The organism is Gordonia sp. (in: high G+C Gram-positive bacteria) (assembly GCF_047600565.1).
GTDB lineage: Bacteria > Actinomycetota > Actinomycetes > Mycobacteriales > Mycobacteriaceae > Gordonia.
This window is the reverse complement of record NZ_JASGKN010000001.1, coordinates 2,576,248-2,631,851: the sequence shown is the minus strand read 5'-3', so window position 1 is coordinate 2,631,851 and position 55,604 is coordinate 2,576,248. Positions and strand designations below refer to the sequence as shown.

General features: G+C 67.8%; 56 protein-coding genes, 1 tRNA gene and 3 pseudogenes (2 of these 60 only partly in view). 26 read left to right on the top strand and 34 right to left on the bottom strand.

Translation table 11 applies throughout. The features are described 5' to 3' along the window. The 3 genes from QM774_RS12790 to QM774_RS12780 form a co-directional block, all read right to left on the bottom strand. A protein-coding gene (locus QM774_RS12790) for a response regulator transcription factor (protein ID WP_414976235.1) crosses the window boundary here: on the bottom strand, positions 1-492 show its 5' portion. It extends 222 nt beyond the left edge of the window; only the first 492 of its 714 coding nucleotides appear in the window; its start codon is at positions 490-492; its stop codon lies beyond the left edge, outside the window. 73 nt (positions 493-565) lie between these two features. Then, positions 566-1,732 (bottom strand): winged helix DNA-binding domain-containing protein, encoded by a 1,167-nt coding sequence (locus tag QM774_RS12785; RefSeq protein WP_414976234.1) that lies wholly within the window; start codon positions 1,730-1,732, stop codon positions 566-568. After that, a complete protein-coding gene (locus tag QM774_RS12780; RefSeq protein WP_414976233.1) occupies positions 1,729-3,294 on the bottom strand; it encodes a carboxylesterase/lipase family protein in 1,566 nt (521 codons plus the stop codon). Before QM774_RS12780 ends, QM774_RS12785 begins: the two co-directional genes overlap by 4 nt. A 270-nt stretch (positions 3,295-3,564) precedes the next feature. Here QM774_RS12780 and QM774_RS12775 point away from each other — a divergent pair, with 270 nt between their 5' ends. The 3 genes from QM774_RS12775 (at position 3,565) to QM774_RS12765 (ending at position 6,752) form a co-directional block, all read left to right on the top strand. Next, positions 3,565-4,791, top strand: a complete 1,227-nt coding sequence (locus tag QM774_RS12775; protein WP_414976661.1) for a hypothetical protein — start codon at positions 3,565-3,567, stop codon at positions 4,789-4,791. Continuing rightward, entirely contained in the window at positions 4,788-6,140 is a 1,353-nt protein-coding gene (locus QM774_RS12770; protein WP_414976232.1) for a lipase family protein, read from the top strand. Before QM774_RS12775 ends, QM774_RS12770 begins: the two co-directional genes overlap by 4 nt. A 150-nt stretch (positions 6,141-6,290) precedes the next feature. Beyond that, on the top strand, positions 6,291-6,752 hold the full coding sequence (locus tag QM774_RS12765) for a GyrI-like domain-containing protein (RefSeq protein WP_414976231.1): 462 nt from the start codon (positions 6,291-6,293) through the stop codon (positions 6,750-6,752). 62 nt (positions 6,753-6,814) lie between these two features. Here the strand turns inward: QM774_RS12765 and QM774_RS12760 are convergent. After that, positions 6,815-6,886 (bottom strand) — tRNA-Thr (locus tag QM774_RS12760). A gap of 6 nt (positions 6,887-6,892) precedes the next feature. Between QM774_RS12760 and QM774_RS12755 the strand changes: the two genes are divergently transcribed. From QM774_RS12755 to otsB, 5 genes are read left to right on the top strand one after another with little or no spacing between them, the layout of a single operon-like run. Further along, on the top strand, positions 6,893-8,302 hold the full coding sequence (locus QM774_RS12755) for a threonine/serine ThrE exporter family protein (RefSeq protein ID WP_414976230.1): 1,410 nt from the start codon (positions 6,893-6,895) through the stop codon (positions 8,300-8,302). A gap of 41 nt (positions 8,303-8,343) precedes the next feature. Further along, entirely contained in the window at positions 8,344-9,129 is a 786-nt protein-coding gene (locus tag QM774_RS12750; protein ID WP_414976229.1) for a MerR family transcriptional regulator, read from the top strand. A 26-nt stretch (positions 9,130-9,155) separates the two neighbouring features. Continuing rightward, positions 9,156-9,344: a hypothetical protein gene (locus tag QM774_RS12745; protein ID WP_414976228.1), complete on the top strand. Its 189-nt coding sequence runs from the start codon at positions 9,156-9,158 to the stop codon at positions 9,342-9,344. A gap of 21 nt (positions 9,345-9,365) precedes the next feature. Further along, entirely contained in the window at positions 9,366-10,841 is a 1,476-nt protein-coding gene (locus tag QM774_RS12740) for an alpha,alpha-trehalose-phosphate synthase (UDP-forming) (protein WP_414976227.1), read from the top strand. Then, the gene (gene otsB, locus QM774_RS12735) at positions 10,838-11,620 is read left to right on the top strand and encodes a trehalose-phosphatase (protein WP_414976226.1); all 783 of its coding nucleotides are present in this window, start codon (positions 10,838-10,840) and stop codon (positions 11,618-11,620) included. The genes QM774_RS12740 and otsB overlap by 4 nt, the downstream gene beginning before the upstream one ends. A 10-nt stretch (positions 11,621-11,630) precedes the next feature. Here the strand turns inward: otsB and QM774_RS12730 are convergent, their stop codons facing one another. Then, on the bottom strand, positions 11,631-12,764 hold the full coding sequence (locus tag QM774_RS12730; protein ID WP_414976225.1) for an ROK family protein: 1,134 nt from the start codon (positions 12,762-12,764) through the stop codon (positions 11,631-11,633). A gap of 155 nt (positions 12,765-12,919) precedes the next feature. On the opposite strand from QM774_RS12730, the gene QM774_RS12725 reads away from it, so the two are divergent. Further along, entirely contained in the window at positions 12,920-13,666 is a 747-nt protein-coding gene (locus QM774_RS12725) for an SDR family oxidoreductase (RefSeq protein ID WP_414976224.1), read from the top strand. A 183-nt stretch (positions 13,667-13,849) separates the two neighbouring features. Next, complete coding sequence (sigM, locus tag QM774_RS12720) at positions 13,850-14,401, top strand: RNA polymerase sigma factor SigM (protein ID WP_414976223.1); 552 nt, start codon at positions 13,850-13,852, stop codon at positions 14,399-14,401. Positions 14,402-14,551: 150 nt separating this feature from the next. On the opposite strand, the gene QM774_RS12715 is transcribed toward sigM, so the two are convergent. Together QM774_RS12715 and deoC are read right to left on the bottom strand one after the other, a co-directional pair. Continuing rightward, positions 14,552-15,247, bottom strand: coding sequence for a S1 family peptidase (locus tag QM774_RS12715; RefSeq protein ID WP_414976222.1), 696 nt, complete (start codon positions 15,245-15,247; stop codon positions 14,552-14,554). Between the two features lie 125 nt (positions 15,248-15,372). Continuing rightward, entirely contained in the window at positions 15,373-16,047 is a 675-nt protein-coding gene (deoC, locus tag QM774_RS12710; protein ID WP_414976221.1) for a deoxyribose-phosphate aldolase, read from the bottom strand. Positions 16,048-16,074: 27 nt separating this feature from the next. Here deoC and purU point away from each other — a divergent pair, with 27 nt between their 5' ends. Next, entirely contained in the window at positions 16,075-16,971 is an 897-nt protein-coding gene (gene purU / locus QM774_RS12705) for a formyltetrahydrofolate deformylase (protein WP_414976220.1), read from the top strand. A 5-nt stretch (positions 16,972-16,976) separates the two neighbouring features. On the opposite strand, the gene QM774_RS12700 is transcribed toward purU, so the two are convergent. The 5 genes from QM774_RS12700 to QM774_RS12680 form a co-directional block, all read right to left on the bottom strand. After that, positions 16,977-18,059: an LmeA family phospholipid-binding protein gene (locus QM774_RS12700; protein ID WP_414976219.1), complete on the bottom strand. Its 1,083-nt coding sequence runs from the start codon at positions 18,057-18,059 to the stop codon at positions 16,977-16,979. Positions 18,060-18,065: 6 nt separating this feature from the next. Beyond that, entirely contained in the window at positions 18,066-18,881 is an 816-nt protein-coding gene (locus QM774_RS12695; RefSeq protein WP_414976218.1) for a carbon-nitrogen hydrolase family protein, read from the bottom strand. A gap of 40 nt (positions 18,882-18,921) precedes the next feature. Further along, complete coding sequence (locus QM774_RS12690) at positions 18,922-19,635, bottom strand: class I SAM-dependent methyltransferase (RefSeq protein WP_414976217.1); 714 nt, start codon at positions 19,633-19,635, stop codon at positions 18,922-18,924. Between the two features lie 94 nt (positions 19,636-19,729). Next, on the bottom strand, positions 19,730-20,242 hold the full coding sequence (locus tag QM774_RS12685) for a DUF2505 domain-containing protein (RefSeq protein WP_414976216.1): 513 nt from the start codon (positions 20,240-20,242) through the stop codon (positions 19,730-19,732). A gap of 17 nt (positions 20,243-20,259) precedes the next feature. Further along, the gene (locus tag QM774_RS12680; protein ID WP_414976215.1) at positions 20,260-20,748 is read right to left on the bottom strand and encodes a DUF2505 domain-containing protein; all 489 of its coding nucleotides are present in this window, start codon (positions 20,746-20,748) and stop codon (positions 20,260-20,262) included. An 18-nt stretch (positions 20,749-20,766) separates the two neighbouring features. Between QM774_RS12680 and QM774_RS12675 the strand changes: the two are divergent. Continuing rightward, positions 20,767-21,851, top strand: a pseudogene (locus QM774_RS12675) (UDP-N-acetylmuramate dehydrogenase). 158 nt (positions 21,852-22,009) lie between these two features. On the opposite strand, the gene QM774_RS12670 reads toward QM774_RS12675, so the two are convergent. From QM774_RS12670 to QM774_RS12605, 14 genes are all read right to left on the bottom strand, one after another. After that, entirely contained in the window at positions 22,010-22,213 is a 204-nt protein-coding gene (locus QM774_RS12670) for a dodecin family protein (RefSeq protein WP_414976214.1), read from the bottom strand. Positions 22,214-22,337: 124 nt separating this feature from the next. After that, on the bottom strand, positions 22,338-23,414 hold the full coding sequence (locus QM774_RS12665) for an alpha/beta fold hydrolase (protein WP_414976213.1): 1,077 nt from the start codon (positions 23,412-23,414) through the stop codon (positions 22,338-22,340). After that, on the bottom strand, positions 23,401-24,138 hold the full coding sequence (locus QM774_RS12660) for a MerR family transcriptional regulator (RefSeq protein ID WP_414976212.1): 738 nt from the start codon (positions 24,136-24,138) through the stop codon (positions 23,401-23,403). Before QM774_RS12660 ends, QM774_RS12665 begins: the two co-directional genes overlap by 14 nt. Beyond that, positions 24,135-24,473, bottom strand: coding sequence for a DUF2516 family protein (locus tag QM774_RS12655; RefSeq protein WP_414976211.1), 339 nt, complete (start codon positions 24,471-24,473; stop codon positions 24,135-24,137). Before QM774_RS12655 ends, QM774_RS12660 begins: the two co-directional genes overlap by 4 nt. Further along, complete coding sequence (locus QM774_RS12650; RefSeq protein ID WP_414976660.1) at positions 24,470-24,826, bottom strand: helix-turn-helix domain-containing protein; 357 nt, start codon at positions 24,824-24,826, stop codon at positions 24,470-24,472. The genes QM774_RS12655 and QM774_RS12650 overlap by 4 nt, the downstream gene beginning before the upstream one ends. 170 nt (positions 24,827-24,996) lie before the next feature. After that, positions 24,997-25,542 (bottom strand): hypothetical protein, encoded by a 546-nt coding sequence (locus QM774_RS12645; RefSeq protein ID WP_414976210.1) that lies wholly within the window; start codon positions 25,540-25,542, stop codon positions 24,997-24,999. Then, positions 25,529-26,005, bottom strand: coding sequence for a hypothetical protein (locus tag QM774_RS12640; RefSeq protein WP_414976209.1), 477 nt, complete (start codon positions 26,003-26,005; stop codon positions 25,529-25,531). Before QM774_RS12640 ends, QM774_RS12645 begins: the two co-directional genes overlap by 14 nt. Before the next feature lie 67 nt (positions 26,006-26,072). Then, complete coding sequence (locus tag QM774_RS12635) at positions 26,073-26,537, bottom strand: hypothetical protein (RefSeq protein ID WP_414976208.1); 465 nt, start codon at positions 26,535-26,537, stop codon at positions 26,073-26,075. 155 nt (positions 26,538-26,692) lie between these two features. Then, entirely contained in the window at positions 26,693-28,006 is a 1,314-nt protein-coding gene (locus tag QM774_RS12630; RefSeq protein WP_414976207.1) for a DUF445 domain-containing protein, read from the bottom strand. A 114-nt stretch (positions 28,007-28,120) separates the two neighbouring features. Then, positions 28,121-28,738, bottom strand: a complete 618-nt coding sequence (locus tag QM774_RS12625; protein ID WP_414976206.1) for a hypothetical protein — start codon at positions 28,736-28,738, stop codon at positions 28,121-28,123. A 205-nt stretch (positions 28,739-28,943) separates the two neighbouring features. Further along, entirely contained in the window at positions 28,944-31,238 is a 2,295-nt protein-coding gene (metE, locus tag QM774_RS12620; RefSeq protein ID WP_414976205.1) for a 5-methyltetrahydropteroyltriglutamate--homocysteine S-methyltransferase, read from the bottom strand. A gap of 41 nt (positions 31,239-31,279) precedes the next feature. Next, positions 31,280-32,167, bottom strand: coding sequence for a 3-hydroxybutyryl-CoA dehydrogenase (locus tag QM774_RS12615; protein WP_414976204.1), 888 nt, complete (start codon positions 32,165-32,167; stop codon positions 31,280-31,282). A gap of 245 nt (positions 32,168-32,412) precedes the next feature. After that, a complete protein-coding gene (aceA, locus tag QM774_RS12610) occupies positions 32,413-33,705 on the bottom strand; it encodes an isocitrate lyase (RefSeq protein ID WP_414976203.1) in 1,293 nt (430 codons plus the stop codon). Between the two features lie 370 nt (positions 33,706-34,075). After that, positions 34,076-34,834 carry a hypothetical protein gene (locus QM774_RS12605; protein WP_414976202.1) on the bottom strand — a complete coding sequence of 253 codons (759 nt, stop codon included), beginning with the start codon at positions 34,832-34,834 and terminating at the stop codon, positions 34,076-34,078. 39 nt (positions 34,835-34,873) lie between these two features. Between QM774_RS12605 and ramB the strand changes: the two genes are divergently transcribed. The 4 genes from ramB to QM774_RS12585 are packed head-to-tail and all read left to right on the top strand — an operon-like array spanning position 34,874 to position 37,921. Next, on the top strand, positions 34,874-36,298 hold the full coding sequence (gene ramB, locus QM774_RS12600) for an acetate metabolism transcriptional regulator RamB (RefSeq protein ID WP_414976201.1): 1,425 nt from the start codon (positions 34,874-34,876) through the stop codon (positions 36,296-36,298). A 54-nt stretch (positions 36,299-36,352) separates the two neighbouring features. After that, positions 36,353-36,904 carry a carboxymuconolactone decarboxylase family protein gene (locus tag QM774_RS12595; RefSeq protein ID WP_414976200.1) on the top strand — a complete coding sequence of 184 codons (552 nt, stop codon included), beginning with the start codon at positions 36,353-36,355 and terminating at the stop codon, positions 36,902-36,904. A 1-nt stretch (position 36,905) separates the two neighbouring features. Beyond that, positions 36,906-37,592 carry a class I SAM-dependent methyltransferase gene (locus tag QM774_RS12590; RefSeq protein ID WP_414976199.1) on the top strand — a complete coding sequence of 229 codons (687 nt, stop codon included), beginning with the start codon at positions 36,906-36,908 and terminating at the stop codon, positions 37,590-37,592. Then, positions 37,589-37,921, top strand: coding sequence for a cupin domain-containing protein (locus tag QM774_RS12585; RefSeq protein ID WP_414976198.1), 333 nt, complete (start codon positions 37,589-37,591; stop codon positions 37,919-37,921). The genes QM774_RS12590 and QM774_RS12585 overlap by 4 nt, the downstream gene beginning before the upstream one ends. A gap of 154 nt (positions 37,922-38,075) precedes the next feature. On the opposite strand, the gene lpdA is transcribed toward QM774_RS12585, so the two are convergent. After that, positions 38,076-39,461 carry a dihydrolipoyl dehydrogenase gene (gene lpdA / locus QM774_RS12580; protein ID WP_414976197.1) on the bottom strand — a complete coding sequence of 462 codons (1,386 nt, stop codon included), beginning with the start codon at positions 39,459-39,461 and terminating at the stop codon, positions 38,076-38,078. Positions 39,462-39,555: 94 nt separating this feature from the next. Between lpdA and QM774_RS12575 the strand changes: the two are divergent. Beyond that, a pseudogene (locus QM774_RS12575) lies at positions 39,556-41,614 on the top strand (prolyl oligopeptidase family serine peptidase). Between the two features lie 79 nt (positions 41,615-41,693). Here the strand turns inward: QM774_RS12575 and QM774_RS12570 are convergent. The 4 genes from QM774_RS12570 to QM774_RS12555 are packed head-to-tail and all read right to left on the bottom strand — an operon-like array spanning position 41,694 to position 44,765. After that, a complete protein-coding gene (locus QM774_RS12570; RefSeq protein WP_414976196.1) occupies positions 41,694-42,500 on the bottom strand; it encodes a hypothetical protein in 807 nt (268 codons plus the stop codon). Positions 42,501-42,507: 7 nt separating this feature from the next. After that, positions 42,508-43,461, bottom strand: a complete 954-nt coding sequence (gene ppk2 / locus QM774_RS12565) for a polyphosphate kinase 2 (RefSeq protein WP_414976195.1) — start codon at positions 43,459-43,461, stop codon at positions 42,508-42,510. A 21-nt stretch (positions 43,462-43,482) separates the two neighbouring features. Continuing rightward, positions 43,483-43,926, bottom strand: a complete 444-nt coding sequence (locus QM774_RS12560; protein ID WP_414976194.1) for an SRPBCC family protein — start codon at positions 43,924-43,926, stop codon at positions 43,483-43,485. A 5-nt stretch (positions 43,927-43,931) separates the two neighbouring features. Then, positions 43,932-44,765, bottom strand: a complete 834-nt coding sequence (locus QM774_RS12555; protein ID WP_414976193.1) for a tyrosine-protein phosphatase — start codon at positions 44,763-44,765, stop codon at positions 43,932-43,934. Positions 44,766-44,914: 149 nt separating this feature from the next. Here QM774_RS12555 and QM774_RS12550 point away from each other — a divergent pair, with 149 nt between their 5' ends. Beyond that, positions 44,915-45,424 (top strand): hypothetical protein, encoded by a 510-nt coding sequence (locus tag QM774_RS12550; RefSeq protein WP_414976192.1) that lies wholly within the window; start codon positions 44,915-44,917, stop codon positions 45,422-45,424. Positions 45,425-45,511: 87 nt separating this feature from the next. Here QM774_RS12550 and groL read toward each other — a convergent pair. Further along, positions 45,512-47,135: pseudogene (gene groL, locus QM774_RS12545) on the bottom strand (chaperonin GroEL). Between the two features lie 387 nt (positions 47,136-47,522). Here groL and QM774_RS12540 point away from each other — a divergent pair. Together QM774_RS12540 and QM774_RS12535 are read left to right on the top strand one after the other, a co-directional pair. After that, the gene (locus tag QM774_RS12540) at positions 47,523-47,993 is read left to right on the top strand and encodes a hypothetical protein (protein ID WP_414976191.1); all 471 of its coding nucleotides are present in this window, start codon (positions 47,523-47,525) and stop codon (positions 47,991-47,993) included. A 131-nt stretch (positions 47,994-48,124) separates the two neighbouring features. Beyond that, a complete protein-coding gene (locus QM774_RS12535) occupies positions 48,125-48,763 on the top strand; it encodes an LpqN/LpqT family lipoprotein (protein ID WP_414976190.1) in 639 nt (212 codons plus the stop codon). 8 nt (positions 48,764-48,771) lie between these two features. Here QM774_RS12535 and QM774_RS12530 read toward each other — a convergent pair whose 3' ends face one another. Continuing rightward, entirely contained in the window at positions 48,772-50,190 is a 1,419-nt protein-coding gene (locus QM774_RS12530) for an amidase (RefSeq protein ID WP_414976189.1), read from the bottom strand. Between the two features lie 89 nt (positions 50,191-50,279). On the opposite strand from QM774_RS12530, the gene QM774_RS12525 reads away from it, so the two are divergent. The 6 genes from QM774_RS12525 to QM774_RS12500 are packed head-to-tail and all read left to right on the top strand — an operon-like array spanning position 50,280 to position 55,229. Further along, entirely contained in the window at positions 50,280-51,452 is a 1,173-nt protein-coding gene (locus QM774_RS12525; protein WP_414976188.1) for an acyl-CoA dehydrogenase family protein, read from the top strand. Between the two features lie 12 nt (positions 51,453-51,464). After that, positions 51,465-52,580, top strand: a complete 1,116-nt coding sequence (locus QM774_RS12520) for an acyl-CoA dehydrogenase family protein (RefSeq protein WP_414976187.1) — start codon at positions 51,465-51,467, stop codon at positions 52,578-52,580. 22 nt (positions 52,581-52,602) lie between these two features. Beyond that, a complete protein-coding gene (locus tag QM774_RS12515; protein ID WP_414976186.1) occupies positions 52,603-53,055 on the top strand; it encodes a DUF350 domain-containing protein in 453 nt (150 codons plus the stop codon). A gap of 40 nt (positions 53,056-53,095) precedes the next feature. Continuing rightward, entirely contained in the window at positions 53,096-53,554 is a 459-nt protein-coding gene (locus QM774_RS12510; RefSeq protein WP_414976185.1) for an SRPBCC family protein, read from the top strand. A gap of 2 nt (positions 53,555-53,556) precedes the next feature. After that, positions 53,557-54,267 (top strand): phosphatidylserine decarboxylase, encoded by a 711-nt coding sequence (locus QM774_RS12505; RefSeq protein WP_414976184.1) that lies wholly within the window; start codon positions 53,557-53,559, stop codon positions 54,265-54,267. After that, the gene (locus QM774_RS12500) at positions 54,264-55,229 is read left to right on the top strand and encodes a CDP-alcohol phosphatidyltransferase family protein (RefSeq protein ID WP_414976183.1); all 966 of its coding nucleotides are present in this window, start codon (positions 54,264-54,266) and stop codon (positions 55,227-55,229) included. The genes QM774_RS12505 and QM774_RS12500 overlap by 4 nt, the downstream gene beginning before the upstream one ends. A gap of 26 nt (positions 55,230-55,255) precedes the next feature. Here QM774_RS12500 and QM774_RS12495 read toward each other — a convergent pair whose 3' ends face one another. After that, positions 55,256-55,604, bottom strand: partial view of a DUF222 domain-containing protein gene (locus QM774_RS12495; protein ID WP_414976182.1) — the 3' portion only. Its footprint extends 1,169 nt past the window's final position; 349 of the gene's 1,518 nt are visible here — the last part of the coding sequence; the start codon falls outside the window, past its right edge; the stop codon is at positions 55,256-55,258.

The window sequence follows — 55,604 nt, the reverse complement described above, 5'->3', positions numbered from 1 at the left end:
CGACAGCGCGACGGGTTCCCCGTTCTTGAAGACCTCGTGGGTCTCGTCGTCGAGTTCGATGTCGGCGAAGGTGATGCGGGTGGGTTCGCCGGCGTCTTCTCCGAAGCCGCTGCGGCGCAGCAGCACCTCGAGGCGGGCGACCACCTCTTCGAGACTGAACGGCTTGGTGACGTAGTCGTCGCCGCCGATGGTGAGGCCGTTGACCTTGTCCTCCACCGAGTCGCGGGCGGACAGGAACAGCGCGGGGGCTTCGACGCCGTCGGCGCGCAGGCGCTTGAGGACACCGAACCCGTCCATGCCGGGCATCATCACGTCGAGGACCACCACGTCGGGCTTGACCTTGCGGGCGCGATCGAGGGCGCTGGGACCGTCGGGGGCGACGGTCACGTCGTAGCCCTGGAACTTCAGGGATACCGACAGCAGTTCACGGATGTTCTCCTCGTCATCGACGACGAGGACTTTGGCCGGGCGCGTGGTGGCGGGCGAACTCATAGGTCTCACAATCTACCGAGCCCCTGCACTGCGCCTGGAGTTTTCCTGGGAGCTCCCTGTGAGTGACCCGCGGTCACCGATGGCGTTTCATCAGGGGCGACGGGTAGCCGGCGATCGGACGGTCGTCGCCCAGCCATTCCGCGAGTTCGCCGGCGCAGGCGTCGAGCGCCGCCCCGGCGCCGGCGGGCAGGTCTTCGAGCGGGACGACCACGATCCTGCCGTCGCCGTCCTGATGCCAGCCGCCGACGATCCGGCCGTCCCACCAGGCGGTCTGTCCACCGTTGCCGTTGCGGTCGAAGAGGTGCGGGGCGTGGTCGCCGAGATAGAAGCCGCGTTCCTTGTAGCCCATGGTCGCCGGATCGAGTTCGGGGAGCAGCGCGGCGCGCGGCTCCGGTGGTTCGACGTCGTCGAGGTCGTCGGGCATCAGGTAGCCGATGTCACCGGAGTCGAGGGACACGTCGACGGCGCCGAGTGCGGTGAGGGCGGTGCGGACGGCGGCGCGGGTGGAGCCGAGCCACCAGACGAGGTCGGTTTCGGTGCCGGGACCGTAGCTGCGCAGCCAGTGTTCGATGAGCACGCGATGCCCTTCACCGGGGTCGACCGCCCGGAGGTCCTCGCCCAGCCACGAGGTCATGGTCGTCCACAGTGGCCGGGAACGCCGCCAGTCCGCTTCGTTGTGTCCGCGCACGATCACTCCGCGCGCCGACAGGTGGTTGAGGATGCGCGGCAGCATGGGACTCGGTCCGCCGTACGACTTGCCGGGCGACACGATCACCGAGATGTCCAGGTCGCCGAGTTCGGCGCGCACCTGCGCAGCGGCCAGTTCCCGTCCGCCCAGCAGGTCGACGACGGCGGCGCAGGCGTCGTCGATCCAGCGTTCCGGGTCGGCGACCGACCCGTCCTGGCGGAGCAGCCGCAGCATGTTGGTGCGTTCGGACGCACCGACCCGCTCCCCGACGGCACCGACGGCCGCGGCCAGCAGCGGGCGGGTGAGGACGAACAGGGTGCGGCGCATGCACAGCTGTTTGATCAGGGTGCGGTCGTCGTAGAGCGCCTGCTCCACCCGCTCGGGCCGGAGCGCGGCGTTGCGCGCCCGCACCGACAGGTGGACGGTCGACGCGGTGGTGGCGTGCAGTCCCACAGCGGTTCGCGTGATCGACTCCGGGCCGGCATCGGCGACATCGGTGAACTGACGCCGCAGGAGCCGTGCACGACGCCGGTCGTCGCCGACGTGCCTCATCCGAAGCTCAACGCGTCGTCGCCCCACGCGCGCAGCCGGTTGCGGTCGAGGCCGGTCACCTCGGTGTCTTCGGCGCCGATCAGCAGCGAATGCTGGTCGGCACCGGTGTACGGATCCCAGTAGGCGGTGGACTCGGTGGAGACCGGATTGCCGTGGTTCGCGTAGTTGAGCCAGCGCTGCTGCATCCGGCGGCTCACCTTCTCGCCGGTCTTGCGGCCACCGAGCCGGTAGCTGATGTCGACTTTGCTCGACGATGGGTTGCCCCAGACGTAGGTCAGTTCGGTCGCGTGGGTGGCGCCGATGCCGAGTACCCGGAACAGCGGGGTCGCCCAGTCGAACCGGTACAGATGCACCGGTGCGCGATGACAGTGGGCCTCGGCGATCCAGATCGCCGGCATCCGGAATCCGAGATCGCGGGAGACGCGCATGCTCTTGCGGCCACCTTTGGCGTAGGCGGTCTCGAGCACGTCGCCGGCGTCCGGGATGGCCAGGTCGGGCCGCTCCTGTGCGATGAACTCGAACATGGCGTCGACCTGTTCCTGGGTGACCGGCATGAGCGGTGTCTCCATCCACCGGAACATGGACGTCTCGTCACGGTTGGTGCCGATCATCAGCGGGACATCCAGGGCGTCGCCGGACCGGATGGCCTCCACCGGGTGCCGGGGGATCAGGTCGTCGTCGATGAACGGCGCGAACGCGATGGTGCCCGGATAGTCGCTGGGCACGGTGTCGAAGACCCGGGTGCCGGCCATGATGAGGGCGCCGACCGGGGCCCGGCGCAGACTGCTGGCCGGGGCGCGGTCGACGGGGCCGAGCTCGTCGAGGACCAGTCGGGCGTACCGGGCGGCCCGCTCGCTGTCGTAGACGCTCGTCGCGGGGGAGCTCTGCGCGATGGCACGGCAGAAGAGACCTTCGGCTGCCGGCATGGCCATCAGCGTGGTCACGATGCCCCCGCCCGCCGATTCGCCGAAGATCGTCACGTTCGACGGGTCACCGCCGAATCGTTCGATGTTCTGGTGCACCCAGTGCAGCGCCTGCAGACAGTCCGACATGCCGCAGTTCGCGTCGTACTGTTCGGCCCCCGATCCCATCGACGAGAAGTCGCTGAAGCCGAAGACGCCCATCCGGTAGTTGACGGTGACGATGATCGTCGGGATGCCGTCGTCCACCGAGGTGCGGACGAGGGAGGTGCCGTCGTACAGGGGCTGGGAGCCGGAACCGGCGATGTATGCACCGCCGTGGAACCACACCATCACCGCGCAGTGGTCGCCGCGCTCGGCGGCGCCCGGCGGCGCCCAGACGTTGAGGTAGAGGCAGTCTTCGCTCTGACGGGTGGCCGTGCCCAGGTCGATCACCGGCATTCCCGGCTGCGGGCAGACCGCGCCGAACCGGGTGGCGTCGGCCGGTTCGGTCCACGGGTGCGGTTCCCGCGCGTGCCGGAACCGGAGGTCGCCGGTGGGCGGTGCGGCGTACCGGAGGCCCAGCCAGACATCGGCTTCTCCGGCGTATTTGCCCCGGACCGGGCCGTTGGTGGTCTCGACGGTCAGCCGATCGTTGCTCACGCGTCAAGTGTGCCCCAGCAGTCCCGTTCTCGGCAGAGTGTGCGGCCGTCACCACCTGCGGAAACTGACACCAGCCGGTGTCAATCAGTGGTCCAGCTCACCGAAATCGCGTTTCGAGACACTTCGCACTCAGGTCACTCTCAGCTACCGGATGTGATCGGCCACATGTTTAGCTGTCGCGGTTTGGACGGATCCTGCGATCTGTCTCATCAGGAAAGGACAGCCCCCTTGCCCCGCACCTCCCGCCGCGGACTCCTCCGCGCCGCCGCGATGGCCGTGGTCGCCACCCTGGCGTTCACCGGCGCCACCGCCACCGCCCAGCCGGCCCGGGCCGCAGGCCCGCTCGAGCAGTACCTCGGTCTCCCGCTGACCAACCGCGATGCGGCCCACGGACCCGGCGGCGTCAACCCGAAGCTGCCCACCGACAAGGCCACCCTGCGCACCCTGGTGAACCAGGCCCGCGAACGCGGTCTGGCGCCGTCCACGTACCAGGCCCTGCTGTTCCAGTACTGGCTCGTCGAGGCGACCACCACCGCCGGAATCGACCTCAAGACGTGGAACCCGCGCGCCGGCGTCACCGCCAACCGCTCGAACCTCATCAAGTCGTACCGCATGTACGAGAACCTTCAGCTCGATCACCGGGAGCTGCAGTGGGCCGGTATGGCCGGCATGGTGGGCGCCGACTTCGGCGGCGGCCTCGAAGACTTCGAGCTGGCCACCAACATCTACGACTTCGCCCGGCTCCAGCCGATCGCCAACGCCATCGTCAGCGAGACCAACCGCACCCTCGGCCCGGTCTTCGTGAACAAGCTGCCTTCCGGCCTGCGCGCGCTGGCCCGCGTCGGCGCGGTCATCTCGGCCGCCGACCTGCGCCACATCCAGGCCGACATCCTGGTGATGCAGAAGAACATCTTCAGCGACCTGATGCCGCTGCACTTCGCCTACGTTCGCGGCGGACTGCCCGCCGTCGCCGAGATGCACCAGGCCGGCATCGCCGACGACGAGATCATGACCGCCTGGGAGCAGATCGCCTCCGGCCGGCCCGCACTCGTGGCCGCCGGCAACGCCCGCCTGCTCAAGCGTGAGCAGGGCGAGGTCATCAAGGATCAGTGGGACGCCGTCCGCCACTACAAGGGCGACGTCGGCGAGGCCATGACCTACGCGACCACCCTGGCCGGCTCCCCGTCGGTGGCCGGCGTGGTTCCGCCGCGCTCCTTCCATTCGCTGCAGGTCTCCGACCGTCTGCCCGACGGCCGCACCGCGACCCTCACCCTGCCGCTGCCGACCTGGAACTGGTCGGTGTACCCGGAACGCTGGGACTACATCATCTCCCAGCTGCTGCCCAAGTACGCCAACCTGGTCAACAACAAGTGGTCGACGCTCCAGGCGCAGCTGCGCGTCCCCTACGAGCAGCAGTTCGAGTCCCACCGTCCGCTGTGGAACATCGCCCCGACCCTCCAGTCCGCCCTCGACACGATGAAGGTGACGATCAAATGAAACGACTCCTGACCCGCGCGGCCACCGCTGCCGCCGCCCTCGCCGTGACCGTCGCCGGGGTGAGCGTCGTCGACGCCGCCGCCGGCGCCTCCCCGGCACCCAACCGCACCCCGGGCCTGAACGAGATCTTCAACGGCTACGTGATCAGCACCCTCCGGGACGGCCGGGTCGGCAGCCCGGAGGAGATCCTCAAGCCGATGCTTCCGGGCGACCCGTTCTATCGCGAGCCGCGACTGAAGCCGTCCGACAAGCCGGGCACGCTGCTCAAGGCGCAGAAGGTGGCCGTTCAGTTCATGGGCGTGCAGCCGGCGCACCTGGACGCGTGGAAGACGATGTTCGTCACCACCGACCTGAAGGGGAACCGGGACATCAGCACCGGGATCATCATGATCCCGCGCGACGGCGAGAAGAACTCCGAACGCAAGGTCCTGGGCTACCAGATGGCCAACGACAGCGTCGGCGCATACTGCCACCCGTCGTCCATGTGGCCCGGCGGCGACCAGATCGACGGCGCGCTGTGGTCGGCGCTGGGCCCGCTGGCCCTGCTGTTCGAGCGCGGCTACGCGATCGTCATGTCCGACGTGGGCAACAGCGGCGACCCGAAGCCGCACGGCGTGTTCGCCGGCAAGTACAACGGCATGACGACGCTCGACGGTCTGCGTGCCGCCATGAGCTTCGACAAGGCGGGCCTGTCCCGGGACGCCTCGGTGGGGCTGTTCGGTATCGCCGGCGGCGGCGTCGGCACCGGCTTCGCCTCCCAGCTGGCCGCCGACTACGCACCGGAGCTGAAGATCAAGGCCTCCGTTCTGGAGGGCATGGTCCCCAACTACAAGAACTTCATCCGGACCACCGACGGCTCGGTCGGTTCGGCGTTCGCCCTGGCCACCATCCTCGGCCTGGAGCCGCACTACCCGGAGATGCAGGTCGACAAGCACCTCAACCCGGCCGGCAAGGCGATCGCCGACGTCTACCGCACCCAGTGCCAGTCGCCGGCGTACTTCACGCTGCCGTTCGTGCCGATGCGCACCCTGTTCAACGGGCAGAACCCGGCGGACATCCCGGCGTTCCAGCGCGCCTACCGGGAGAACATCCTGGGCCGGGACGGCTTCCCGCCGGCCGGCAGCCGCACCCTGGTGGCGTCGTGCGCGGCCGACGACTCCCCGATGTCGCTGGTACCGGCCGCCGACTCGCGCAAGCTGGTCCGCGACTGGCGCTCGAAAGGCGCGACCGTCGACTACCAGCCGACCGACTGCAGCATGGTCCACATGCTGACGGATCTCTACGGCTGGGGCACCGACCTGTTCGGCATGGAGACGATCGACTGGCTCGACAAGACGATGAAGGGCTGACCGAGGTCTCGCTTCGACAAGCTCGACGAGGTCACGCTCCTTGAGCCCTTCGACTTCGTGTCGTCGCAGGCTCCGCCACGAGCTCAGGAACCACCTGTCGAAAGGAGCAAGGCGCGCCGCTCACGCGGCGCGCCTTGCTACGTTTCACCCATGACTCCGCTGATCCTGCAGGACGCCCCGTTCACCACCCCGACCGACGTGACGCTGCCCGACGGTGTGGTCACCGTCGTCCACCGCGCCGACCAGATCACGATGGATCAGATCCACGAGGTCTTCGACAACGGCTATTCGACGCTGGCGCAGGCCGGTCCGATCGGCCCGGGTTACGCGATCTATTCGACGGTGCCGACCTACACCTTCGATCTGGAGATCGGCTTCCCGGTGACGGCGGTGCCGGACGGGTTCACCGCCGGCACCTTTCCGTCCGGCCGGGCGCTGGCATTGAGCCATCTCGGCCCGTTCGACGGTCTCGGCGACACCTGGAACACCTTGTTCGCCGCCTTCGAGAAGAAGGCTGCCGGCAGTGCGGGCCGGATCATCGAGGTCTATGTGACCGATCCGTCGCAGACCGACGCCAAGGACCTCCGGACCGACCTGTTCGTCGTCTACTGACGGCGGGCCGGCCGGTGGGCGGCCGGCGATATGCTGGCCGGGAGACGATCCCGGCGCGTGAGAGCCCCCTGTCGGGATTGAACCGACGACCTTCGCTTTACAAGAGCGGTGCTCTACCACTGAGCTAAGGAGGCGAGTGCGTGCGTGAGTATATCCGGCGGAACACTCGCCGACTTCTGGGCGGGCGCCAGGCCACCATCGACACCATCGAGCCGGGCAGCATCGCGGTCACTCCGCGCAAGCCGATCGACCTGTACGACGAGGCCGCGATCACCGAGGTGATCGATCTGGCGGCGCGGATCGGCGCGCTGCTGCTCGACTCGGGTACCGGCGCGATCGACACCCGCGACCAGGTGGCTTTCGTCGCCAACATGTACGGCCTGCACGACGTGGACGTCGACGTCACCTTCAACACGATTCTGGTGTGCGCGCGGCGTGGCAGCGTGCTGCCGCCGATCACCGCGGCCCGCACCGTGCATCACCGGTCGCACGACTTCACGCGACTGGCGCAGACCGACCGCCTGGTCCGCCGGATCCGGCAGCTGGCGATCTCCCCGGCCACGGCGCACCGCCTGGTGGACGACATCGCCCGTGCACCGCACCCGTACCCGTACTGGGTGGCGACCATCGGCTGGGGTTTCCTGGCCTTCGGCATCGCCGTCTACCTGGGCGGCACACTGCTGGTGGCGTCGACGGCGCTGGTGACGGCGGCCGCGCTGGTGTCGGTGAACCGTTGGCTGGCCCGGCGCCGGGTGCCGATGTTCTTTCAGCAGATCGTCGGCGGCTTTCTGGCGGTCATGCCGGCCGCGTTGCTGAACTGGTTGCTGCACGACGTCGACTTCTCGCCGTCGCAGATCATCGCTGCCGGGATCGTCGTGCTGATGGCCGGACTGACTCTGGTCGGCTCGGTGCAGGACGCCATCACCGGAGCACCGATCACGTCGATGGCCCGATTCACCGAGGTGCTGGTGATGACCGGCGGCGTGTTGATCGGTGTCGCCGTCGCGATCCGGTTCCTCGGCCTGTTCGGAATCTATCTGCCGGAGCTCACGACGGTCGCCCCGTTCGGGGCCGGCAGCCTTCCGGCACGCATCACCGGCGGAGCGATCGCGGCCCTGGCGTTCGCCCTGGGCTCGTATGCGGAGCGTCGTGCGTTGCCGGCGGCGTTCCTGGCCGGTGCGATCGGCGCCGGGGTGGCGGCGTCGCTCAGCATCTGGGTGATGGGTCCGGTGTTCTCGTGCGCGGTGGCGGCCGTCGTCGTCGGTCTGGTCGGCGGTGTGGCGGCCCGCCGCGCGGTGACGCCGCCGCTGATCATCGCGATCGCCGGCATCACCCCGCTGATGCCGGGTTCGGCGATCTATCGCGGCATGTACGGGTTGCTGAACGGGGAGATCGGCGCCGGATCGGCGGAGATGGCGACCGCCTTGGCGATCAGCATCGCTCTGGCCGGCGGCGTGACGCTCGGCGAGTTCTTCGCCCGCACTCTGCACCGCCCGCGACTGCCGCGCAGGCTGCGTCCGGAACGGCATTCGCGGCGGATCACCGGTTAGGGCTTGACCCTCCCGCGACGTGAGGCCCCAGCATGGTTCGCATGACGACAGACGGCGGCAAGGATCCGCGCTGGACGGTCGGTCGGCTCGCCGAGCTGACCGGGGTGACGGTCCGGACCCTGCACCACTACGACGAGATCGGGTTGCTCGTTCCGAGTGACCGTTCGCCGTCCGGGTACCGCGAGTACTCGGCGGCCGATCTGGAGCGACTGCAGCAGATCGTGGTGTACCGCCGCCTGGAGTTCGGGCTCGACGAGATCGCCGATCTGCTCGACTCCCCCACGTCACCGGTGGAACATCTCCGCCGGCAACGCGAGGTCGTCATGTCCCGAGTCGGCGAGCTCACCGAGCTCGTCGGCGCCATCGACAAGGCATTGGAGAGAGAGATGACCAACCAGCCGGCCACCGACGCGGAGATCCGTGAGATCTTCGGCGAAGGCTACAGCGACGAATATCAGGCCGAAGCCCAGGATCGTTGGGGTGACACCGACGCGTGGAAGCAGTCCGCAGCCCGCACGTCGACGTACTCGAAGGACGACTGGGCCCGGATCAAGCAGGAGATGGACGCGATCAACCAGGGGTTCGTCGACGCGAAGCGGGCCGGTCTGCCCGCCGACGGCACCGAGGCGATGGATGCGGCCGAGGCGGCGCGGCAGCACATCGATTCCGCGTTCTACGACTGCCCGCCGTCGTTCCACCGGAACCTCGGCGAGATGTACGTCGCCGACCCGCGTTTCGCGGCGACCTACAACGACCTGGAGCCGGGTCTGGCCCAGTACGTCCGCGATGCGATCCACGCGAACGCCGACCGCCAGGAAGGCTCCTGACCGGCACCGGAGTCGGTGGGAGGCATGTGTCCGAGGTAGAATCGGACACATGCCTGCCCAAGACGACTGACATCGCCGACGACGTAGAGCTGGAGCCGGTGGCGGACGAGACCGCCAACTCGGCACGCCGCGTCGTGGCCGCGTTCTCCGAAGATCCCGACGAGTGCCGCATGTTCCTGTCCATGCTGGGTATCTCCCCGGACGAGACCGACTGACGCGAAGAACCGACTGACTCGATGGGTGACGTTCCGCGCGGTGAAGCCGACTTCGTCGTCGTAGCGAACCGTCTGCCCGTCAACAAGACCGTCGCCGCGGACGGCACCGTCTCCTGGACGCGCGCCCCCGGCGGTCTGGTCACCGCTCTCGCTCCGGTCTTCGAGAATCGACCCGGCGGCGGGAGCGAAGCGAGCGGGCCGAATCGAACCGGCGCGTGGGTCGGCTGGACGGGCGGCTCCGATCCGGACGACGAGCCGCACGTCGACGGCATCGACGTCCGCGCGGTCCCGCTGACCGCCGACGAGATCGCCGACTACTACGAGGGCTTCTCGAACTCCACCCTCTGGCCGCTGTATCACGACGGCCTGGTCAAACCGGAGTACCGCCATGACTGGTGGGACAGCTATGTCGCGGTGAACCGTAAGTTCGCGCGGGCCGCGGCCGAGGCCGCCGCCGAGGGTGCGGCCGTCTGGGTGCAGGACTACCAGTTGCAGCTGGTACCGGCCATGCTCCGCGAGCTGCGGCCGGACGTGAAGATCGGCTTCTTTCTGCACATCCCGTTCCCGCCGTATGAGCTGTTCAGTCAGCTCCCGTGGCGGCGGGAGATCCTCGAGGGGCTGCTCGGCGCCGACCTGGTCGGATTCCATCTGCCGGGTGGCGCCCAGAACTTCCTGACGCTGTCGCGGCGGATCCTGGGTGCCGACGCCTCCCGCGACGACGTCGGGGTGCGCGAGGACTTCGGCACGGTGACGCTGCCCGGCCGGACCGTGACGGTCGGCGCGTTCCCCATCTCCATCGACTCCGCCGGTGTCGCGGCGCAGGCGGCCCACCCGGCCGTGGTGGCACGGGCCGCCGAGATCCGCGCCGAGCTCGGCGACCCGAAGACACTGCTGTTGGGTGTGGACCGCCTCGACTACACCAAAGGCATCGACGTGCGGATCGAGGCGCTGGAGCGGCTGTTCGCCGACGGCCGGCTGGATCCGTCGCAGACGGTGTTCGTGCAGTTGGCGAGCCCGAGCCGGGAGAACGTCGAAAGTTACGCCGCGCTGCGCGACGCCGTAGAGCGTACCGTCGCGCATGTGAACGGCACGTACGGAACCGTCGACGCGCCCCCGGTGCGCTACCTGCTCAAGGGGGTGCCGCGGGACGAGCTGCTCGCCTACTTCCGCGCCGCCGACGCCGCCCTGGTGACGCCGTTGCGCGACGGCATGAATCTGGTGACCAAGGAGTACGTGGCCTGTCGTGACGATCTCGGCGGCGCACTGGTGCTCAGCGAGTTCACCGGCGCCGCGATGGAACTCTGCGACAGCTACCTGCTCAATCCGTACGACCACGCATCGATCGACGACGCGATCGTCGCCGCGGTCACCGACGACGACGCCGAACGCCGCCGCCGGATGTCCGCGCTGCGCGACCAGGTGATGCACAACGACGTCGACCAGTGGGCGACCAGCTTCCTGGACACCCTCGCGGCCACCCCGGCGGCACGGCCGTGAGCGGGCGCGGGATCGGCGACGATCTGCGCCGCGCTCTCGAGGACTTCTGCGGCCTGGACAAGGTGGTGGTGGCCTCCGACTACGACGGCTGCGTGGCACCGATCCAGCCGAAGCCCGAGATGGCGGTCCCGAACCCGGCGGCACTCGGGTCGTTGAACCGGATCGCCGGACTGCCGGACACCCGGGTCGCGATGGTGTCCGGGCGGGCGCGGGACAACCTGGCCGAGATCTCCGGGGCCGGCGACCCGCTGGTGCTGATCGGCAGTCACGGCGCGGAATGGGCGGCCGGCTTCTCCGATCCCCTCACCGCCGACCAGCGCGATCTGCTGGCCCGGATCATCGACGAGTTCGGGTCGATCTCCGAACGGTTCGCCGGCACCAGCGTCGAAGTGAAGCCGGCGTCGACCACACTGCACGTCCGCAACGCGACCCGCGACGACGCCGACGCCGCACTCGTCCTGGCCGAGACCGGTCCGGCGACCTGGCCGGGCGTCGAAGTCACCAAAGGCAAGGCGGTGATCGAGCTGGCCGTCATCGAGACCAGCAAAGGTCACGCTCTGGACCGGTTGCGTCGCGCGTTCGACGCCGACGCCGTCCTCTACCTGGGTGACGACGTCACCGACGAGAAGGCGTTCGCCCACCTGAACCGCCGCGATGCGGGGGGCCGGGACGTCGGCATCAAGGTGGGTTCGGGACACACGGTCGCCGAGTTCCGGGTCGACGACTGCGACGATGTCGCCGCGGTCCTCGACTTCGTCGCGACTCACCGCGCCTCCTGACGGCCCGCCGTCAGGCCCCGGCCACGACCCCCAGCGGGTCGGCGTACACCGCCGACAGGGCGACGGCCACCGGCGCGGTCTCGGGAACCCGGACGCCGTAGCGGGTCGGTGTGATCTCCAGCGGCCACGCGGTGGTGCTGGCGGCATCGAAGGCGGCCTGCACCGGTGCCAGTCCCTGCGGGTGCGCCGCGAACGCGTCACCGGCCACGATCACCGAATCCGGATCGAGGACGTCGCGCAGGACGGCGACCGCGTCACCGAGGACCCGGGCCCGTGCGTCGGCGAGCACTCCCGCATCGTCGCCGACACCGAGCCGGGCGGCCGCGGCCTTGAGGGCGGCGGTACCGATCACCGACTGGAGCGGGGCGATCGGCGCGACGTCGAGCGGCCCGGGGGCCACGGGCAGTCCGGCGACCGAACCGGCACCGCGGCCCGGCTGGAACACCTCGCCGGCGATGATGAGCGCCATGCCGACGGTTTCGCGGGCATAGAAGAACAGGACGGTGTCGTCGGAGACCATCTGTCCGCCGAGCAGGACTTCGGCGGCCGCCATGGCCTGGACGTGTTCGGCGACCGACACGGGCACGCCGAGTGCGTCGTGCAGTCGCTGCCCGAGGGGCAGCTGCTTCCAGCCGAGGATCGGGTGGTCCACGACGCCGGTGTCGGCGTCGACGGCGCCGCCGAGTGCGGCACCCGCCCACAGCACCCGGCGGCCGGAGAAGCGAGCGGCGAGTTCGGCGAGCTGTTCGCAGAGCCGGGCGACGGCCTCGTCGGGGTCGGCACCGGAGAACTCCTGGGTGCGGATGGCGTGGCTGTAGAGGGTGCGTCCGCCCAGGTCGGCGATGACGAGCGCGGTGCGTCGTGCGCCGACGTGCATGCCGGCGACGCAGTACTGGTCGCGGTCGAGGGTGAGGGGGATCTTGGGCCGGCCGACACCGCCGCCGTCGACGAGGTCGGGGCGTTCGTCGATGAGTCCGGCGTCGGCCAGCGCGGTGATCTGGCGGTTGACGGTGGCCGCCGAGAGCCCGGTGTTGGCGGTGATCGTGTCGCGGGCCGCCGGTCCGCCGACCCGGACGGCATTCAGGACCAGGCAGGCCGGCGCGGTGCCCACGCGCAGTTTCGCGGCGACGACCCCAGACGGCATGGCGTCGAATGTAGCCGAACACCCGCCGTCCCGTTCACTACTGGGCCGTATACGGACCGTTGCCGGGCCACACCGGCCGACCGGACCCCATACGGCCCAGTAGTGCGGCAGCGGTGCGGCGGTAGTGCGGCAGAGCGCCGCCCTAGACTGGTGTCATGACGACCCAGGATTCCGGCAAAGTCGCAGTGGTGACCGGCGCGAGTTCGGGGATCGGGGCCGCGACGGCCCGGGCCCTCGCCGCGGACGGCTATCAGGTGGTGATCGGCGCGCGCCGCACCGATCGCATCGACGACCTCGCGACGGAGATCGGCGGTCGCGCCATGTACCTGGACGTGACCGATCCGGCGTCCGTGGAGCGGTTCGCCGCGACCGTGGACCGCGTCGACGTGCTGGTCAACAATGCGGGCGGCGCCAAAGGGCTGGCACCGGTGTCCGAAGCGGACCTGGACGACTGGCGCTGGATGTGGGAGACGAACGTCGTCGGCACGCTGCGGATGACGAAGGCTCTGCTGCCGGCGCTGATCGCGTCCGGTGACGGTCTGATCGTGACGGTCACGTCGATCGCCGCCCTGGACGTGTACGACGGCGGTGCCGGATACACCTCGGCCAAGCATGCGCAGAGCGTGCTGCACCGCACCCTGCGCGGCGAGCTGGTGGGCGAACCGGTCCGCCTCACCGAGGTGTGCCCGGGCATGGTCGAGACCGAGTTCTCGTTGGTGCGTTTCGACGGCGACGCCGAGCGCGCCGACAAGGTGTACGAGGGTCTGACCCCGTTGGTCGCCGAGGACATCGCCGACATCATCTCGTTCGCCGCTTCCCGGCCGGCGCACGTGAACCTGGACCGGATCGTCGTGAAGCCGCGCGACCAGGTGGACGCCCGCCGCAACATTCGCACCAGATAGCGCTAATCTGGGGTTTCACCGTGTCACAACGGTGCACACCGCAGTGTGCATCTGCGTGATCGGCGGCGGGCCAGTCAACGTTTCTCTGCACAATTCCGACGTTCATCCACATCCTCCGAAAACACCTGTTCGTCCGTTTTAGGCGTGCCTAATCTTCTCCCCATGAATCGGGGGATTTCAGAGATGACCAGCGACTCGGATCTGTTGACGGCCGGCGCTGCGGGGGACGGATCGGCGTTCGGTGAACTGATCGACCGGCATCAGCGGTACCTGTGGTCGGTGGCGTTGCGGACGAGCGGGGATCCCGACGATGCCGCTGACGGCCTGCAGGATGCGTTGCTGAACATCGTGCGGATGGCGAGAGCCTTCCGGGCGGACGCGACGGTGCAGTGCTGGATGCATCGGATCGTCGTGAACGCCTGTCTGGATCGGCGGCGCCGCCGCAAATGCCATGACGCGGCTCCGCTGCCGGAGCACGACAACACCGCACCGTTGATCGATCGCACGGCGCAGGACTTCACCGACCACGTCGATCTGGAGTTGTCGATCGGCAAGGCGCTCGACGTACTGCCGTCCGCGCAGCGCGACGCGATCATCTACGTCGACGTGCAGGGCCGTTCGGTGCAGGAGGCCGCGGATCTTCTCGGTATCGCGCCGGGCACGGTGAAGAGTCGCTGCAATCGTGGCCGCACCAAGCTCAAGATGGTTCTCGGCCACCTCCGCGACTATGAATAGCGTTCGCCCACACCCCACGTCGGGGGCAGCGTCGCAGCGCGCTTCGGCGACCTGCCCAGAGTGACCGCCGAGACCCTGTGACGACAACGAAGCGCCGCTCCCTTCGCCGTGAGGCGCAGGAAGCGGCGTCGCGTCGAGGTGCGTGGCCGATCAGATCGGGCGGAAGCCTGCTCCGGCGTGACCGTAGCGGGTCAGCGACGCGACGATGTCGGACATCTTGGTCGCGACCATCGGCGTGAACACCGGGATGCCCGGGCTGTAGCAGGGCAGGACCACGCCGGCGACGTCGGTCGCACCGTTGAGCATGGCGACCACCCGGTTGCCGCGGATCACCGGACCGCCCGAGTCACCATGGTTGGCGCAGACGTAGTTGGCCGAGCGGGCGCCGGAGACCTCGAGGACCGGGCCGCAGGTGTAACCGGTGGTGCGGCCCATCTTGCAGACGTTGCCGGTGCGCGGGTAGCGGCCGACACCGACGATGCGGGCCTGACCGACCTGGCGGACCGGCTGGACGCGGGACGGGTCGAGACGGACGACGGCGAAGTCGCCGCTCTTGCTGCGCAGCACGAAGCGGCCGATGATGCCGGCCTTGGGGTTGCGCTCGGAGCGGATGGTCGAGCCGACCTTGCCGCAGTGCGCGGCGGTCAGACCGATCAGCGAGCCGCTGCGGTCGTGGCCGACGGTGGTCATGGTGCAGGCGTACTTGCGGTCGATGATGATGCCGCTGCCACCACCGATCTTGGCCTTGGGCGCGGCGTCGGCTTCGCCGGCGTTCGTCGCGAACGGCGCCAGCACCAGCAGCGCCACACCCAGCAGCGCGAACAGCGCGGCCTTGATCTTCGACATGGATTTCCCTCCGAATAGTCGACCGGTCGTGCCGGTCATGGTTCCGCTACACCCTGTCATAGGCGATCTGTGCGATCCAACGAATCCGGGAAGACGTGTCAGACGACACGGCCGGGTGAAGGGCCCTATTCCGGGAAGCCGTCGAGGACGGCGGCGGAGCCGGAGAGGCCGAGCCGGGAGGCCCCGGCGGCGATGATTTCGGCGGCGAAGTCGGAGGTGCGGATGCCGCCGCTGGCCTTGACCCCGGCGTCGGTGCCGACCGCGTCCCGCATGACGCGGATCGCTTCGACGCTCGCGCCGCCGGCCGGATGGAAACCGGTGGAGGTCTTGACGAAGTCCGCGCCGGCCAGCACCGCACGCTTGCAGACCTCGGTCAAACCGTCCGGGCCGATCGCGTCGAGCAGGACCGCCGATTCCACGATCACCTTCAGCAGGGCGTCACCGCAGCCTTCCCGGACGGTGACGATGTCGGCGAACACCTCGTCGTAGCGCTTGTCGACGGCGGCACCGATGTCGATCACCATGTCGACCTCGTCGGCGCCGGAGTCGACGGCCAGACGCGCCTCGGCGGCCTTCACCAGCGAGTGGTGTTTGCCCGACGGGAAACCGGCCACTACGCACGTCTTCTGCTCTCCGGTGTCGATGGGCAGCATCGACGGCGACAGACAGACCGCGTACACACCCAGCCGGGCCGCCTCGGCGACGGTGGCCTCGACGTCGGCTCGGGTCGCCTCCGGCTTGAGGAGAGTGTGGTCGACGATGGCCGCGACGTCGGCGCGGCGCAGGTTGGTTTCAGTCACGACATCGAGCTTGGCACACTGGTCAGGGTGAGCAGCGCCGACACCACCACCGACGACCCCCGCAGCCTGATCCTCACCCTCGGGTGCCCGGATCGCACGGGCATCGTCGCCGCGATCTCCGGATTCATCACCGAGATCGGCGGCTGGATCACCGAGGCCGCCTACCACTCGGATGAGTCGTCGGGCTGGTTCTTCACCCGGCAGGCGGTGCGCGCCGACTCCGTCGACCTGCCCGTCGACGAGGTCCGCTCCCGCTTCGCGAAGGTGGCGGCCGAGCTGGGCCCGGAGACCCGTTGGCGTCTCACCGACACCGGTGAGGACAAGTCGGTGGTCATCCTCGTCAGCCGTGACAGCCACTGTCTGATCGATCTGCTCGGCCGGGCCGAACGCGGCGAGTTCCCGGGGCGGATCCGCGCCGTCGTCGGCAACCACCCGGATCTGCGGGACCTGACCGAACGCTTCGGGATCCCGTTCCACCACGTGCCCTTCCCCACCGGCGACGCCGCCGCGAAAGCCGATGCGTTCGGGCTGGTCCGCCGGATCGTCGACGGCTACGACCCCGACGCCGTCGTGCTGGCCCGCTTCATGCAGATTCTGCCGCCCGACGTGTGCGAGGCGTGGGCGGGCAGGGCGATCAACATCCACCACAGCTTTCTGCCCAGCTTCGTCGGCGCCCGGCCGTATCACCAGGCCTTCGATCGCGGTGTGAAGCTGATCGGCGCCACCTGCCACTACGTGACCGCAGATCTGGATGCCGGGCCGATCATCGAGCAGGACGTCAGCCGCATCAATCACGAATACAACCCGGCCGACATGGTGCGGCAGGGCCGCGACATCGAGACCCTGGTGCTCTCGCGCGGTGTGCGCTGGCACCTGGAGGACCGGGTGCTGGTCTACGGCCGCAAGACCGTCGTCTTCGCCTGACCTGACTATTTGCAGGCGGTCACGCCGCCGGTCACCTGTGACGCGGCCTGCAGGTTGACGTCGGTGCCGTCGAAGTCGAGCTGGACGCCGGTGTCGGTGACCTTCAGGTTCTGCACCTTGATCTCCTCGAACAGCGGGCCCAGGAAGCCTTGGGACACCTGATCGACGACGCCCTGGGCGAAGTCGTTGGGCAGGCCGATCCCGACCGCGCTGGCTTTCTGCACCTGGAAGGTGACCTTGCCGTCCTTGGCGACCGGCTTGACGACCACCGTCGCGGGAACGTCGACGATCAGGACCGTGTAGTTCGAGTCGATGGTGAGGGTGCCGTCGGCCGCGTTGCCGGTGATCTTGTCGATCTTGGGGGCGCCGTTGTCGCCGTCGGCGCCGGCGGCCGCATCGTCGGCGAGGGTGCTGACCCTGTCGTACGGGATGAAGGCGTTGCCGCTCAGGTGGCCGACGCGCTTGCCGTCGGTGGCGACGTCCTCGGCACGGGTGTGCAGCCGCATCTCGCCGCTCTTGCCGGAGTCGTCGGTGTCGACCTGCACCCACGGCACGTCGCCGGACATCCACGACTGCAGCATGAGGCGCTTGGGCATGGACACATCGGTGGAGACGCCGGTCAGATTCCCGAACGACTTCTGCAGGCAGTTGGTCACGCGGTGACGCAGGTACAGCTCGGTGCCGACACCGCCGATCAGGACCAGCAGCAGGACCGCCGCCGAGACGAGCGCGATGGTGCGGCCGAGATGTCCGCTGCCGGCCGGCTTGGACTTCTTCACGGTGGCGACGGCCGGCTGCGCGGCGGTCGACGGCGGGACGGATCCGGTCGCCGGGCCTGCGGCCGGCGGGATCTGCCCGAAGCCGGTGTTCTCGATGGCGTGCCGATCGTCCGGCGTGAACTCGCGGGTGTGCGGGCGGGTGGGCGGCGTCACCTGCGCGGCGGGTGCCGCCGGGGTGCCGGGGAACTGCGGGACCTCGACCGTGGGATCGGCCGGGACCTGGGCGGTCGGATGCTCGGCCGGGTCGATCCGGTCGGTCGACTCGTCGTGGCCGCCCTCGTCCGGGCGGTCTGCGGTGTTGTCGCTCATCTGCCTCTAGTCGGTCGGGTCCTGGGCCGGAATGTCGCGCCGGTTGTCCAGGACGGCGGTCGCAGCGCGTGCACGCTCCACGACGGCCAGGTCCAGCTCGTGTACCCCGGACTGGCGCCCGGGGCCGTAATCGGCGACAACGCTACCGAAAGGATCTGAGATTCGGCTATGACCCGTGCCGGTGGGTGCCGGCGATTCGGCGACCGCCGGATCGCCGGGCAGCGCCTGGTCGACGGCCACCACGTAGCTGCCGCTGTCGAGTGCGCGCGCACTGGTCAAGAGTCGCCACTGCTCGAGCTTGCCCGGGCCGGCACCCCAGGAGGCCGGCACGACGATGACCTCGGCGCCCCGCCGGGCGAGTTCGGTGAACAGTTCCGGGAACCGGATGTCGTAACAGGTCGCGACCCCGACCCGGCGTCCGGCGACGTCCACGACGACAGGTTCGGCACCCGGCGCGACCGTCGACGATTCGGTGAATCCGAACGCGTCGTACAGGTGGATCTTGTCGTAGCCGCGGACGGGCTGTCCGGGCACCGCGATCACGAGCGTGTTGTGGACGCGGCCGTCCCCGGCCGGGGTGAACATGCCGGCGATCACGGCCACCCCGGTCTCGTCGGCGGCGGCTTTCACACCGGTGGCCCACGGTCCGTCGAGGGGTTGGGCGACGGGTCCGAGCGGCACCCCGAACCGGCACATCGTGGCCTCCGGGAACACGACCAGGTCGGCGCCGTCGGCGGCGGCGCGCTGCACTTCGGCTTTCACCAGCGCAAGGTTCTCGTCGGGGTCCTCCCCCGAGTTCACCTGCGCGATCGCCACCTTCATGCGTTCGATCGTACGGGCCGTGGCGTGGGATCGTTCCGACCTACCGGGGCGCGACGTACGACCACGGGACGGTCAGCACGTTGTCGACGGAACGCCCACGACGGTCGGCCTGGACCGGGACACCCTGCTCGGCGAGGAGGTCGAGGGCGTGACGCCATCGGATGCGGGGACCGAAGGGTTCATGGCCGGCGCAGACGTCCCAGGCACGGTCGGCGGCGGCGAGCAGGTCGTGGATCGGTTCACCCGGCACGTTGCGGTGGATGAGTGCCTTCGGCAGCCGTGGGGCGAGATCGGAGGGCCGGTCGGTGTGCGCCGGCGCCCACGACAGCGTCAGTTCCTGCGGGCCGGTGGCGTCGAGCAGAATCCAGCAGGCGCGCCGCCCGATCTCGTCACATGTCCCCTCGACGATGAATCCGTCCGGGTCGAGTGCCTCACGTATGCGCGCCCAGGCTCCGGGCACCTCGTCCTCGTCGTACTGGCGCAGCACGTTGAAGGCACGCACCAGGCGGGGTTTCAGCCCGGCCAGTTCGAAGCCGCCCAGCGCGAACCGCACCCCGTCGCGGGCAGGCACGATGCGGTCCGGATCGATCTCCAGTCCGACCATCGCGATGTCCGGGACCACCTCGCGCAACCGGGTGGCGAGTTCGATCGCGGTGTCCGGGCGGGCGCCGTACCCCAGGTCGACGGCCATCGGAGCCGTCACGGCGCGGAGGGCGTCGACGATCCGCCGGTCGTGACAGATCCACCGATCCACCCGCCGCAGACGATTGATGTTCGTCGTGCCCCGGGTGATCCGGCCGGTGGGCGGTGCGGCCCGCTCACTGCGTTCCCGGCGCCGATCAGGTTTGTCAGTCGAGGTTCTTCTCCACCCAATCGCGCGTGAACTCGGCCTCCGCACGGAACAGATCGACCAGATTCACCAGCATCATCTGTTCGAGCTTGCCGTTGATGAACGGCACGTACACCTTCACCTCGGTGGTCTTGCGGACCGTGCAGCCGGTGTCCGACCGCGTGAGCAGCTGACGGCCCTTCAACGAGCCGGGGCCGGCCGGAATCGACGCGGTGTAGGTGCCTTCGGTGGTGGACGGGTCGAAAGCCCCGAAGGTCTCGACCCGCGTGATGATCATGTCTTTGCCGACGACGGTCTGCGCCAGCGGCGGCAGCATCTCCTTCGGGATGCCCTCCTTGAGGACCACCCGCATGCCGTCCGGCCCGGACGTGAACTCGTCGACCTCGCAGATCGGGGTCAGCATCCGGAAGCCGGCGGTCAGATCATCCCAGTACCCGCGCTCCGACTGCGCGCGGTACAGCTTCTCCGGGGAGAAGTGGTAGCGCGCCGAGTAGGAGAGTCGTCGTGCCATGAGCTGCTAAGAGAGCGTCAGGACTGCTGGATCTCGACGGTCGCGTCGCGCTCGGCGTCCAGAAGATGCTGGACCTGCTCGATGACGGCTTTCTCGATGCGGCCGCCGACCAGCGGGATGCTGACTTCGGTGGTGCCGGTGTAGGTGGCGGTGGCCGGGTCGCCGGTGATGATGATGTCGCCGTGGATCTTGGCGGGCGCACCGCTGACCGAGGCCTCCATGGCGCCGATGATGGTGTCGCCGGCGTTGGTGAACTCGATGCTGCGCGGGATCTCCAGGTCGCCCGGGCGCACGGCGGTGATCGCCGACGGCAGATCGGACGCCGAGATGCCCTGCTTGGTGGTCACCTTGACGGTGTCGCCGTCGTGCGAGAACTCCTCGACGCTGCCGAGGTCGTCGTTGGTGCGCGCGATCAGCGCCTTCCAGTAGTCCTCACTGGAGATGAGGTCCCACATCTGCGCGGTGGAGAAGGGGTAGCTGACCGAGTAGTCGAAGTTGCTCGCCATGGGTGTCAGGCTACCGTTATCGGTGTGAGTGATGCGCAACCGACCGGCCCTCTCCTGGCCGAATACACCACCCTTCGCCTCGGCGGTCCCGCCCGCGAGGTGGTCCGCGCCACCAACACCGCCGCCTTGATCACCACGATCGCGCGCCTCGATCACGCCGGCGAACCGGTGCTGCTGATCGGCGGCGGATCGAACCTGGTGATCGGCGACGACGGCTTCGACGGCACCGCGGTGATCATCGAGACCCCCGGGCATCGAGTTCGGCACGGACGACGACGGCGAGCGCTACGTGACCTGCGAGGCCGGGACCGATTGGGATGCGCTGGTGGCGGCCACGGTCGCCGAGGGCTTGGGCGGTCTGGAATGCCTGTCCGGGATTCCGGGTGCCGCGGGCACGACGGTGGTGCAGAACGTGGGCGCCTACGGCGTCGAGGTGGCCGATGTGCTTCGTCGCGTCCGGGTGATGGATCGTGCCACGGGATCAGTCGAATGGGTGAGCCCGGACTGGCTGCAGCTGGCCTACCGGACGAGTCGGTTGAAGGGCACCGACACCCATGTGGTGCTGGCCGTCTCGTTCCGCCTGACCCCGGGCGTCTCCGCCCCGATCCGGTACCGCGAGCTGGCGCGCACCCTGGGCGTGGACGAGGGTGCGACCGCCGAGCCGTCGACGGTCCGCGACACCGTTCTCGGGCTGCGGCGCGGCAAAGGCATGGTGCTCGACGCCGACGACCATGACACGTGGAGCGCCGGATCGTTCTTCACCAATCCGATCGTCCCGGAGGCCGAGCTGCCGGCGATCCTCTCGAAGATCACCGCGAAGGTGGGCCCGGAATGCCACGATCCCCCAGTTCCCCGGCGATGCCGGAGTGAAGCTGTCGGCGGGCTGGCTGATCGAGCGCGCCGGTTTCACCAAGGGTTACCCCGGCGACGACGCCCCGGCACGCCTGTCGACCAAACACACGCTGGCACTCACCAATCGCGGTTCGGCCACCACGGCCGACCTGGTCGCGCTGGCGGCGCAGGTGCGCGACGGTGTGCGCGACGCGTTCGGCGTCAGCCTGCACCCGGAGCCGGTGTTCGTCGGGTGCGCGCTCCCCGACTGAACGTCATACGCTCCTTGAGCCTGTCGAAAGGAGCCTCGCTTCGACAAGCTCAACGAGCGAGTGAGTCTCGCTTCGACAAGCTCAACGAGCGAGTGGGCCTCGCTTCGACAAGCTCAACGAGCGGAGCAGCCCGGCTCAAGGAGCGGACGTGGTGAGTATCAGTCGTCGAGGATGAAGGTGATCTTCAGGGCGACGCGGTACGCGGTGATCGCACCGTTCTCGATGTCGACTTTCTGGCTCTCGATCCACGCACCTTGCACGTTCTTGAGGGTCTTGTTGGCGCGGTCGATCGCGGTCTGGATGGCGTCGTCGAAGCTGGTGGCGCTCGATGAGATGACTTCGGTGACACGTGCGACGGACATGGACACTCCTTGTTTCGGTGGTCCGCGACCGGTTTCGGTCGCGGTACCTCCGAGTCTGCGCCGGTCGGCGGTGCCGCGCTCCGCTTCGAGTCAAGTCGTCGACCCGAGTTGGTCTGCCCGTCGACTACGCGAGGACTCCGGCGATCACCGCGTTGAGGTCTTCGTGGCGCTCGATGGGCAGCATGTGCCCGGTGTCCGGGTAGGTGATGTAGTCGCGCAGCACGCCGTTGCGGTCGAGGACTCCGGCCATGAAATCCGAGTGCAGCGGCGGGGTGAGCAGGTCGTCGGTGCCCACGAGCACCGTCGTCGGCACCGACAGTGCTTCCAGTCCGCCGACCAGGTTCATGCCGTACATCGCCGAGCCCCAGGCGGCGCGTGAGCGCGGCGAGCAGCGGGCGATCATCTCGTCGCAGAAGTCGACGTGCGCGGCACGGGCTTTCGGCGCGAGCGCCAGGTAGTGCGTCATGCGCGAGGAGAACTTGTTGCTGGGCAGGGGGACCGGGGTTCCCAGGAAGATGCGGCCCATGATGGGTTTCACCGGGTCGGCGACGCCGGCGAGGCTGGTCGGGGTGAGCAGTTGTTCTTGCACCACTTTGCGCGGCGTCGTCGACACGAGCACCACCTGCGAGACCCGTTCGGCCATCCGTCCGCCGAACTGCTGGGCCCACGACATGATCGACATGCCGCCCATGCTGTGGCCGACGAGGATGGCCCGCTTGCCTTCGGGCACCGTCTCGGAGAGCACGCGCTGCAGGTCTTGCCCGAGGGTCGCCGGGGTCACTTTGGTGCGGCCCATCTCCGACAGCCCGTGGCCGCGCTGGTCGTAGGCGATCATCGGGCGGTCGGCGGCGAACCGGTTGAACTGCGGGTTCCAGAATCGGGTGCTGCACGTCCAGCCGTGTATGAGGACGAGGACGTCGTCGCCGGGGTGGTCGTCGATGTTCAGCGACGATTCGACGTGCAGGAGGGTCCCGTCGTCGGTGGCGACCACCGAGGATCGGGTGAGGTGTGCGGGGTTGTCGAGGGCCGGGTCGGGGCCGTCGTCGATGGGTGGCGGGAAGGCGGCCGCGGCCCGCACGATGCCGCCGGCGAGGACCGTGAGGTCTGCCGCGACGAGGCCGGTGGCTCCGGCACCGAACGCCAATGCGCCCTGGACGGCTCGTGACCGCAGGGCTGTACGGACCAGATCAGACGCCGCCATCGCCGGCCCCCTCGTCGTAGAGCTTGTTCGCCTGCGCGATCGCGCGGGAGATCTCGGTGTCGAGCGCCTTGGCGAAGGTCGACTCGACGATTTCGTGGGCCATGGGCCGCACGGTCTGGATCAGTTCGGCGAGCTTGGCGACCTGTCCTTCGGACAGGTTCGGCAGGTTCTCGTCGAGGTACTTGTCGGTGATCATCGAGATGAAGTTGTGGGCGACGTCGGCCAGGTCTTGTTCGACGTTGACCCAGCGGTCGAGCAGATCGTCGACCTCGATGCCGTTCTTGACGAGTGCTTCGGCGCCTTCCAGCAGCTCGGGGTTGCGCACCGCGAAGTGGGCCCCGTCTTTCGTCAGGAGTCCGAGTTTCTGGCTGAGTTTGATGGCGCGGTCGTCGGCGTTCAGCGATTTGCGCAGTTCGGTGACGGTGATGGTGGCGGCGCGTTTGAGGTTGCGCAGGCGGCCGGGTTTCGGCTTGTCGCGCAGCACGTGCTCCACCTTCATGCCGTGGTGGGCGGCGGTGAGGAGTTCGCTGATGGTGGCGAACGTGTAGCCGCGTTCGAGGAGCCGGGTGATCAGGTTGAGCCGGACGAGGTGTTCTTCGGAGTACCAGCCGGTGCGGCCCCGGACTTCGGGTGGCGGCAGCAGTCCGCGGTCCTGGTAGACGCGGATGTTGCGGACGCTGACTCCGGAGACGTCGGAGAGTTCGTTGATCCGGTACTCGGTCATGCGGCTTTCCGGAACCACGACTTGCCTTGGATCTCATCGGTGCGCGGCCGGATCTCGACCAGGTAGACGATGATCCCGACCATGGCGGCGATGAAGATCATGAAGGCGAGGGGCCCGAAGATCATGGCTACTTCACCGGAGAACGCCGCCACCAGGGTCGAGATCGCGAGGACCGCGATCCAGAAGCCTTTGCTCTTGGTGTCGATGGCGGTGAAGGCGTCGGGGCGGGTGAAGATGACGTGCACCAGCGAGACGAGGCCGGCGAGGGCGGTGATGAGGTAGATCGCCAGAGTGAGGTAGCTGGTGAATCCGACGACGAAGTGGCCTAGTGTCACGATTCCAGCCTATCTCCGGCGCCCGCCGGTGCCGCCGTTCCGGCGTTCTCGTTGCGGAACGAGTCGTAGATCTCCAGCAGCATCTGCTTCTGCCGCTCGTTGATCGAGTCGTCGACGAGGAGGGCGTCACGGACCGGGCTGGCCGGCCGTTCTTCGAGGATTCCGGCGCGGACGTAGAGCACTTCGGCCGAGACCCGGAGGCCTTTGGCGATCTGGGCGAGGACGTCGGCGGACGGCTTACGCAGGCCGCGTTCGATCTGGGACAGGTACGGGTTGGAGACGCCGGCCCGTTCGGCGAGCTGGCGCAGCGACACCTGTGCCGACATCCGCTGCGACCGGATGAAGCCGCCGATGTCCGACGCGGCGTTGGCGACGGCGTCCTTGGGTCCGAGGCTCTCGCCCTGCGAATCCTCGGCGCGGTCGTTCGCGACGGAGTCCTTGTCCTTGTTGATCACGGAGTTCCTCACTACTCGCCCCCGATGCTAGCAAGTGCAAGCAACGGCGGCGCGCGGCGAGGACAGGGTCATGCTTTGAGTGCCAAGCGGACCGCTTTGCGGATCGGACCACTGTTCAGGAACTCGTCGAGATCGGTCCACACCTGGTCGTCTGGGGTATAGCCGAACCCCATCGCCAGTATGAGGGTCGGGAGCAAATCGCCCCCCAACTGGGCGTAGTCGTCAACCGACGGGACGTATGTCTCGCTTATCGTCTTGTCAAAGAAGGTGACGATTCTCTCGGAGTCAGCAGTGGGGTCGATCGCGTGCACGCGCGGGAGAACTCCAGCCGTCACAGCAGCGGCGACCCGCCGAGAAGTGAAAAACTCTTGTCGCCCGCGGTCGTCCTGCGTGAAGTTCGAGCCGTACCGCGCGATTTGATTCAGTCGCATGAAGACGAACATCACAGCTTCGACATACAGGTGCATGTGAGGGGAGTCCAGCAGCCTCCTCTTGAACTTCGTTGCAACCGCAATTCGGTCGTCTGACGTGGATACCTCTTTCCAGGTCAGATCGATCAGGTTCGCAAGCCGCAGGCGGTCGCCTTCTGGTTTACGCCTCTTAGTCCAGGCCATAGTTGCTCCTAGCCAGTTCATCGACCTTGATCAGCACGTCCACAAAGTCAGACCAGCACTCGTTGTCGAAGACGTCGATCCCGTAAAGGAATACAACCCAGCCGGCGAGAGCTTCTCGTGACTCCCGCTGATCTGCGGTCTCATCGATCAGAGACAAGGGGGGAGACGGCTTCATCTTCAATATACAGTCGACACTGAATTGAAACTCGGCGATCCCACACCCAATGGTCGACTTCACTACCGGGTACAAGCTTGATACGTACGAGGCCAGCACCGAGTACCTGGGATCGTCCCCCATCACGTCCAGGAGAATGCGCTCCGCATATACATGAGTCGCGATATACCAAGTGGATGATTCCGAGTCGTCCTCAAATGACCTAAGGCTTTGTTGGGTGAGAGGAACTCCCGAACTGACCTCTCGACATAGTTCACGGAGTTCCGTGATCTTCTCTTCGCTAATCATCTTTCACCCCTAAGCCAGAAGTAGATCGCCTTCAAGGCCTTCGTGGCATTCAGTAAACACTCATGAATCACTCAGCCAGCGCTTCTTGGTCCCACACGGCGCGTCGCTTCGACTGGCACAGCTCGTTAGCGACTGCGTCGGCTATCTCTCGCACCAACTTCTTACGGCTTTCCACGTCCGCACGAGGGCGAAGCACAAAGGCGTAGACGGTCCCCAGAATCAGAATCATCACCATCAGTGAGGTGGTAACCGCATCCGGATATCCCGCGGAGAAGTCGACTGTCATCGCAACGAACCATGCGGCCGTGGCGAGGACCCAGCCGTAGGCCTGCGCGACATCGGGAGCCCAGTCCTTGCGCCGCCAAGTCACAGTCACTGCAAGCAACGACAGCACACCCGCCGCTGTCACTAGACCGGTCGGGTCGATGTCGTCCGCCCGCGTCCCGAACAGGAGCTCGCGAGCCGAAACTGACAGGAGCACGACTGCGATGAGCGTGACGAGCAAAACAACAAGTCGGGTAGCGGCAGACATACGAATCCTCTTCTTTCTGCGGATATGGGATTCGCGTAGTGCTACACACCTACGACAATTCACGCGAACCGCCTCCTTTCGACAAGCTCAAGGAGCGGGGTTGAGCCCAGGAGCGGGGGCGGGTCGAGAAGCGGCGGCCGACGGAACAGGCCCGGTCAGTGGAACAGCAGGACCGAGAAGGTGTAGATCGCCAGACCGGCCAGTGAGCCGACGACTGTGCCGTTGATCCGGATGAACTGGAGGTCGCGGCCTACCTGCAGTTCGATCTTGCGGCTCGTCTCCTCCGCGTCCCAGCCGCGGACCGTCTCGGTGATGACCGAGATGATCTCGCTCGCATAGTTCTCGGCGACGTGCCGGGCGGCGCGGGCCACCCAGCTGTTCATCTTGTCCTGCAGCGGCACATCCTCCTGGATGCGCTCGGCGAGCTGCACCACCGAATCGGAGACCGAGGTGCGCAGGGTCGACTTGGGGTCGTCGAGCATCTGCTGGATGACGGCCTTGCCGGCCTGCCACGCGGTCGACGCGGCATCCCCGACCTCTTCACGCCCGAGAAGATCGTTCTTGATGCCCTCGAACTTGTCGATCATGGCCGGATCGTTCTGCAGGTCGTCGGCGAACTTCCGCAGGAAGTCGTGCATGGCGACACGCAGATCGTGGTTGGGGTCGGACCGCACCTTGTAGGTGAACTCGGTGAGCTCGCGGTAGATCCGGTCGCCGAGCAGATTGTTGACGAACTGCGGCTTCCACGACGGGCCGATGTCCTGGTCGACGATGCGGTCGATCAGCGGCTGCGAACTCAACGCCCAGTCGTGGGCGCGGTCGCACACCACCTGCAGCACCGGTTCGAGTCGGTCCTCGTCCACCAGCTGTTCCAGGATCCGGCCGACCGGCGGGGCCCACAACGGTTCGGCAGCCCACTTGAGGAGCGCCTGGATGAACCGTTCGACGTCCTCGTCCTGAATCATCTCCGAGACCAGCCGGATGCCGCGCGACACCTCCTCGTTGATCTGGTCCTTGTTGACCGGATCAGCGAACCAGCCCGACACCCGGCGCGGCAGATCGAGGCTGACGACGCGTTCCTCGATGACGTCGGGCGTCATGAAGTTCTCTTGGATGAAGTCCCCGAGCTGGTCGCCGATCTCGTCCTTCTTCCGCGGGATCAGCGCGGTGTGCGGGATGGGCAGGCCCAGCGGGTGACGGAACAGTGCGGTGACCGCGAACCAGTCGGCGAGCGCACCCACCATGCCGGCCTCCGACGCGGCACGCACATAGCCGACCCAGGCGGCGACGTTCACGCCGTCGCGGTGCTCCAGCCATCGGGTGAACAGGTAGATCACGGCGGCGACCAGCAGCATGCTGGTCGCCAGCATCTTCATTTTCCGCAGGCTGCGGACGCGCTCCGCGTCCGGCTCGGACAGACCCGCGGGACCGCTGGGCGCGGACGGGGTCGTCGGCAGGGTGCTCGTCATGGCATCAGTGTCTCACCGAACCCGCCGGGAAAAGGACGAAGCCCCCGCACCGGACGGTGCAGGGGCTTCGACAAGTGCCGGGCTACGCCCGCTCGCAGGCGGGCGGCGCGACGATCACTTGGTGGTGGCGGCCTTCTTGACGGTCGCCTCAGCCTTCTTGGCGGTGGCCTTGGCCTTGGTGGCGGTCGACTTGGCGGTCGCCTCAGCCTTGGTGGCGGTCTTGGCGACGGCGGCCTCAGCCTTCTTGGCGGCACCCTTCACGGCGTCCGCGGCATCCTCGACAGCGCCCTCGACGTCGTCGACGGCCTCACCGAACTCGACGCCGACGATGGCGGCGAACTTCTTGGCGGTCTCGCTGGCGCGCTCGATGGTGCCCTTGACGCGCGGCTGGTCGGTCAGACGCTCCACGGCGCTGTCGCCGCGCTCGGTCAGGGTGCTGTACAGGCCGGTGACGCGCTCGACGGCCGGAGCGGCGGCCTCCTGGAGACCCTCCTTGCTCAGCTTGCCCTTGAGCTCGTCGACGGTCAGCTTGGCCTTGAGGGCCTCGTAGTCCAGCTCGCCCTGCAGGTCGGTGATCGCGGTCTGCACCTTGGCGGGCAGCTCGTTGATCAGGCCTCCGAAGCCCTCCTCGCGGAGGCGCTCGATGATCTGCTCGACCTCGTGGCGGACGGTCTCGCCGACGCCGACGACGGCGAGGACGGGGGCGGGGAGGTTGCGTTCGGTGGTGCTCATGGCATCTCCTTCTTCGATCCGCGTCACTCCCTGCGGATGGGCCGCAAGGTCCGGATCTGGTTGTTCGGACATGCTTAGTAAAACCTGGTCTTGCTAACAGTTGCAAGCACTTTGCTAACGCTTGTGGGATATGTCACCCCAGGTCAGGACCACTATTTGAAAATGCTGTTAGCCAGATCAGTAAGCGGACCACGGACCGTGCAGGTCAGGACGACATGCGACGGCGCTGACGGCGGGCCGCCGCGACCATGTTCCGCAGCGAGGGCTCCAACTGCCAGTAATGCCGCGTCTTGAGCCCGCCGTCCGGGTTCACCCACAGACGCTCCGGCGGAATCACCTCGGCGGCCCGCCGGATGCGCTCATCGATCTCGGCGATCTCCGGGATCACCGCACTCCGGCTCTCGTAGACGCCCGGGCCCACACCGCGCTCGATCAGATTGCCGTGCTCCACCAGCTCGTCGAGCACCCAGTCGATGCGACGCGTCGCCACGATGGACGTCACGTCCGCGTCCAGCGCATTGAACGCCTCGACCACCTTCTGGATCGACGAATACCCCAAATGCGTGTGGATCTGGGTCTCCGACTTCGCGCCACCGGTCGCCAGCTTGAACGCCGCGACCGCCCAGTCCAGATAGCCCTCACGACCGCGCTCACGCAGCGGCAGCAGCTCACGGATCGACGGCTCGTCCACCTGGATGATCTTGATGCCGGCCTTCTCCAGATCGGCCACCTCGTCACGGATCGCCAGAGCCAGCTGCTCGGCCGTCTCGTACAACGGCTGATCCTGCCGCACGAACGACCGCGCCAGCATGGTGACCGGACCGGTCAGCACCGCCTTGACCGGCTTGTCGGTCAACGACTGCGCATAGGTGATCCACTCGATCGACATCGGCTTGGTGCGCTTGACGTCGCTGTAGAGGATCGGCGGCCGCACGAAACGCGAACCATAGACCTGCACCCAGCCCTGGTGGGTGAACGCGTACCCGTCCATCAGCTCGGCGAAGTACTGCACCATGTCGTTGCGCTCGGCCTCGCCGTGTACCAGGACGTCGAGACCGATGTCCTCCTGCAGTTCGATGACGCGCTTGATCTCCTCACGGAGCCGGTCGGCGTACTCGTCCCACGTCAGACGGCCCTGGCCGTAGTTGTAGCGCGCGTGCCGGACCTCGTCGGTCTGCGGGAACGAACCCAGCGTGGTGGTCGGCACCGGCGGCAGACCCAGCGCCTTCTCCTGCGCCTTGCGGCGCTCCTCGTACGGAGCGCGCTCACGCTGATCGGGACGGATGTTCGCCACCCGCTGCCGGACGTCGTGCTTCAGCTTGAAGTGGACGGTCGCCGGACGGGTGTACCAGTGCTCGGGGGCGCCGTCGGCGATCGCCTTCGCCAGCACCACCACCTCGCCCACCTTCTGCTTGGCAAACGACAGACGGTCGGCGACGTCGCCGGGGATGTCCGGCTCGATGAGCTTGTCGACCGGCACATGCATCAGCGTGCACGAGGTGGACACCACCAGATCGGGGATGTGCTTCTTGATCTCCAGCAGGTAGTCCAGCTTGCCGCCCTTGGCGGCCTTCCAGACGTTGCGGCCGTCGATGACACCGGCATACAGGCGCTTGCGTTTGAGACCGGGCACCTTGGCCAGCTGCGCGGCACTGATCGGCTCGCTCACCAGGTCCAGGCCGATGGCCTCCACCTTGGTGCCGGCCAGGATCGGCAGCGCCGGACCCAGATCGCCGTACTCACCGGTCACCAGGATGCGCGGACGCACCGACGCGGCGGACAGCTTGTCGTAGGCGCGCCGCAGCGCAGCCAGCTCCTCCTCGGTCCGGTCACTGGTGAACGCCGGCTCGTCCAGCTGCACACACTTGGTGTTCTGCTTGGCCAGCTTCTCCAGCAACTCGACGTAGACCTCGACGAGATCGTCGAGCCGGTCCAGCGGAGAGAAGTCCTCCGGGGCGTCGGCCGGCGGCGCGCTGAGCAGCAGCAGACTCACCGGGCCCAGAATGATCGGGCGCAGTTCGATGCCCTCGCTCTTCGCGCGCTTGTGCTCGTCCAGCAGCAGCTCACTCAACAGCGGGAACGTCGACAGCGAGAACTCGTGATCCGGCTCGATGATCGGCTGCCGGTAGTAGTAGTTCGTGTTGAAGAACTTGCGCAGCTCCAGCGGCGGATAGCCCTGCTTGCCGCGCGCCATCACGAAGTACTGATCGATCGGCTCCAGCTCGTCGGCGAGCGGCGCGAAACGGCTGGGCACGGCACCGAACATCAGCGCCGCGTCCATGACGTGGTCGTAGAACGAGAAGTTGTTGCCCGGCACCTGCTCGAGGCCGGTGGCCGCGAGCTCACGCCGCGTGCCGTCGGCCAGATCACGGACGGCCGCGAACAATTCGTCGCGGCTCACCGTGCCGTGCCAGTAGCCCTCCAGCGCGAACTTCAGCTCACGCCGGGCACCGATCCGGGGATACCCCAGGATCGACGAGCCGTATTCGATCTCCGTCATAGCTCGACCCTATCCGCGTGTCGTGACCGTCACCGGTCGGGTCAGGCCTTGGCCGACCCGTTCTCGCCGTACACGTAGAAACCGTGGCCCGACTTCTTGCCGAGGCGGCCGGCCTCCACCATGCGCAGCAGCAGCGGCGGCGGCGAATACAGGGGCTCCTTGAACTCCTCGTACATCTTGTCGGCGATCGCCTTGACGGTGTCCAGACCGACCAGATCGGTCAGCTTCAGCGGACCCATCGGGTGGGCGCAGCCGAGCACCATCGCCTTGTCGATGTCCTCGACGGTGGCGAAGCCCGACTCGACCATGCGGATGGCCGAGAGCAGGTACGGCACCAGGAGCGCGTTGACGACGAAGCCCGAGCGGTCGGCCGAACGGACGACCTCCTTGCCCAGAACGTCGTGCGCGAAGGTCTCGGCGCGCTCGGAGACGGTGTCGGAGGTCATCAGGGTGGTGACCAGCTCGACCAGCGGCAGCACCGGCACCGGGTTGAAGAAGTGCATGCCGATCACGCGGGAGGCGTTCTCGGTCGCCATGCCCAGCTTCATGATCGGGATGGAGGAGGTGTTCGACGCGAGGACGGCGTTCGGGTCGGTGACGACCTTGTCCAGCTCGCGGAAGATCTCCGTCTTGATGTCCTCGTCCTCGACGATCGCCTCGACCACCAGCTGGCGGTCGGCGAAGTCGCCGAGGTCGTCGGTGAAGCGGAGGCGCCAGGTGGCCTGCTCGCGCTCACGCTCGGTCAGCTTGCCGGACGCGACACCGCGGTCGAGCGAGCGGAGGATCCGGGCGCGGCCGGCGGCACCGAGCTCACGGGTGGATTCGTAGACGAGCACATCGGTGCCCGCTCGGGCGCACACCTCGGCGATGCCGGCGCCCATCTGACCGGCACCGATGATGCCGACTCGCGAGATCTTCTCACTGGCCATTGTCGTCTCCTGCTTGATCGACGTGTCGCCGGCGACGCCGACGGGGACTCCGCGAAGAGTCGGGAAGTTTGTGGGGAGGTGAGTGGGGTCCGAGTGTTCTCGGGTGGTTCAGCGGCCTGCCGTCGCGGCGGCCCGGCTTCCGGCGGGAAGCCCGGGAAAGACAGCGATCCCGGGGCGGGCACGGGTGGTCCCCGTGCCGTGCCCCGGGATCGTCATCGTCAAACCCTCGTCAGAGAGGTGAGTTCCTAGTGGAACTGACCCTCTTCGGTGGAGCCCTTCAGGGCTGCGGTCGAGGTGTTCGGGTCGACCGTGGTGGCGATCTTGTCGAAGTAGCCGGCACCGACCTCACGCTGGTGCTTGGTGGCGGTGTAGCCGCGCTCCTCGGCAGCGAACTCGCGCTCCTGCAGATCGACGTAGGCCGACATCTGGTTGCGGGCGTAGCCGTAAGCCAGGTCGAACATCGAGTAGTTGAGGGCGTGGAAGCCGGCCAGGGTGATGAACTGGAACTTGAAGCCCATCGCGCCGAGCTCGTTCTGGAACTTGGCGATGGTGTCGTCGTCCAGGTGCTGCTTCCAGTTGAAGGACGGCGAGCAGTTGTAGGCCAGGAGCTGGTCCGGGAACTCCTCGTGGACGCCGTCGGCGAACTTCTTGGCGAGCTCGAGGTCCGGCTTGCCGGTCTCCATCCAGATCAGGTCCGCGTACGGGGCGTAAGCCTTGGCGCGGGCGATGCAGGGCTCGATGCCGTTCTTCAGGTTGTAGAAGCCCTCAGAGGTGCGGTCACCGGTGATGAACGGCTTGTCGCGGTCGTCCACGTCCGAGGTGATCAGGGTGGCGGCCTCGGCGTCGGTACGGGCGACGACGACGGTCGGCACGTTGGCGACGTCGGCGGCCAGGCGAGCCGAGGTCAGGGTGCGGATGTGCTGCTGGGTGGGGATCAGCACCTTGCCACCGAGGTGGCCGCACTTCTTCTCCGAAGCCAGCTGGTCCTCCCAGTGGGTACCGGCGGCGCCGGCCTGGATCATGGCCTTCTGCAGCTCGTAGACGTTCAGGGCGCCACCGAAACCGGCCTCACCGTCGGCGACGATCGGCACCAGCCAGTTGTCGACCGAGGTGTCGCCCTCGACGCGCGAGATCTCGTCGGCGCGCAGCAGAGCGTTGTTGATGCGGCGAACGACGGCCGGAACCGAGTTGGCCGGGTACAGCGACTGGTCCGGGTAGGTCTGGCCCGCCAGGTTGGCGTCGCCGGCGACCTGCCAGCCGGAGAGGTAGACGGCCTTGAGGCCGGCGCGGACCTGCTGAACGGCCATGTTGCCGGTCAGGGCGCCCAGCGCGTTGATGTAGGAGTCGTCACCCTTGGTCACGCCCTCCCACAGGACCTCGGCGCCACGGCGAGCGAGGGTGTGCTCCTCGACGACCGTGCCCTGGAGCTCAGCAACCTGCTCAGCGGTGTAATCGCGGGTGATGCCCTTCCAGCGCGGGTTGGTGTCCCAGTCCTTCTGGATCTCCGCGGCGGTACGGGGCTGTCCGACGTTGCTCATAAGCCTTCGCTTTCTTCTCCACTGCTGTGCAGTGACTTCGGGTTCGGGCGGATCCTGTCGACGCTGCCCGGTTTTGCTAACTGGTTCGCGTCTCGAGGCAATGCCTTGCCCCACTGTGCCACACGACAAATATGCAGGTCTAGGCCGAAAGCGTTGTAAACTATGACCAGGTTTTCACCTGGTTTTGCAAAGTTTGTGAATCGAGGGAGGGTCCTATGATTCACAGGAACTCTAAAAAGTACGCGCGTACTGGGAAAACCGTGACGGCGTCTCGCCGTCCGGTGCCGGCCCGGCCGCGACGGCGCGCGTCCACCGGCCCCCGCGGCACGGCGCCGCGTGTGGGCCACCTCACACGAGGCCCGGTGACAGGTCAGCTCGCGGCGCGATCGACCGCGTTCTGCACCAGCTGGACGAACGACCCGTCCGACATCGGCGGCTGGAAATCGGCCGGCACCTGCTTGAGCACACCCTGGTCCACCGTCGCCAGATTCAGCTGCACCGTGACCTTCGAACCGTCCTTGCGGCGCACCACCACATTCGACAGCAGCGCGCTGCGCACACGCACCCCCTGGTCGGGCAACGTGGTGACACTGTCCGACCGGACCACCAGCTCGTTCTCGACGGCGTCGCCGGTCGGCCCGGGCAGCTCCGTCGTCGTGGTCACGATGTGCGAGCCGGCGAGCGTGCCCTTCGTCGGCTCGGCCGTGACGACCCGGCAGACACCGGTCGTGGCACGACGATCCGCGTCGACGTCACGGACGACGCTGCTGATGGTCTCCGACAGCGTCCCGGCATCCGAGCTCGCCACGATCAGCACGGTGTTCGCGTCGTTCAGCTGCGGATTGAAGGCGGCATCGGCGGTCGGCGTGCACTCGTCGGGCGAGAAGGTCACCGACGCAGCCTGGTCGAGGGTGGAACGGTTCGAGGCGATGAGGTCGTCGACCGACGCGGGCACCACCGTGTACCCATCCGGGATCTGCTCGACGTTCAGCACCAGATCGGTGAGCGGACGCTGCTTGTCGCCGCCGTCGCCGCACCCGGCCGCACCGGCCACGACGGTTCCGGCACACAGCGTTGCGGCGACCACGCGCACCGGGCGCGACCAGCAGGACACAGAGAGAATCGACACGCGGCCACCGTACCGGCACCGCGCCACCGGAGGAACACGATGAGCAAGACCTACGTCGGGTCACGTCTGCGCCGGCTGCGCAGCGAACGCGGCCTGTCACAGCAGGAGATGGCCAAGACCCTGGGCATCTCGGCGTCCTACCTCAACCAGATGGAGCACGACTCCCGGCCGCTGACCGCGTCGGTCCTCGGCCGGATCGGCGAGGTGTACGGCATCGACGTCGCCTTCTTCGATCCGCAGGACGAGGTGCGGCTGATCGCCGAACTGCGGGAGGCACTGCTCGACGAGGACCTCGACAGCGACCCCGCGGCCAGCGATCCCGCCGAGATCAGCGCCATGGTGCACGGCCACCCGGCGGTCGCCGACGCGATGGTGAACCTGCACCGGCGGCTGCGCCTGGTGTCCGAGCAGCTCGCCGCCGTCACCTCGGGCCGCAGCGATCCGGGCCTGCGCGGCTCGATCAGCGCGCCGCACGAAGAGGTGCGCAACTACTTCTACAACCGGCACAACTACATCCACGAGCTCGACGTCGCCGCCGAGGATCTGACCTCCCGCATGCGCATGCACTCGGCGGACATCCGGACCGGTCTGGCCGACCGGCTCGAAGACGTGCACGGCGTCAACATCGTGCGCCGCGTCGATCTCGGCGACAACGTGCTGCACCGCTACGACCCGGAGGCCCGCCGCCTCGAGTTCTCCGCCGCCATGTCGCCCGGTCAGCGCAGCTTCCGGGTGGCCGCCGAACTCGCCTACCTTGAGTACGGCGACCTGATCGACCAGCTCGTCGCCGAGGGCGCGTTCACCACCGACGACGCGGTGAAGCTGGCCCGGCAGGGTCTGGCCAACTACTTCGCCGCGGCCGCCAACCTGCCGTACGGCCAGTTCCACGGTGCCGCCGAAGACTTCCGCTACGACATCGAACGCCTCTCCGCGTTCTACTCGGTGTCGTACGAGACGGTCTGCCACCGCTTGTCGACACTGCAGCGCCCCAACCTGCGCGGGGTGCCGTGGACGTTCGTCCGGATCGACCGCGCCGGCAACATGTCCAAGCGGCAGTCGGCGACCAGCTTCCACTTCTCGGCCAGCGGCGGCACCTGCCCGCTGTGGAACGTGTACGAGACGTTCGGGTCGCCCGGCAAGATCCTCACCCAGATCACCGAGATGCCCGACGGCCGCGAATACTTCTGGATCTCCCGGACCGTGGAGCGTCGTGCCGCCCGCTACGGCCAGTCCCCGAAGACGTTCGCGATCGGCATGGGCTGCGAGCTGCGGCACGCCGGCCGCGTCATCTACTCCGACGGCTTGGAGATCGGCTCGGAGGCGCGGGTGACCCCGATCGGCGCGGGCTGCCGCGTCTGCGACCGGCCGAACTGCGCTCAGCGCGCCTTCCCCCCGCTGGGCGCCGAACTGAAGATCGACGAGCACCGCAGCACCGTCTCCCCCTACATGAGCACCGACCGCTGACCGTCCGTCCGACTCGAAGTGATGCGGCCCACAGATCGGCTACCGTCGAGCAGCATGAGCACTCCACGCGTCACGCCCGGCAAGCTCCGGGAGCTCGGGCCGGTCAACTGGGCGATCGTTCAAGTGATGGGCGCCGCCCAGAAGGCCCCCGACCCGCACATCTTCGCCACCCTCGGCCGCAGCAAAGGCCTGTTCCGCGGCTGGCTGTACTACTCGGGCCGCATGATGCCGTTCGGTGAACTCTCCCGCAAAGAGACCGAGATGATCATCATCCGCGTCGCGCACCTGCGGAACTGCGAATACGAACTCGACCACCACCGCCGGCTCGGCGCCAAAGCCGGCATCACCGCCGACGACTTCACCCGGATCCTCGACGGCCCGGACGCCGGCTGGGGCGACCGGGAACGCGCACTGCTGCAGGCCGCCGACGAACTCGTGCAGACCAAAGACGTCACCGACGCCACCTGGGAAGCCCTGCGCCGGCACCTGACCGAACGCAAAGCCATCGCCTTCCTGCTGCTGGTCGGCAACTACGACTCGCTGGCCACCACCATCTCCACGCTGCGGATCGAACGCGACCACTTCCGCGACCCCGCCGCCTTCTGACGTGCAGTCCATCGCCGAACGGCTCATGCACAACCCGGTCTTCACCCGGGTGTACACCGGCATCTGGCGGCCCCTCTTCACGCGCGGCTTCAGTCTCGGCGGCACCGAGACCCTCGACTACGACCGAGCCCTGCGCGCCTACCTCGGACGCCCCGGCGAACGGCAGGTGCTGGACGTGGCGTGCGGGCCCGGCAACTACGCCGTCGACGCCTCCCGCGGCCTGACCGGCGACGGCCGGTACATCGGTCTGGACTTCTCGGCGTCGATGCTGGCGGAGGCGCAACGGCTCCTTTCGACAGGCTCAAGGAGCGGGACAGGCTCAAGGAGCGGACCGTGGGTGTTCGTGCGCGGTGACGCGCACGCGCTGCCGTTCGGCGACGACACCTTCGACACCGTCACCTGCCTGGCCGCGCTGTACCTGATCCCCGACCCGCTGGCGGCCCTCGACGAGATGGTGCGCGTGACGCGTCCCGGTGGCGAGCTGATCGTGTTCACCTCGGTCCGCGCCTCCGTCGCCGCCCTGCCCGGAGCCGATCTGGTGACCGGCCTGTCGGGCCTGAAGATCTTCGGACGCCGGGAACTCCTCGACCGGCTCGACGCCCTCGGACTCACCCAGATCGAACAGACCATCACCGGCGTCGGACAGTACGTCCACGCACGCAAACCATCCGCCGGGGAACCCTCATGAGCGATGACCGCCCCTGGGCGTTCCTGACCGGACTGGCCGACCCGAACACCGACGACACCGGCGAACGCCCCACCGTGACCGTGCTGCACCGCGGCGACACCGAGACCGTGATCCGGCTCGCCTTCCTGTCCGGTCAGACCATGCCCGACCACACCGCAGCGCACCCGATCGTCGTACTCGGCCAGGACGGCACCATCACGTTCACCGTCGACGACACCGCTCACCGGCTGGTGCGCGGCACCGCCATCCGGGTCGATGCGCGCGTGCCGCACTCGTTGCGCGCCGACACCGACGCGACCGCGACGCTGATCGTCGTGCACGGTTCGTAGGAGGCGTGGTTTCGACACGGACGACGTCCACGCTTCGCGCGGTCGGCGTCCGGCTCAACCGTCGGACTTCACGCCTGACTCGACGGTTGAGCCGGGTCGCCGCCGGAGCGCAGCGACGGCGACGCCCCGTGTCGAAACCCGCCGGACGGGCCCGTCACAAATTGATCATGTGCCCGATCGCACCGTGGAAGGTCTCCTGCAGGGCCTCACTCATCGTCGGATGGGTGTGGACGTTGCGGGCCAGTTCCTTGGCGGTCAGATCCCACTTCTGGGCGAGCGTCATCTCCGGCAACATCTCCGAGACGTTGTCGCCGACCGAATGCCCGCCGAGCAGTTCGTCGGTGTCGGCGTTGGTGATCAGCTTGACGAAGCCGGCGGTGGCCGCCAGGCCCTGCGCCTTGCCGTTCGCCGAGAACGGGAACTTGGTGACCTTGACGGTGTAGCCCTCGTCCTTGGCCTGCGCCTCGGTGAGTCCGAACGAGGCGACCTGCGGCTGGCAGAACGTGGCGCGCGGCATCATCCGGTAGTCGCCGAGCGTCATGGTCTCGGCGCCGGCCATCGTCTCGGCGGCCACCACACCCTGCGCCTCGGCCACATGGGCCAGCTGCAGCTTGGCGGTGACGTCACCGATCGCATAGATGCCGGGCACGTTGGTCCGCATGTGGTCGTCGATGTCGATGGCGCCGCGCTCGGTGAGCTTCACGCCGGTCTTCTCCAGGCCGTAGCCCTCGGTGCGCGGTGCGAAACCGACCGACATGAGGACCTTGTCGACGGTGAGCGTGCCTTCGGCGCCCTTCGGGTCCTTGTAGGTGACGACCACCTTGTCGCCCTGGTCGTCGACGGTCTGCACGGCGGTACCGGTGAGGATCTTGACGCCCAGCTTCTTGTACTGCTTGGCGATCTCCTTGGAGACGTCCTCGTCCTCGTTGGGGAGCACCCGCGGCATGAACTCGACGATGGTGACGTCGACGCCGTAGTTGGCGAGCACGTACCCGAACTCCATGCCGATGGCGCCGGCACCCACGATGACGATCGACTTCGGCAGATCGCGGGTGAGGATCTGGGTCTCGTAGGTGACGACGTTGTCGCTCAGCTCGACACCGGGCAGCAGACGCACCGTCGAGCCGGTGTCGATGATCAGGTTGTCCCAGGTGATCTGCCGGTCACCGACGACGAGGGTCTTCTCGTCGGTGAACGTGCCGTAGCCGTCGATCTCGGTGATCTTGTTCTTCTTCATCAAGAAGTGGACGCCCTTGACGATGCCGTCGGAGACGCTGCGGCTGCGATCGAACGCGGCACCGAAGTCGAAGGTGACGTCACCGCTCATGCCGAACGTCTTCGCCTCGTGGTTGAAGACGTGGGCCAGTTCGGCGTTGCGGAGCAGCGCCTTGGACGGGATGCAGCCGACGTTCAGACAGACACCTCCCCACCACTTCTCCTCGATGACGGCGGTGGTCATGCCGAGCTGAGCGGACCGGATCGCGGCCACGTACCCACCCGGACCTGCTCCCAGGACAACGGTGTCGAAGTGTTCACTCACGGGTCCCAACCTACCCCTGTGCCTTCGACGTCGCAGGACCCCTCCGACCACCGGCGTGCACGGCGCGATCGGCGGCAATGGCTAGCCTGGTGCCGTGGCTACCGAGCAGACCGACGACCCGTACCTGTGGCTGGAAGACGTGACCGGCGACGAGGCCCTCGACTGGGTGCGCGCCCACAACGAACCGACGGTCGCCGACCTCACCGGGTCGCCGAGGTTCGCCGAACTGGAGGCGCAGACCCTCGAGATCCTCGACACCGACGACCGGATCCCGTACGTCCGGCGCCGCGGCGACCACCTCTACAACTATTGGCGCGACGCCGGCCACCCGAAAGGCCTGTGGCGGCGCACGACGCTCGAGTCCTACCGGACCGAGGACCCCGAATGGGATGTGCTGATCGATCTCGACGCCCTCGCCGCCGAGGAGGACGAGAACTGGGTGTGGGCGGGTGCGGCCGTCAACTACCCCGAACGCGACCGCGCACTCGTGTCCCTCTCCCGGGGCGGGGCCGACGCCTCCGTGGTCCGCGAATTCGATCTGGAATCGCACACCTGGATCAGCGCCGCGGACGGCGGCTTCGAACTGCCCGAAGCCAAGTCGAGCATCTGCTGGATCGACCGCGACACCGTGTACGTCGGCACCGACTTCGGCGCAGGTTCGCTCACCTCGTCCGGCTACCCGAGGATCGCCAAACGCTGGACGCGCGGCACCCCGCTCACCGAGGCCGTCACCGTCTTCGAAGGCGAGGAGACCGACGTCGCCGCGGGGGCGTCGTACGACCACACCCCCGGCTACGAGCGGCACTGGCTGTCGCGGTCGACGGACTTCTTCAACTCGCTGAACTACGAACTGCGTGCCGGCGCCGGGAGCGCAGCGAGCGGGCCGAATGAACACGGCGAGCAGATCCTGATCGACGTGCCCACCGACGCCCACTTCTCGGTGCGGCACGACTGGCTGTTCGTCATGCCGCGATCGGACTGGGACGCCGGCAGCTATCCGGCCGGCAGTCTGCTCGTATTCGACTACCCGTCGTTCCTCGACGGCGACCGCACCGCCACCGTCCTGTTCACCCCGGACGCGCACACCAGCCTGCAGGACTACACCGTCACCAAGTCGCGACTGATCCTCACCACCCTGCGCGACGTCGCCACCCGCATCGACGTCCTCACCCTCGGGGACTGGAAGCCCGCCACCCTCGACGGGGTGCCGGACCTGGCGACCGTCGGCGTGATCGACGCCGACCCCGACGACTCCGACGAGATCTGGCTGAGCTGCAGCTCGTTCACGCAGCCGCCGAGCCTGCTCTACGGCGACGCCACGTCGTCGGTGTCGACACTCAAGTCGACGCCCGCCTTCTTCGACGCCTCGACCGTGTCGGCGCAACAGTTCTTCGCCACCTCCGACGACGGCACACAGGTGCCGTACTTCGTGATCAAACGCGACGACGTCACCTCCGGGCCCACCCTCCAGTACGGGTACGGCGGATTCGAGAACTCGATGACCCCCAGTTATCTGGCGGTCGCCGGACGCAGCTGGATCTCCCGCGGCGGCATCTACGTGATGACCAACATCCGCGGCGGCGGCGAATACGGCCCCACCTGGCATACGCAGGCCCAGAAGGCCGGACGGCATTCTCGTCTACGAGGACTTCGCGGCCATCGCCCGCGACCTCGTCGACCGCGGTCTCACCACACCGCGACAGCTCGCCGCGCAGGGCGGATCCAACGGCGGCCTCCTGATGGGCGTCATGCTCACCAACTATCCGGAACTGTTCGGGGCACTCGTCTGTCAGGTACCGCTGATCGACATGAAGCGCTACCACCTGCTGCTGGCGGGGGCATCGTGGATGGCCGAGTACGGCGACCCCGACGACCCCGAGGAATGGACGTTCATCAGCGAGTACTCGCCGTACCAGCGGGTGTCCAAAGACGCCGACTACCCGGCGCTGCTGGTCACCACCTCCACCCGCGACGACCGCGTGCATCCCGGTCACGCCCGGAAGCTCGTCGCGCGGCTCGAAGAATACGGTCACCGCCCGCTGTACTACGAGAACATCGAAGGCGGCCACGGCGGTGCCGCGGACAACAAGCAGGCCGCGTTCAAATCGGCCCTCGCCTACGAGTTCCTCTGGCGGACCGTCGGCGACGGGTGAACGTCGCTGGGTTTCGACACGGGACCTCGGCTAGCGCCTCGCCCCCGGCTCAACCATCGGGGGAAACCCCTCTCGTCGGTCAGCGGCGGGTGGCGACGCCGGCGATCACGCCGATGATCACCGCGGCCACACCTGCGACGGCGGTGATCACCGACACCGACGTCAGACTCGACAGGATGTCGTGGGTGACCAGCTGGATGGTGCGCTGCGCGGGCAGCGGTTCCGGCGATTCGCTGCTGACGACCAGCCGCTCGCCGTACCAGGCGATGAACCAGCCCACCGCGCCGCCGATGATGCCGCCGATGCCCAGCCACGCCAGCACGGCGCCGCGGCGCCGGCCGAACAGCAGCGCCACCACGGCGCCGCCGATCGCGGCGATCACCGACACCCAGGCCGCGATGCGGACGATGTCGCCGGGCTGCTTCAACTGTCCGGCCGTCAGATCGGACTGGTCCATCTCGATGGTGACGGCCTGATTCACCTTCACCGGAATCGGCGATCCCTGCAGCACCCGATTCACCATCGGCGTGATGTTCAAGTCCATGGTGTCGGTCTTCTGCCCGGGGGCCGGCTCGGTGAACAGCCAGTCGTGCTGCTGGCGGGCCACCTCGGCGAAGTCGGCGGCGAACGCCGGGCTGCGCGTATACGACTGCGCGAGCGGCTTGGCCGCCGTGCCGGCCGCCGAGACTCCCGAGGCCTGCGCGATCTGGGTGGAGATCTGCTCGGCGAAGAAGTCCTGCACCTCGCGGTCATGGGCGGCCTTGGAGGCCGAGGCGGCGAAGCCGTCGGTGTCGACGATGTGCCGTTCGCCCCACACGGTGGGAACGGCGACGACGATGCCGAGGATCGCGATCAGGGTCGCAAGGAAGGTGACGAGTCCACGCATCCGGCGCTCACTCCCCGATCGTGTCGCGGGCACGGGCGACGATCTTCGGGTCGGGTTCGCCGACCAGTTCGTGATCCTTGCCGTCGTACTCGTGCAGGCTCAGCACGTACCGCATGGCGTTGATGCGGGCCCGCTTCTTGTCGTTGCTCTTCACCACGGTCCACGGCGCCCAGTCGGTGTCGGTGTGGGAGAACATGTTCTCCTTCGCGTCCGTGTACGAGTTCCACCGGTCCAGCGACGCCAGATCCATCGGCGACAGCTTCCACTGACGCACCGGATCGATCTGCCGGATGGCGAATCGGGTGCGCTGCTCGAGCGGGGTCACCGAGAACCAGAACTTGACCAGCTGGATGCCGTCGTCGACGAGCATCTTCTCGAAGGCCGGAGCCTGTTCCAGGAACGTGTCGTACTGGTCTTGGGTGCAGAAGCTCATCACCCGCTCGACGCCGGCGCGGTTGTACCAGGAACGGTCGAAGAAGATGATCTCGCCGGCTGCCGGCAGATGCCGGACGTACCGCTGGAAGTACCACTCGGTGGCCTCCCGCTCACTCGGCTTCTCCAGCGCGATGGTGCGCGCACCGCGCGGGTTGAGGTGCTCGTTGAATCGTTTGATGGTGCCGCCCTTGCCGGCGGCGTCCCGGCCCTCGAAGACCAGCAGGTGACGGATGCCGTTCTGTTTGGTCCATTTCTGGAGCTTCAGCAACTCCACCTGGAGCGCACGCTTGGTGCTCTCGTATTCGGCGCGATCCATGCGCTCGTCGTACGGGTAGTCCTCCCGCCACGTGTCCACCACGTTGCGTTCGGGAAGGGTCAGCAGAATCGGATCGTCGTCATCGTCGTCGACGACGGCGAAGCCACTGGTGTCGGTGAGATCGACGAGGTCCTGCAGTGCTTTGCGGCCGGAGACCTTGCTGAGGTCCGGGCCGACCTCCAGGGTGTGCGGGTCGAGGTAGTCAGTCACGGCTACAGCGTAACGTCGCGATCACTCCGCGGCTCGGCGGACCGCTTCGGCGGTGAGGCCCTTCTTCGCCGTCTCGACGGCGGCCTTCTGCCCCTGCTTGACCAGGAGCCCGGGCAGCTTGATCTTGAGATCCACCTCGAGGTCGAACCGGACATGCGTGGTGGTGTCGCTCGTGGCGGTCAGCGTGTACTTCCCGTGCTGCTTGGACAGCTGTCCGCTCTCCACCAGATCCCAGGAGCAGGTGTGTTCGGTCCACGTGTAGTCGAGCACCTGGGTGTCGGTGATGCCGGCGAGGCTGACGGTGATCTCGCAGCGGTCCGGGGTGCCGTCGTCGTGGGTGGACAGGATCTTCGCCGACTTGTGCGGACCCGACCAGTCGGGCAGGGCGTCGACGTCCATCAGAACCTCCATCACCACGGCGGCCGGTGCATCGATGTCGAACTCGGTGTGTGCGGAGACGCTCATCGTTCTCAGCCCTTCAGGAACTTGTCGCGCAATGCGTTCTGCTTGTCGGCGTCCAGGCCGAGTGCCTGACTGAAGTAGCCGGGCACGTCGGTGTAGTTCTTCTCCAGCTCGTCGAATGCCGCGTCCAGGTAGGCCTTCTCGACGCCGAGGAACGGCACCACCTCCGCCTCGGTTCCGCCGGCGGCCACCCATTTGTCGGTGACGCCCTTGAGTGCCGGCAGCAGACGCTCATTGGTGAGCAGGTAGTCCTTGTAGACGTCGGCGCGGTCGACGCCCATCAGGGAGAGGAACGACGCCGCCGCCCAACCGGTGCGGTCTTTGCCGGTGGTGCAGTGGAACAGGGCCGGCTGCCGGTCCTGGTGCAGGAGCCCCTCGTAGAAACGCCGGTACGCCTTCCGGCCGCTGTCCGACGACACCATCGAGCGATAGCTGTCCGACATCTTGCCGACGACGTCGATGGACTGCATCTTCTCGCGCAGCGCCGGCAACTGGTCGGGATCGGCGAGCGCAGCGTTCATCTGCGCCGGCATGGCCGAATCGGCCGAGTCGGCGCCGGCCAGGTCGGCGAGGACGTCCAGGTGCAGGTCGGCGACACCGTCCATCTTCGGATCGGGTGTCTGCGCGATCTCGCTGGTCATGCGGAGGTCGTACACGGTCTTGAGCGGCACCTGCGCCAGCACGGTCGACGGATCGGTGACGGCCCGGAAGTCGGTGGAACGGAACAATCGGCCGTATTCGACGGGGCGGCCGGCATCCCCCTTCCACCCGCCGAGGTCGCGCAGGTTGGGAAGCGTGGTCAGCGGGCTCGGGGCGCCGGGCGTGGTGGGGTTCCAGGTCATGCACACGACTCTAGTGATGGCGAGTGCGCGGTGTCAGGAGTCCACGAGGCCCGGAATTTCGAGTAGCCGACTACGCGCGCGGTCCGGGGCGGACGGCTCGAGGATGAACTCCTCAGCACGGCGACCGCCGGCACCACGAGGAGAACGCCATGACCATCACCATCCGCGCAGCCGTCTGCGCCGCCGCACTCACGACCGCCGCACTGCTCGCCGGTTGCGACAACACCAGCACCCCGGCCGGGAGGTCGTCGACCGTGCCGTCGTCCAGCGAGATCGCTCCCGGGGCGGGCCAGTCCAGCACAGGTCAGGATCCGACCGGGAACAGCCAGGTCGGCGGATCGTCCGGGAACAGCGGCGCGGTGAGCGATGCGCCGAACGGCGCCGCAGGGTCGGGATCGGGAACGGGCGGTTCGGGAACGGGATCGGGATCCGGCTCCGGGTCCGGGTCCGGGTCCGGGTCGATCGGCGGACAGGTGGTCGGACCGCCCGACGGGAACGCGACCACCCTCTGCAATACCCATCCCGAACTGTGCACACAGCCCCAGCAGCAGGGCAGCGGATCCGGCAAGCTCGGCGGCCAGATCGTCGGTCCCGGCAACGGGAACGCGACGACCATCTGCGCCACCCACCCGGAGCTGTGCACCAAGCCCAACCCGTAGACGACCGGACGACCGAGGCCGGTCACCCTCGGGGTGACCGGCCTCGGTCGTCGTACTGGTCGACGACCAGTGTGGGATCTGATCAGATCAGAAGCCCATACCGCCCATCTCGTCGCCACCCGGCATGGCCGGAGCGGCCGGCTCGGGCTTGTCGGCGACGACGGCCTCGGTGGTGAGGAACAGGGCCGCGATCGACGCAGCGTTCTGCAGCGCCGAGCGGGTGACCTTCACCGGGTCGTTGATGCCGGCCTTCAGCAGGTCCTCGTACTCGCCGGTCGCGGCGTTCAGGCCGGTGCCCTTCTTCGAGTGGAGGATCTTGTCGGCGACGACGCCCGGCTCCAGGCCGGCGTTGACGGCGATCTGCTTGGCCGGAGCCGACAGAGCGACCTTGACGATCTGGGCGCCGGTGGCCTCGTCACCGTCGAGCTTCAGCCCGTCGATGATCGGCTCCTCCTGCAGGAGGGCGACACCGCCGCCGGGGACGATGCCCTCCTCGACGGCAGCCTTGGCGTTGCGGACGGCGTCCTCGATGCGGTGCTTGCGCTCCTTGAGCTCGACCTCGGTGGCGGCACCGGCCTTGATGACGGCCACGCCGCCGGCCAGCTTCGCCAGACGCTCCTGCAGCTTCTCACGGTCGTAGTCGGAGTCGCTGTTCTCGATCTCGCCGCGGATCTGGGCCACCCGGCCGGCGATCTGCTCGGCGTCGCCGGCACCGTCGACGATGGTGGTCTCGTCCTTGGTGACGACCACCTTGCGGGCGGTACCGAGCGACTCGAGACCGGCGGTCTCCAGGCTCAGGCCGATCTCCTCGGAGATGACCTCGCCACCGGTGAGGATGGCGATGTCGGCGAGCATGGCCTTGCGACGGTCACCGAAGCCCGGAGCCTTGACGGCGACGGACTTGAAGGTGCCGCGCAGCTTGTTCACGACCAGGGTCGACAGGGCTTCGCCCTCGACGTCCTCGGCGATGATCAGCAGCGGCTTGCCCGACTGGATGACCTTCTCCAGCAGCGGCAGCAGGTCCTTGACGGTCGAGATCTTGCTCGAGACGAGCAGGATGTACGGATCCTCGAGGACGGCTTCCTGGCGGTCGGCGTCGGTGACGAAGTAGCCCGAGATGTAGCCCTTGTCGAAGCGCATGCCCTCGGTCAGCTCCAGCTGAAGGCCGAAGGTGTTCGACTCCTCAACGGTGATGACGCCTTCCTTGCCGACCTTGTCCATGGCCTCGGCGATGAGCTCGCCGATGGCCGGGTCGCCGGCCGAGATACCGGCGGTCTGAGCGATCTGCTCCTTGGTCTCGACCTCCTTGGCGCTCTTCAGCAGCGACTCGGTGACCGCGTCGACGGCCTTCTCGAATGCCCCGCTTGAGACCCATCGGGTTCGCGCCGGCGGCGACGTTGCGGAGGCCCTCACGGACCAGCGCCTGCGCCAGGACGGTAGCGGTGGTGGTGCCGTCGCCCGCGACGTCGTCGGTCTTCTTGGCGACCTCCTTGACGAGCTCGGCGCCGATCTTCTCGTAGGGATCCTCGAGCTCGATCTCCTTGGCGATGGAGACACCGTCGTTGGTGATGGTGGGGGCGCCCCACTTCTTCTCCAGGACGACGTTGCGACCCTTCGGTCCCAGCGTGACCTTGACCGTGTCGGCGAGGGTGTTCAGACCCCGCTCCAGGCCACGGCGGGCCTCTTCGTCGAATGCGATCTGCTTGGCCATTGGTAAGTGATCCTCCGGTGGGGGTGACACTAAGTTCTGCTGGTCGGACTCGGTGCCCGCGACGGACGACCGGGGTGTCTGTTGGACCGGCCTCACCGTCCCGACCTGGCACTCACACGCCGCGAGTGCCAAAGTCCGTTTTAGCACTCGCCCCCTGAGAGTGCAAGGTCGTCGGATCCGCTCGCAGAGAACGCTCGACCAGCGCACGGGGCATCCCGCACACCGATGACCGGACACCCGAAACGGCGGACGTGAGTGCAACACAGGACACAAATCGGCTCATTCCTACCGAACCGGGCCTGACCGGCGCTAACATCCTCGCGTCCCCGGCAACAGCCGGGGGAACGACCGTGAAACCCGGCCAATCGACGACGAGGAGTCGCCCGCATGACCGCACCCGCCAAGTACACCCTCAACCAGATCGACCTCGGCGCCCTGATCGCCGGCGTCGTCGCCGTGATCTTCTCCTTCTTCCCGAGCTTCATCCGCGCGAAGGAGACCGAGGAGCTCGTCGGCAAGTACAAGGACGTCGAGCACCTCTCGAACGCCTGGTTCAGCTACGCCACCTGGGGCATGATCCTGGTCATCCTGGCCACCGTCGTGGTCGCCCTGATCGCGTTCGCCCCGCACGCACTGCCGACCACCATCCCGTGGCGTCCGATCGCCGCCGTGTCCGGCATCCTCGGTGCCGTGCTGCTGATCATCCGCGCCTTCACCCTGCACCAGCACGAGAAGATCCAGGGCGTCGTGGACCTGAAGATCGGTCTCGGCTGGTCCGGCTGGATCACCGTGATCGCCGCGATCCTGGTCGCCGTCCTGGTCTCGCTGGGCGTCGCCCGCACCACCAAGAAGGTCTAGTCACCCGCTGACACCGCCGGAGCCGTCCATCCCGATCGGGGTGGACGGCTCCGTCGCATCCACGCCCCGGTTCGAAGCCCTCCCCGCCGAATCGCGGGTCATCGGCGTTCGGTCCTGATTAACCTCACCTCATGACCGCTGATCACCGCTTCCTGAGGCTCTCGAAGGGCACCGCCGTCGCCGGACTCGTGGCGGCGACCGCCCTGCTCGCCGGCTGCTCCGCCGACCGGCCGGTCCCGAACGACACGGCCATGCCGGTCCACGAGGGCTGCACCTCCTACGACGGCCGGTTCGCCACCGCGGATGCCGGCAACGGTCTGACCGTCAGCCTCCCGCAGCCGCAGGGCTGGGAACGAGTAAGCGACAAGGAGTCCGCGGCCACCCCGATCGTGCTGGAGAACCAGGCGGACGCCACCGCCGCGTTCACTCCGAGCGCGACCGTCAGCGTCGGGCAGGCGACCGGCAGCCTCGAGGAGATCCGTGACTCGGAGGAACGCCGTCTCCGCGAGCAGGTCAGCCTGGACACCTCGACGGGGCAGAAGACCGAGGTCTGCGGCTTCGCCGCCTACACCGTGGACACCGACACCGCCGACGCCCCGGGCGTGCCCGCACACCCGTACCTCGACCGGATCGTCATCATCCCGGACGCCGGCCAGACCGGGCAGTCCACCACCGTCACACTGGCGGTGCAGACCGTGGCCACCGACGGCGACGAGATCGACTCGGATACGGCCACCATGCTCGACAAGGTGCAGATCGCCAAAAAGTAGGCCGGACGTCAGGCGGCCGGAGCGTCCTGGATCCGGGCGAACGGCTGTGCGGCCTCGAGTTCGTACGACACCTCGAGGATGGTGCGTTCGGCGCCGAGGTCGCCGGCCAGCTGCATGCCGAGGGGCAGTCCGTTCTTGTCGGTGCCCACCGGCAACGAGATCGCCGGGGTACCGGTCGAGTTGTTGGCCGGCGTGAAGGTCACGTAGCGGATCAGCCGGCCGAAGATCTCGTCGAAGTCGCCGCCCGGATCCAGGTAGCCGATCTCCGGGGTGCTGTGGCCGAGCGTCGGCAGCAGCACCAGATCGTGATGGTCGAACAGGGTGCGGAACTTCGCGGTCGCCCGTTTGAGACCGATGATCGACGTCGGGGCCTTCCAGAAGCCGCGCGCGAACTTGCGGGACAGGCCCCGCGTGAACGGATCGAGCTTCGAGCGATCGAAGCCGGGGCCGATGGTGCGCTTGCCCAGGTGGTCGATCGACCACGCCAGCAGCGCCCAGTACTCGGTGAACTGGTCGACGTACGACCGTTCGATCGGCATCGGCACCGTCTCCACGCGGTGCCCCAGCGTCTCCAGCAGTTCCGCCGTCTCGTGCAGGACACGGTTGGTGTCGGCGTCGAGAAGCCCACCGGTCAACGGCGCGGTGATCATGGCGATCCGCAGCCGCCGATCGCCCGGGCCCTCGACCAGACCGACCGGCGGCAGATCCTTCACCGCGCGCTGCCGTTCCAGGTCGGCCAGGAAGTGCGCCTGGTCGCGCACCGACCGCGACACGATCCCGTTGCTCACCAGATCGATCGGCGCATCCTTCATCTCCAAGGCCTGCGCCACACGCCCCCGCGTCGGCTTCAGCCCGACCAGACCGCAGGCCGCCGCCGGGATACGAATGGATCCGCCGCCGTCGTTCGCGTGCGCGATCGGCACCACGCCGGCGGCGACCAGCGCCGACGACCCGCCCGACGACGCCCCGCACGAGTAGTCGGTGTTCCACGGATTGCGGGTCGGCGGACGGTCGACGAACTCGGTGGTGGCGGTCAGACCGAACGCGGGCAGCGTCGACGCGCCCAGCAGGTTCACCCCGGTGCCCAGCAGTTCACCGGTGAACGGCTCGTCCTTGTCGGCCGGGCGCAGCGCGACCGCCGCCGACCCGTGACCGGTCGGAATGCCGGTGAGGTCGGTGTTGTTCTTGATGAACGACGGCACCCCGGCGAACGCGCCGGTGAAACCGCCCTGCCCGGCGCGGGCCAGACCGCGTTCCCGGTCGTCGTAGGCGACGGCCGACAAATGCTCCTCGACCGCGTCCAGGCGTGCCAGCGCCGCCTCCGCGGCCTCGGTGGCCGACACCTCACCCGAGGCGATCGCCTGCGCCACCCCCGTTCCGTCGAGGTCGCCGAGGGCGTCGGAGGAGAAGGCGTGCACATGTCTCATGCGGCACACCGTACCGATCACCCCTTCGGGTGCGGGCGTTTTCCACGGCGCTGTTCCGTGCCGTCGGCGAGGGGCGTAGGAATGGAGGCATGCAACTTTCCTTCACTGGCGAAGAAGAGGCTTTCCGCGACGAGATGCGGAAGATCTTCACCACCGAGATCCCCGAGGACATCCGCAAGCGCGCCGCCATCGGCGAGACGAAGTACCCCGACGACATCGTCGAGATGACGCGGATCCTGAACAAGAACGGGGTGGCCGTACCGAACTGGCCGACCGAGTGGGGCGGCAAGGACTGGACGCCGGTGCAGCACCACATCTGGCGTGAAGAGATGTCGGCGGCCCACCTGCCCGAACTGCTGCCCTTCAACATGGGCATGGTCGGTCCGGTGATCGCCCAGTTCGGCAACCAGGAGCAGAAGGAACGGTTCCTGCCGAAGACCGCCAACATGGACATCTGGTGGTGCCAGGGCTTCTCCGAGCCGGAGGCCGGCTCGGATCTCGCCTCGCTGAAGACCCGCGCGGTGCGCGACGGCGACCACTACATCGTCAACGGCCAGAAGACCTGGACCACGCTGGGCCAGTACGCCGACTGGATCTTCTGCCTCGTGCGCACCGACCCGGACGTCAAGAAGCAGGCCGGCATCAGCTTCCTGCTGTTCCCGATCGACACCCCCGGCGTCGAGATGCGCCCGATCCAGTTGATCGACGGCTCGTTCGAGGTGAACGAGGTGTTCTTCAACGACGTGAAGGTGCCGGTGGAGAACCTCGTCGGCGAAGAGAACCAGGGCTGGACCATCGCGAAGTTCCTGCTCGGCAACGAGCGCAGCGGCATCGCCCGCATCGGCCACACCAAGAACTGGTTGTCGGACGCCAAGCGGCTGGCGGCACAGGTGCCGGGTCCCGGCGGCAAGCCGATGCTCGACGACCCGGTGTTCGCCGCACGACTGGCCGGACTGGAGAACGAGCTCCTCGCTCTCGAGATGACGCAGTTGCGGGTGGTCGCCTCGTCGGCCGACGGCAAACCCAATCCGGCGTCGTCGCTGCTGAAGCTGCGCGGTTCCGAACTCCAGCAGGAGGCGCTCGAGCTCCTGATGGATCTGGCGGGACCCGATTCGATTCCGGCGCCCACCGGAAGCGGAGACGAGGACGACTGGGCCGGCAAGACCACCCCCGAATACCTCAACTACCGCAAGGTGACGATCTACGGCGGCTCCTCGGAAGTGCAGCGCCAGATCATCGACAAAGCGGTTCTCGGACTCTAAGGAACACGACTCATGGACTTCGAACTCTCCGACGAACAGGCGATGCTGCGCGACACCGTGCACGATCTCCTCACCCGCAAGTACGACATCGAAACGCTGCGCTCGACGATCGACACCGATCCCGGCTGGAGCAGTGACGTGTGGAAGCAGCTGGCCGACATCGGCATCCTGGGACTGGTCTTCGATGAGGCGGACGGCGGCGCCGGCGCCGGTGACGAGGAACTCGCCGCGGTGATGACCGAGATCGGTTCGGCACTGGCCCCCGAGCCGTTCCTGGACTCGGTGGTGGTGCCGGGTCTGCTCGCCACCTACGCCGGCATGGCCGACGACGCCCGCCAGGAGTTCGTCGGCGGCCTCGCGTCCGGCGAGAAGCTGTCGGCGTTCGCTCACCACGAGGCCGGCGACCGCTGGCCGGACTACGCCGTCGCCACGACCGCCGGTGACGGCGCGGTGACCGGCGTGAAGACGCTCGTGGGTCACGGCGACTGCGCCGACAGCTTCGTCGTCTCCGCACGTGAGGGCAACGATGTCGGCCTCTATCTGGTGGATGCGAAGGCCGACGGCGTGACCGTCAGCCCGTACCGCACCAACGATGGACGTCGTGGCGCCCGCGTCGAGTTCGCCGGCGCCCCCGGCACCCGGATCGGCTCCGGCGATGCGTCGAAGACCATCGAGCACGTCGACGTCGTCACCCAGGCCGCCCTGTGCGCCGAGGCGGTCGGTGCGATGAGCCGCGCCCTGGACATGACCGTGGAGTACCTCAAGACGCGCAAGCAGTTCGGGGTTCCGCTGGCCACCTTCCAGGCGCTCACCCATCGGGCCGCGAACATGTACGCGCAGCTCGAGCTGGCACGCAGCATGAGCGTGTACGCGACCGCCGCCCTGTCCGGCGGCACCGTGGACCCGATCATCGCGTCGCGTGCCAAGCTGCAGGTGTGCCGCGGTTCGCGCCTGGTCGGCCAGGAGGCCATCCAGATGCACGGCGGTATCGGGGTGACCGCCGAGTACCCGGTGGCGCACTATGTGGCGCGGCTGACGGCCATCGCCCGCACGCTCGGCGACGCCGACGCGCATCTCGCGAACCTGTCCTCGCACGTCAGTGATTGGGACATGGTCACCGTCGGATGACCTTCACCGTTACAGTGATCCCATGGAACCTGTGACAATCCTCCGCGAGAACCTCGGCGCGATGACCTCCTACGGTCTGCTGGGCGTCGCTCTGCTGCTCATCGGCTTCGGCGGTCTCGAGATCGTGACCCAGGGCAGCCTCCGCAACAAGATCTGGCGGGACGGTCACCGCGGTGCCACCGTGCTCTCGGTGACCTTCCTGCTGGGTCTGGCCATCGCGGTGGCGGCGTCCATCGCCGTCAGCACCGGTCTCGACCAGCTGTGGCGGGGTGTCCTGTGGACCTTCATCTACGGCGTGGTGACCATCGCGATGATGATGTTCTCGTTCGTGGTGATCGACGCCCTGACCCCCGGTCCGCTGGGTTCGATCCTGCTCGACGACGAGGACGGCGCCGGCGTCCCGCCCGCGGTGTGGGTGAGCTCGGTGGTCTTCCTCGCGATCGGCGCCTTCGTCGCCGCCTCGCTGTACCTCTGAGCCGCTTCACCGGCATCCCGACCTCCCCAGGAGCATCCTCATGGCAACCGAACTCATCGAAGAGTCCATCGACATCGACGCCTCGCCGCAGAAGGTGTGGTCGATCGTCTCCGACCTGCGCACCATGGGTGAGCGCAGCCCGCAGTGCAAGAAGATGTTCATCTTCGGCGGCGACGTGAAGCAGGGCACCCGCACCCTGAACATCAACCGTCGCGGCCCGCTGGTGTGGCCGACGAACTGCAAGGTGGTGGCGTTCACGCCGAACCAGGAGATCGCCTGGAAGATCGTCGAGAACGGCACCGTCTGGGCGTACAAGATCACCCCGAAGGGCGACGGCGTCACCCTCACCGAGTCGCGGACCGCGGCCAACGGTGAGACCAGCAAGATCTCGTCGTTCCTCGTCGACCGCGCGTTCGGCGGCAACGACAACTTCGAGGTCGAGCTGCATGCCGGCATGCGCGAGACCCTCGGCAAGATCAAGCGCTCCGCCGAGAGCTGAGGGTGGCCCGCCGCCCTGCCCAGCCGGGTGACCGCGACGGCGTCGCGCATCTGCTGGACTTGATCTCCGACACCGTTCCGCCGGTCCATCCCAAGGGACTGCCGTTCGTCGCCGGCCCGGCCGTCGCCGCTCTGGCGACCCGTCGTCGTCGCTGGCTGTCGCGCCCGCTGTTCGCCTTGGCCGGTGCGTCCGCGTTCTTCTTCCGTCATCCGTCGCGTGTTCCGCCGACGGGCGCCGGACTGGTGGTGGCGCCTGCCGACGGCACCGTCGCCCTGGTCGACGAGGCCGTTCCGCCTGCCGAACTCGGTCTCGGCGAGGCGCCGCTGCCGCGGATCAGCACGTTCCTGTCGGTGTTCGACGTCCACGTGCAGCGTGTGCCGATCGCCGGCCGCGTGCAGGCGGTGACGCACACTCCCGGCAAGTTCCTGTCCGCCGATCTCCCGGAGGCCAGCAGCGAGAACGAGCGCACCGCGATGACGATCGCCACCGACGCCGGACCGTCCGTCGGCGTCGTCCAGATCGCCGGCCTGATCGCGCGCCGCATCGTGTGCGATCCGGTGCCGGGCGACCGGCTGACCGTCGGTGACACCTACGGCCTGATCCGTTTCGGTTCGCGCGTCGACGTCTATCTGCCGGCCGGCACCGCCCCGCGAGTGTCCGTCGGACAGCGCACGGTCGGCGCCGAGACGGTGCTGGCGGAGCTGGCGCGATGAGTCCGGGCGTCACCCGGCGTCGCCGTCCGGTCCGGCGCCCCCGGATCGCCGGTCGCGGACGCAACCGCCCGGTGTCGACGGATGCGCCGACCCGTTCGGGCCGCGTCTTCGTGCCGTCGGCGATGACCATCCTCGCCCTGTGTGCCAGCCTGACCGCTGTCCGCTCGGGCTATCAGGGGCACATCGATCTGGCGCTGATCCTGTTGGTGACGGCCGCCGTGCTCGACGGCCTCGACGGCCGGATCGCCCGGTTGATGGGCGCCACCAGCAAGATCGGCGCCGAACTGGATTCACTGGCCGACGCCGTCAACTTCGGTGTCGCTCCCGCCCTGCTCACCTATGGGATCCTGCTGCGCGAATCGACGGGAACCGGGCAGGACTTCGGCTGGCTGATGGTGCTGGTGTACTGCTCGGCGATCATTCTTCGGCTGGCGCGCTTCAACACGCTGCTCGACGACGACACCAAACCGGGCTACACCCGCGACTTCTTCGTCGGCGTCCCCGCGCCTGCGGCCGCGGTCATGGCGCTGTTGCCGATCGGCCTGCGTCAGCAGTTCGGTGACGGCTGGTGGACCAACCCGTGGGCCATCGGCGGCTGGCTGCTGTTCGTCGCGCTGCTCGCCGTGAGCCGGGTGCCGACCTTGTCGTTCAAGTCGGCCAAGCTGCGTCCCCGCCACCTGGCCGGCGGCCTGATCGTGGTGGCGGTGGCGGCCGCGCTGCTCTTCACGTTCCCGTACTGGCTGATGATCATCCTGGTGGCCGGCTACCTGATCCACATCCCGGTGGCCTGGTACCTGCAGCGCTGGGTGTCGTCGCGTCCGGAGCATTGGGATTCGGCGCCGCGCGATCGCCGTCAGCAGCGCCGCGACGACCGTCGCGCCGAGGTCGCCGTGGGCGCCCGCCGCCGAGTGATCCCCATCCGGAAGTCGTCTGCCCGGCTGGGACTGCGCCGGCCGTCGTAGACAGGACTGATCCCCGCACGGTCCCGTCAGACAGTGTCGCCGAATCGCGCCTGGAGCTTCTTCTCGATTCCGGACCAGGTGTCGGGGTCGTCGGTCGCCGTGGTGGCGGGCGGGGCGTGGGCCCCTTGCTCGAGGACGAGTTCGGGGTGGTGCGTCGGGTTGAGTCTCCAACTGTCGCGGTGACCGGTCACTCGCCAGAGCATGCGGCCGGCGGATCGGCCCTTGTCGGCGATGGCCGTCTCCCATTGCCCGGGTTGATCACCGACCGCCCGGTTGTGGCGCCCGCAGGCGCAGCCCAGATCGTCGACATCGGTGTTCCCACCCTTGGCCCAGTCGTGGTTGTGATGGATCTCGGACCGGTTGAAGGGGGCGTCG

Bases quoted from the DNA above. Each gene is read 5' to 3' on its own strand.
- QM774_RS12785 (WP_414976234.1), bottom strand. From the start codon at position 1,732: ATGAGGCACGTCGGCGACGACCGGCGTCGTGCACGGCTCCTGCGGCGT.
- QM774_RS12775 (WP_414976661.1), top strand. From the start codon at position 3,565: ATGGCCGTGGTCGCCACCCTGGCGTTCACCGGCGCCACCGCCACCGCC.
- QM774_RS12770 (WP_414976232.1), top strand. From the start codon at position 4,788: ATGAAACGACTCCTGACCCGCGCGGCCACCGCTGCCGCCGCCCTCGCC.
- QM774_RS12765 (WP_414976231.1), top strand. From the start codon at position 6,291: ATGACTCCGCTGATCCTGCAGGACGCCCCGTTCACCACCCCGACCGAC.
- QM774_RS12750 (WP_414976229.1), top strand. From the start codon at position 8,344: ATGACGACAGACGGCGGCAAGGATCCGCGCTGGACGGTCGGTCGGCTC.
- QM774_RS12740 (WP_414976227.1), top strand. From the start codon at position 9,366: ATGGGTGACGTTCCGCGCGGTGAAGCCGACTTCGTCGTCGTAGCGAAC.
- QM774_RS12730 (WP_414976225.1), bottom strand. From the start codon at position 12,764: ATGCCGTCTGGGGTCGTCGCCGCGAAACTGCGCGTGGGCACCGCGCCG.
- QM774_RS12725 (WP_414976224.1), top strand. From the start codon at position 12,920: ATGACGACCCAGGATTCCGGCAAAGTCGCAGTGGTGACCGGCGCGAGT.
- sigM (WP_414976223.1), top strand. From the start codon at position 13,850: ATGACCAGCGACTCGGATCTGTTGACGGCCGGCGCTGCGGGGGACGGA.
- QM774_RS12715 (WP_414976222.1), bottom strand. From the start codon at position 15,247: ATGTCGAAGATCAAGGCCGCGCTGTTCGCGCTGCTGGGTGTGGCGCTG.
- QM774_RS12700 (WP_414976219.1), bottom strand. From the start codon at position 18,059: ATGAGCGACAACACCGCAGACCGCCCGGACGAGGGCGGCCACGACGAG.
- QM774_RS12695 (WP_414976218.1), bottom strand. From the start codon at position 18,881: ATGAAGGTGGCGATCGCGCAGGTGAACTCGGGGGAGGACCCCGACGAG.
- QM774_RS12685 (WP_414976216.1), bottom strand. From the start codon at position 20,242: ATGGCACGACGACTCTCCTACTCGGCGCGCTACCACTTCTCCCCGGAG.
- QM774_RS12680 (WP_414976215.1), bottom strand. From the start codon at position 20,748: ATGGCGAGCAACTTCGACTACTCGGTCAGCTACCCCTTCTCCACCGCG.
- QM774_RS12670 (WP_414976214.1), bottom strand. From the start codon at position 22,213: ATGTCCGTCGCACGTGTCACCGAAGTCATCTCATCGAGCGCCACCAGC.
- QM774_RS12665 (WP_414976213.1), bottom strand. From the start codon at position 23,414: ATGGCGGCGTCTGATCTGGTCCGTACAGCCCTGCGGTCACGAGCCGTC.
- QM774_RS12660 (WP_414976212.1), bottom strand. From the start codon at position 24,138: ATGACCGAGTACCGGATCAACGAACTCTCCGACGTCTCCGGAGTCAGC.
- QM774_RS12645 (WP_414976210.1), bottom strand. From the start codon at position 25,542: ATGGCCTGGACTAAGAGGCGTAAACCAGAAGGCGACCGCCTGCGGCTT.
- QM774_RS12640 (WP_414976209.1), bottom strand. From the start codon at position 26,005: ATGATTAGCGAAGAGAAGATCACGGAACTCCGTGAACTATGTCGAGAG.
- QM774_RS12635 (WP_414976208.1), bottom strand. From the start codon at position 26,537: ATGTCTGCCGCTACCCGACTTGTTGTTTTGCTCGTCACGCTCATCGCA.
- QM774_RS12630 (WP_414976207.1), bottom strand. From the start codon at position 28,006: ATGACGAGCACCCTGCCGACGACCCCGTCCGCGCCCAGCGGTCCCGCG.
- QM774_RS12625 (WP_414976206.1), bottom strand. From the start codon at position 28,738: ATGAGCACCACCGAACGCAACCTCCCCGCCCCCGTCCTCGCCGTCGTC.
- metE (WP_414976205.1), bottom strand. From the start codon at position 31,238: ATGACGGAGATCGAATACGGCTCGTCGATCCTGGGGTATCCCCGGATC.
- QM774_RS12615 (WP_414976204.1), bottom strand. From the start codon at position 32,167: ATGGCCAGTGAGAAGATCTCGCGAGTCGGCATCATCGGTGCCGGTCAG.
- aceA (WP_414976203.1), bottom strand. From the start codon at position 33,705: ATGAGCAACGTCGGACAGCCCCGTACCGCCGCGGAGATCCAGAAGGAC.
- ramB (WP_414976201.1), top strand. From the start codon at position 34,874: ATGAGCAAGACCTACGTCGGGTCACGTCTGCGCCGGCTGCGCAGCGAA.
- QM774_RS12595 (WP_414976200.1), top strand. From the start codon at position 36,353: ATGAGCACTCCACGCGTCACGCCCGGCAAGCTCCGGGAGCTCGGGCCG.
- QM774_RS12585 (WP_414976198.1), top strand. From the start codon at position 37,589: ATGAGCGATGACCGCCCCTGGGCGTTCCTGACCGGACTGGCCGACCCG.
- QM774_RS12570 (WP_414976196.1), bottom strand. From the start codon at position 42,500: ATGCGTGGACTCGTCACCTTCCTTGCGACCCTGATCGCGATCCTCGGC.
- QM774_RS12560 (WP_414976194.1), bottom strand. From the start codon at position 43,926: ATGAGCGTCTCCGCACACACCGAGTTCGACATCGATGCACCGGCCGCC.
- QM774_RS12555 (WP_414976193.1), bottom strand. From the start codon at position 44,765: ATGACCTGGAACCCCACCACGCCCGGCGCCCCGAGCCCGCTGACCACG.
- QM774_RS12550 (WP_414976192.1), top strand. From the start codon at position 44,915: ATGACCATCACCATCCGCGCAGCCGTCTGCGCCGCCGCACTCACGACC.
- QM774_RS12540 (WP_414976191.1), top strand. From the start codon at position 47,523: ATGACCGCACCCGCCAAGTACACCCTCAACCAGATCGACCTCGGCGCC.
- QM774_RS12535 (WP_414976190.1), top strand. From the start codon at position 48,125: ATGACCGCTGATCACCGCTTCCTGAGGCTCTCGAAGGGCACCGCCGTC.
- QM774_RS12530 (WP_414976189.1), bottom strand. From the start codon at position 50,190: ATGAGACATGTGCACGCCTTCTCCTCCGACGCCCTCGGCGACCTCGAC.
- QM774_RS12525 (WP_414976188.1), top strand. From the start codon at position 50,280: ATGCAACTTTCCTTCACTGGCGAAGAAGAGGCTTTCCGCGACGAGATG.
- QM774_RS12520 (WP_414976187.1), top strand. From the start codon at position 51,465: ATGGACTTCGAACTCTCCGACGAACAGGCGATGCTGCGCGACACCGTG.
- QM774_RS12515 (WP_414976186.1), top strand. From the start codon at position 52,603: ATGGAACCTGTGACAATCCTCCGCGAGAACCTCGGCGCGATGACCTCC.
- QM774_RS12510 (WP_414976185.1), top strand. From the start codon at position 53,096: ATGGCAACCGAACTCATCGAAGAGTCCATCGACATCGACGCCTCGCCG.
- QM774_RS12500 (WP_414976183.1), top strand. From the start codon at position 54,264: ATGAGTCCGGGCGTCACCCGGCGTCGCCGTCCGGTCCGGCGCCCCCGG.